Origin of the sequence: Faecalibacillus sp. (assembly GCF_047023275.1) — a bacterium.
Lineage (GTDB): Bacteria > Bacillota_I > Bacilli_A > Erysipelotrichales > Coprobacillaceae > Faecalibacillus.
Window position 1 is genome coordinate 1 of record NZ_JBKYAR010000010.1, and the last position, 57,124, is coordinate 57,124.

A 57,124-nucleotide genomic window follows, 5' to 3' on the forward strand; every position below is an offset into this window, starting at 1 on the left:
ACTCGGTTGGTCTTTGCACATTTTCAATGAGCAACGTTTCTTGTCTTGGTTGAAATATTTACATGATGGACATTTCTTACGATCTACTGGCTTTGCAATATCTTCTTTTCTCATTTGGAATCACCTTCATTCACTGAACTATGTTCTAAATTCCAGTCTGCAGGAATTTTGCTCATACATTTGCATACGGGGTCGATCGCACAGTTTTTGCAGTCATCTTCCCCATGAGAGTAACAGTAATTTTTAAGAACCTGTAATGAGATATAATCATTGATGTTAGTTGTTTTAATCATTTTGCATCAACTCCAAAAATATATTTCTTGATGTTATCTTCTCCTGCTTCATCAATAGCTTGTTCGCAATGATAATATGTTTCAAAATAAATAGTTCCTTGATTTTGATAAATTGTTTCATTCGCTATGGCAATCTCTTGTTCTTCGTGTTTATAAAACATACAAACATTATCTTTGCAATCTTTAAATTTCCTTCTACCATATTTCAATAAGATAGCTTCAACCTTACGTCTTTCGGCTTCAAATTCAGCTTCTTTTTCAGTTAAAAAACAATTTCCCATACTTCTTCGATAATTATCAACTACACAATTATCCCAAGTAAACCTAAAATTACCCTTATAATTGTTAATATACCAATATCTATCACCATATTTTAAATCCCACACCGTTCTTGGTTTTGGTGGTGTGAGAAACTCTTTTAGCTTCTCTTCATCCACTTCATAACCTTTGTATTTTTCAACAATTTCTTCTACTTTAATCATTTTGACTTTCCTCTAACTTTCCCTAAATATTTGTTTTGTTTTTAAGAATGTATAATTATCAAGTTCTCTTACTTCACCATTTCTATTTTTAGCAATTTCAATAGTTACTTCTTGATAGTATTTCTTTTGGTCTTCTGGTGTTTCTCTTTGTTTGCTTTCTTTTAGCAAAAGCACATGAGTAGAACTATTTTCTATTTCTCCTGATGATTTTAAAGAGGACATACTAATGTTGTTGGTTTTGATTGAAGCTCTATCAAATTGACTTGCAACAAAAATAATAAGATTGTTATCTAAAGCTAGATTTCTTAATTCCTTCATGCAATGAGTAACCTTGTCATACTCGTTTCTACTGAAATTCCTATCTTCAGTTTCTAATAATCCAATATGGTCCACAAACACAATATTGATTTTGTTTGGATCTAACGAATTAAGAGTAACTGCCTTTAGCTCTTCTATTGATATAGAACCACTTTTGATGTAGGAATCATTGTCCTGTATTTTATCCCTAGCTTTTATATAGAAGTCCTCATTGATGATACCTTTGTTAAATTCATCAACTTTATGATCTGATGTAATTGCCAGCAATCTCTTAATCATGATTTTAGGTGAAACCTCTAGGTTGAAGTAATGACATTTGTACAGGTTCTTGTATTGTGACAAGGATTTGTACAGGTTTAATAGAAATGCTGATTTACCAAAACCACTAGTACCTGCAACAGTTACTAAATCAGTGATATCAAGTTTGAGGAAAAGGCTCAAAATACTAAACCCATCTATAGCAATCCCTTGGCTATCATCTGATATCATTTCGTCAATCATATCCTTGGATAGCGTTTCAACCTCTATTTCACAGTTTAGCTTTACAATCTCAGTCAGCCTCGAATAGTATTCATTCGTTGAGATTGTTCCGCTTACTGCACCTAGCTTAATCAATTCATCCTTTTTGTAATCTTCTAAAATCAATTTAGCATATCCCAATGCCATGGATTCTTTGTCGCTGTCAGCATACATGTTGTTGATATATACCTTTGTGACAAAATCCTTTGCTTCTTCAAAAATCATGTAATCAAGCATACGCTCAATATCCATTTTGTTTTCGTTCTTCAGATAGCGATAAAACTTCTTGTAAAGATTGCTCTTGAAGTAGTCTTCACTAAATTTGATTTTGTCTACTAATCTTCTATCATTGGATAAGATGCTTAAGAATTGAAATTCATTGTCATATCTTTTTACGTTGTTATCATTCATAACCATCCTTCATCTTAAGCTTCTTCCTAATCTCATCCAATTCTTCTTGTTCTTTTAAGTAGACTTTGTATTTTTTGAACTTATCTTGATAATCCAAATAAATCTCATTTTCTAAAAATGTTCTTGAATACATCATTGAAGTTCTATCACTTGCATTTTCTTTTGAATATTCTTTAGCAGCAAAAATAACTAGATCAATTTCTTCTTCATCAAATTCATGTTCCTTCCATGCTTCATAAGTATCTTTCTTCGAACCTTTCTTTTGATATGCCTTCCAAAATCTCACAAAATCATCATCAAAAATTGTTGTAGTTGTAGGAGTATCGTCAGATACTACTACATTCTTTATATTCTTTTCATTCTTGTTAGTGGTCGGTCGTTGGTCACTTGTTGGTCGTTCATTGGTCAATTCGTTGGTCACTTTTTGGTAATCATCATAATTATTTACTGATATAACAGTACCTTTGGAACTTGTTAAGATGGTCAATTCGTTGGTCATTTTTAGGTGTTCTAGTGCAGTCCTTACTTTACGCTCGGTCATTCCCGTTTCCTCAGCAATAATCTTCCTGCTGGTAAAGAAACTCCCTCGTTTAACCACATCACCTTTGTATCGCTGATCTTTATGATTTGCTTTTAACAAGCAATAGATAAAGACGTGTAGCGTACTGGAATCCTTGAACCATTCCCAATTTATCATTGACCTATACAATTTGAAAAATCCTAACTTTTTGTTTTCTTCAAACGACATACTAACCACCATTTTCTTTCAATAATTCTACAATTCTATAACCTGTTTCCTCTTTCTTACAAAAGTGAAACTCAACACCATATCTTTCTATTTGCGTGTTCATCCCTTTGTACAACATTTCACCAGTCATAAAACGTTGATGAAACATACTGTTTGGATTCCACCACTTTTTAACATCTTCAATAGATTTTATTTTGTCATCTTCAATCAGGAAGATAAGCTTTATTCCGTTTTCATTTGCTCTTATCATTTCTCGTTTGAAACGTGCGTGATCAGCACCCATATTAACAGCATATTCTCCTATGGATTGTTTTCTATCAATTGCACATTTGATATTTGAAAATGACATATAATCACCAACATCAAGCTTTTTGATAAGGTATTGAACACCTTGATTAGCAAAGTGTTCAAATATCCTTTCAGTTTGACTTGGTTTTTCTCTTGTATCTACTTGAATCAGCATTAAAATTGAATATCATCTGGAACTAAATCAGTTGGAAGATTTGGTTTTTCCATTGAAGTTGCAGGTTCTTTAGATTGTTTTGTTGGTTCAATAGAATATTTATGTTCAGCAATGCTTTTAACAGTTGTAAATGAAGGAAAATCAGTTCCCTCTTTTTCATCACCGAATTTATCAATGTAGACATTCTTCTTATAAACAACACCAACCAAATGATTTTTTAAATCGTTTGTATCATTGTTCCATTTGAATGTTTGATTTGATTCTTCTAAATAATTTAATAGATCCGCAAATGCATATTTAGCACCAGTATATTGGAAATTAAAATTAACGACTGCTTTCTTATTCCATTTAGTTGAATCGAATGTTTTTTCTCCACCAGCTTGTTGGTATTCCTTTAAATAAATATCTTTGAATTCTCCTTGTGCGATATCGAAGAAAACTTTTACAGTTTCTCCTTCGATACCAGTAGCAACGATTTTTCCTACATACCCTCCTGGTTGTAAGAACTTTCTTTCATATTCTTTTCTGTTGAAATTTAATTGCATTTCTTTTGTCTCCTTTTATTTCTTTATTGTTATAATTCCTCATAGGAGGTGATTAATATGCTTGTAAAATGTCGCATATACTTAAATGATGTTAAGAGTACTGAATTATCTATTTGTGATGACGTAACCATCAACAATGAGAAATTTACTGATTCAAAATTTAACAATGTTTATGATTTTCTTGTCAGTTTTCTAAATAGTTCTTTGCAATTCATTGATATTCATACTCTTGGTAAAAAATATGCTGTTAACAAGAATATGATTTCAAGAATTGAACAAATCAATTAATACTCATCATTAAATTTATAAAGGATTTCAACCAACTCTAAAAAAATTTTTATATCAGTTGGACTGAGGTCCTTTTTTATTAAATCAACTACTTTTTTAGCTAACTCAATTTTTTCTTCCATATGTCAACCTCACTATTTTATTTGGATGTTTTGTTTTTCTTCTAAATGACAATAATTACTCATATTGTCTTTAAGCCATGTGTTAATAGCTTTTTTGTTCAATGATTCAGTTACTTTGATTGTGTATAAATCAGTTAAACCTTTTTCTTTGAAATCATTTAGTAAAGATACTGCATCATCAACTGCAACTGATGTTGACTTTCTAAAACTGATAACAACTCTTGGTGTTTCAATCTTCTTAATACCATTTTCTAACATGAAGCTAGATAAGAAAGCTTTGGTATTGCTTACCTTGTTTTCTAAAACCTTTTTTCTTTCAGTTAGAACTTTGATTTCATCATCTAAGGCTCTCACATCACTCTCACGGTTTTTATTCATTAGAGCTAAATATGAGAGTTTTTGCTCCATGTTTTCATTTAATTGAGTGAAGAGAACTGGATCAGTAATTTCTCCAGTTTCTTCATTAACAAGATTTTCAATTTCTTGTGGAATTTCATATAACTTCATTTATTCATCCTCCTCAGTGTTTTTAACAACTTCAACTGCTTTATTTATGTGCATGCAGCTACCTGTAATTAGTAAGCCATCAACCATGCGATAATATCTACCACATCCCCAATCAAAAGGAATGTAATCTCCTACTTCATGTCTAGAATAAAGGTATTGATTGGCACCTTTTTCTTGTTGTGTTAAGGGTTTTTCAAATTTAAGTAAACTAATATGAGAATTAAGTTTTAACTCTAGAACCCTAATTTTTAGGCTTTCTATGACATCAATTTGTTTCCAATTACTGTCATTTAGAATAAATTCTCTTCTTAAATCATTATTCTTGAGCATTTCCTTCAACTCCTAACCCATAATATTCTCTGATAACTTCATCTACTTTTTTTAGATCATTATCAATTTCTTGTTCTTCAAACATTCCCATTGATGTTTTAGCAGTGGTAGTTCCGTCACTATTTGTTACAAATACATGATTGCCATCAACGATTTTTGCAAATAGCACATTTTCAAATAAAGCTTCAAATGTTCCTAATTGTGTATCAATCAATTTACCTGCAGTGATTGCTCTTGATTTTCCTGTATTTGTATCAACTTCAACATGATTTAAAAAGTAAACAATGACATCGTCATTTAATGTTTCAATATAGTTTTTTAAATCAATCATGTGACCTGCAATTTCATTGTATTTAGAATAGCCACCTTCTTTTGCTCTTTGTTGTTGCTCAAAGAACATTAAGTAATCACTATCATCAATAACAAAGGTTTTAACCTTATCTTGGAATTTTTTCATGTATTGTTTGATGACATCATATCTTTCGCTGTAAGCCATGTTTGTCATCTTGATTACATTAATATCCGTTTTAAAAGGAAGTCTTGATTTGTGTAAGCTAAACACTAAAACTTCACTCTTATTGAAATTTCTTAAAGAAGCTGATTTTCCAGCTCCACTCTCACCGTTAATTAAAACTGCTAAACCCATTAAAATTTCCCCATTTCTTTATCTATTTCTTTGATGATTTCCTCTTGTTCATAAAGAGCATCATCCAATTTATCTTCAATTTCTAACAGAACACTTTCAAAAGGTTTGATTGTAATTCCTGCTCCAACATCATAATTAAGCAGTTCTTCTACACCTTTTAAAAAGTTATCTATTCCACTAACATCCACTTGCCATGATTTAAGTTCCTTCATAGCGTTTTTTAATTTGATAACTGTGCTATTGATACTTTTCCTAGACTTTATTAAATCTTTCTCAGTCATATCGTCCATCTTTCAACTTCCTTTCATATTCAGAAAGCTCTTGATTTAATGAACTGCTTAAACTGAAATCAGCACTATCCCAATGATCTTTCATATCCAATAGAAATATCTCATGTTTAAGATGATCTATTTTTTCTTCAAGTTGTTTCTTTGTCACTAAATTCACTCCCTCTTGATGTATATTTCTTTGTACTTGACACCAAAACTATTGCTTTGATGTTCTACCCATACGTCAATTACGTTATTTTTAACTGCTCCACCACAATCTTCGGCCACGTAAATTTGTCCATCAATCATGATTTCGCTTCCATATGGAATAACTGATGGGTCTACAGCAATCGTATGATTGACTTGTGCCTTAACTCCCGTAGAAGTTAAATCTCCAAACTCATCTTCTCCATACCAATATGCTGTAATTCTAAAGACCCCTAATGATCTTCATTTTTGAAGTTCTTCAACTTGTTTTTCAAGTTGTTGCTTTTCAATTTGAATACACTCATATTTTGCTTTGTATGATGTATTCTCTTGTATTAAAGATTGAGCTTCATCTAATTCTTGTTTATAAAGCTCAAGTTGTTTTGTTTGTTCTTCATACTTTGCTTCTACTGATTTTGCTTGAGCATAACCAGCTCCACCAAAGATTAGACCTGCAACACAAATTCCAAATAATGTTACTTGCGCTTTTTGACTTAATCTCACCATATTTGCAATTCCTCCTGAATTCGTTTATAATTTATGTGCTATGTTGTGCGCTCGTTTGTTTTGACGAGTGCTTTTTTTCATTTAAAGAATTAAGTAATGCAATGATCAATTGCTCACTAGGACTTTTACTGAACTTATTCATATAATCCTCAAACGCTTTCCTTGGAATGTGTACGTTTCTTCTGGTACCAGATATTGCAACACTTCCAGGAAAACATCCTTGTTGAATTGCATTGATAATAAATTCTCTGCTCTTGTGAGTAATCTTCATGACTTCTTCAACTGAAATGTTGTTTTCATCCATGAGTTATTCCTCCTTTCATAAAGCTCTAACTAAAATTGCAAGACAGTTACCAATAAAACAAGATACTGCAATAACTGTAACTAATCCTCTTGCTGTCATTTTGCATTCCTCCTTGGTTTTTTAGATAAATAATTAGCTAGTTCATAATATGATTTCACAAACCAATCACGATCTTTTTTTAAATAAATCAGCATGATTATTAACAGCACATTAAGTAGAAATGACATGTATAACCACCACTTCATAATTCCACATCCTTCCTATTTAAAAACTTTCTCAAGTGCTTGTTCACGTAACGCGTCATATTCATCTCTTGAAATAAGACCCAATTCGTAAGCAACAGAAAGAACACCACGTAAATACATGTGTTGCGCATTTACAGCTGTACAGCATGTATCAAGCTTTGATTGCTTTTTTTGATATTCTTCAACTGAACAATCTTCAAATCCTTTTGTCGCTTCTTCTTTGCGTTTGATTAGTTCATCAAGATATCTTTGTTCAAATTCAATCTTGTTTTTGATAACTTTTACTTGTTCTGTTTTAGTCATAACTTTTTTCTCCTTCCTACTACTGACCATCAAGGAACCAACCTCTATTACAAAATGAAAACTTCACATATTGTATTAAAAAGAAATTTGTTATTAATTTGGTGTTTCTATGATCATCAACTTTAGGAATCTAATAAAATAGGCTTTGCTAGAGATTGATTCCTGGATGATCAGTAATTTTATTTAATTGTTTTAAGCTAAGCTATCTACATATTCTTTAGCTTTTTTTGCCTTGTGATAATTGCTTACGTCAAGACCTGCATACTTTCTTTGAAATTCCAAGATCTCTTGTTGACTGAATTTTCTACCACGCCCTAATCTGATAGGATGAAATATTTCAAGGTCAATAAAGTTAAGTAACTGGTCTCTTGAAATTTCTAGATCTTCACGTAGTTCTTTTTCAGTGAGCATCTTTGTTGGTCTGACTTCCATGTGTATCACTCCTTTCTTTTCTTTCATCATTACGACAAGAACTTATTAACAAAGTAAACTTGCCCTTTACCTGTAACTTTAGTAGTTAGGGTAATTCTTGTACTTCCATCCGGATTGCTGATTGTTCTTTCTTTAACTTCAAACAATCCCATATCCATTGCTCTTTGAGTCGGTTGATTTCTTCTTGAACCACTTTTAATCAAGTAACCATTCTCTCTCATCCACTCAAACAAGCGATTTTGACCGATTTCATAACCATTTTGTCTAATAAGCTTTGCTAACTGACCTATCAAGATTGATTCATCACTAGCACTTACTGCATCAGCAAACAATGCCTTTGGTTTCAACTCCTTGTTTTCTTCCATCAGCGCTTTAACTTGCTTTCTTGAATATTCCAAAGCTCTATTCATTACCGCTTCAGGACTATTCCATCTTCTTTCTAGTTCCAAGAAGTATTGTCTAACTTCTTTACCTTTGTCACTTCGTTGGATCATTGCAATTTCTTTTGCCATGTCGAGAGTGATTTCATAATCAGTTGATGGTCTACCACCTTTAGGGTTTTGGACAATTTTGTCCATAACTTCTCGGTAATCAATTTCTTGACTAAATCCGTATTCAGCCATTCTTCCAAACCACTTTTTAAATGGAGTTTCAATTTCTAAAAACTCATGTAATTCTCTTGCTGATAATGTAATGCGGTCATTGGCATAATTGACCTTTAACAATTCGTTCATCTTGATTTCTCCTTTCATAATTCTTTAAGGTTGCTTTTAATTCAACTTTTTATTTAAAAAAATAATATCTCTTTCATGCTTTGTTAATTTTAAAGCGTATGTTAGTCCAACAATCTCTGAAGCTGTAAATTCCCCCACACCGTTTAATCTATTGTATAAAGTTTCCCTTGAAATATAGGATTTTCTTGCAATAGCGGTCATAGTCATTCCACTATCTTCAATTTTTTCTTTGAGTTTCTTTATATCTGTCATTTTTCCTCCTTTCAAAAGTTGCATATTATTCAACCCACACATAATATATCACGTAGTTGAATTTGTGTCAACCTTATACGCAAAAATGTTGAATAATTTTACAACTTATGATATTTTATAATTGTAGAAAGAAAATGAGGTGATAAAAAATGCTTGAGTTGTATAAAAATATAAAAAAACAACGTCAACAATTAAATTTAACACAAACTGAATTAGCTCAAAAATTAGGTTATGCCGACAAAAGTATGATAGCAAAAATTGAAAAAGGACAAGTTGATTTGCCACAATCGAAAATAATAGCATTTGCTGATGCATTAGAAACAACTCCTGGTTTATTAATGGGATGGAGTGAACCAAATGCACAAAATGATATAACTGATAATGCAGATAATCTTTATAAAATAGACAAAATCAAGCTACCATTATTAGGAACTGTTGCTTGTGGAGAACCAATATACGCTGACGAAGATAGAGAAAGCTATATTATGGTTGGTACTGATATGAAGGCTGACTTTTGTTTAAAGTGTCAAGGAGATTCAATGATCAACGCAAGAATTTATGATGGAGATATAGTTTTTGTTAGAAAACAAGATATTGTAAATAATGGAGAAATTGCAGTTGTAATAATTGATGATGAAGCTACATTAAAACGTTTTTATTATTATAAAGAACAAAACCTTGTTATCTTAAAGCCTGAAAATCCAAAATATGAAGATATTGTTTTATCAGGTGACAAATTAAACGAAGTGAAAGTTCTTGGAAAGGCTATCGCTTTTCAAAGTGATGTAATTTAGAACAACCATTTTTTATAATAAATATGAAGGAGGAAGAAAAAATGGCAGTAAACAATGAAGTGATTTTAAGTTGGAGTTTTTTAAAAAAGGTTGAACCAGACAAAGCAATGAAAGAAATATTAGTAGAAGGAGAAGAAATCTTACAATGTTATCAAACTGCTAGAGATCAAGCAGCACTAACAAATAAAAGGATTATTATCATGGACAAACAAGGAATAACAGGAAGCAAAGTAGAAATATATTCATTACCTTATCGTTCTATTGATATGTGGTCAACAGAGAATGCAGGTAAATTATTTGATATCAATGCAGAGCTTGAACTTTGGACTAAAGCAGGTCACTTTAAAATCAAAGTAAATTCTAATTGTGATATAAGAGAATTTGACCAAATCTTAGGTAAAGCAATACTTAGTAATCAATAAAGTTTAGAGAGAAGAGGATTAAGGAAATGAAAAAGAAAAAATGGACTTGGTGGAAGATTTTATTAATTATAGTATTTTCCCCTTTTGCTGTACTTTATTTTGGAGGAAAGTATCTATTTAAATTTTACAAATCAGATAGATTTACAACAAAACAAAAAGCCGTTTATACAGTGATTGGTGTATGTGTACTAGCTTTTATTAGTGTAATTGTAGACATGAATAAAGGCCCTGAATTAAAAAAAGTAGAAATAGCTGATATCACTTTATATAAAGGAAAATCGCAAAAAGTAAAAATGACTTGTTTGCTGTAATTATTATAATGGCGACGTTATTGAATAAAAGATATAAAGATATGTTTCTATTCGAAATAGTTAATATATTAGAAGGATTTGAAAAATTAGAATTGTCTACAGGTAAAGGTATACTAGAAATATTATCCCTTCCTAATGATTTTATTGATAAATTAAAACAATTAAAAGAAAAATAAAAAACTCCCCTGCTACCAACAGGAGAGTAAAAATAAGGTACTACCAATACCTTAAATAAAAAGAAACTCGCTAAAGTCCTTTTACGTACTCAATTTTACCATATAGAGCACGTTCAAGGCAAATATAATTGAAAGGACGTGTTTTTATTATGGCTAGAAAAGTCACATATAAGCGTAGACCAAATAATAGTGGTACTGTAGTAAAACTATCAGGGAAACGTAGAAAGCCCTACTGTGCTAAAATTTCAAGTGAAGAACGTGACATAGTTACAGGAAAAAAGAAACAAGTAACTATTGGTACTTTTGAAACTGAGCTTGAAGCATTAAATGCCCTATCACTTTATCATCTTACAAATCAAAAAACTTTGAATGAAAAAGAAGCATCTGCCCTATCACCTGATTTATATGATCAAATAAAAAAGAAACGTGATGAAAAAATTCCAACATTTAAAGAGATATTTAATATTTTAAATGCGGAAGAATTTACTCAATTATCATACCAAGCAAAAGCTGGCTATAATTCATGGATAAAACATTTTGAACAGATATATGATGAGAAAATTAATAAAATAACCTTACAGGACTTACAAATTATTTTTGACAATGATAAGTGTGGCCAAGGTACAAAAATACACATGAAAGCATTATGCGCTAAAATATTCAGATATGCTGTTATTCATCAATATATCAGTCGAGATGATGATTACATTGAATTTATCAAATGTGGAAAAGAAGAAAGAAGTAAGATGCATTATGCTTTCTCAATTGATGAAATTAAACGTTTAAAAGATGAAAACACTACTACAGCTAAAATTATACTCATTTATATTTTTAGCGGTCTAAGAGCAAATGAACTATTAAATATTAAAAGGAAAGATATACATATAGATGAAACTTGCACTGATGATGGGATTGAAAGAAAAATATCTTATTTAGTTACAGGATCTAAAACAGATGCTGGAAAAAATAGGGTTGTGCCCATCCACGATAGTATCAAACCATATGTTAAAGAATTACTATTGCCAAAAGGCAAACGAATTGTTGACCAAAGCTATACAAATTTTATAAATGAACATTTCAATCCATGCTTAAAAGAATTGAACATGAAACATACCCTTCATGATACAAGAGTTACTTTCACTACCCTTTGTCAATTAAACAATGTTGATGTATTTTCTAGAAAACGTATACTTGGACATAAAATGAGAGATATTACTTTTGATACATATACCAGCACTGTAATCAATAAATTATATACGGAAATCAACAAAATAAAGATTTAAATTTTGTTACTAATTTGTTACTAAATGAGTACATTTTACCCCATTTTACTAGTCAAAATCCTTGATTTTAAGCCATTTTTTGTATGCAGGATTTTCCCTTTCAGAAAACCAAATAAAAATAGATTTTTATTAAAAAAAATATTATAATAATTTATATTGATATAATGGAGGTTTTTTATGAACATACTTTTAGTAAGCGATAGTCATGGTTATGATGAAGAGTTAAAAAATGTTTTAGAAAATGTAAAATGTGAAGTTAATATACACTGTGGAGACAGCTGTTTTGATAAAAATTCAAACTTTTTGAAGGCATTTTCTATCATTGTAGATGGAAATCATGATCAAGGATATTTTCCAATTTACAATACTTTACAAACGCCTTTAGGAAGTATTTTAATTACACACGGTCATAAATTTGATGTCTATGCAGGATATGATTGTCTAGTTGATTATATGAATAAAAATAATATAAATATTTGTTTTCATGGACATACACATGTTCCTCATTATGAGATATATAAAAATAAAATCTTTGTCAATCCTGGAAGTATTATGTTTAATAGAGGTGAAACACAATGTGGAAGCTTTGCAATTATTAATATTTCAAATAAACTAAATGTCAACTTTTATGATTCTAGAACATTAAAAAAAATATCCCAATCTTTAATTGATAAAGATCAAGATATTTTAAATGAATTCAAACGTTTTGCACGTCAAAAATAAAATTACTTTAAATTACGCTCTTCGTTTCTTTTTCTTTTATACTCAATAATAAACATAATTTCTTTTAAATCATCATCAGGAAGTTCAGTAAGTAAACGAGCAATATTGGCAATATTATAATAATCATATTTTTTCCCGCTCATTATTTCTTCTACACTTCTACCATATAAATTTGAAAACACTTTTAATTCGCTAACAGTAATGTCTCTTTTACCATTTTCTATATCGGAAATTGCAGAATGAGGAACATTTAAATGTGCAGCAACATCTTTTTGTGTCAAATGTTTAAAATTACGATATGAACGTAATCTTTTTGCTAATTCAGTATCAATCGCCATACAATAATCCTCCCTTACAAAAATTTTAGCATTTTCACTAATGACATTCAATTACATTTTTTTATTTATCTTTTTTTTAAAAAAATATCTAAAAAAATAACATACTATTTTGTAAAATATCCTTGAAAAACATTATAATTCTTCTTATTTTCAGATAATTGATGATTTACAATATTTAAATAATCATCAATTATTGTTTGAATTTCATCAGATTTTTCATCTAAGAAGTTTAATAAAACATAATCTATATTTAAATCATTAATTTTATCAAAATAGAAACGATGCGTATGCAAAATATAATTATTACAATAACAATCAGTAATTATTTTAAAATTCATCTGTTTTCTATCTTTTAAACAATATGAATGTTTTTTACATAATTGGCATCCTTTTTGTTTTTTTGAAAAATAATGATTTGAAATTATACAATGTTTTAAATTCATATTAATAATTTGTGAATATGCTGTAAAATAAATAGCTTTATCCACTGTAAAAGATTGTATTTCATTTTTTGATGTTTCATAAGAAACAACAAATGGTAAATCAAATTCTTGAGCTGCTTTATTGTTAGTAATATTCATATGGTATCCCAAAATGATATTTTTATTACTTATAAGGTTTAATGCCCCAAAATCATTTATTTGAATTGATTGACATTTTTGATAATATGAACTATTTAAAAATTCATTAAAATCATTTTCATCATATAAAAATGGGACATACGGTATATATTTATCACTTTGTGCTTTATATTGGTAAAAAGGAACAAATACTTGATCAATAGCATCTAATTTTACATTTTTAAGTTGTGAAATATCAAAAACTTGAATAGCTACTTTTTTATGATCAATATCTTTTTTGAATTCATGATGAGGTTGTTCTATTTTATTAATTTTTCTAGAAGAAACATCTAATATTTCTTTTTGTAATTCCTCAATAGCACGTCTTCTTAAAGTATTTAATTCCTTAATTGAAATAGTTCCATCATTAGGAAAACGTATTGAACATTTTTCTAAATAAAATGTCGTATTTCCTAACTTAGATAATTGTTCTTTTATTCTTTCATTAGTTAAAGAAACACTCTTTGCTTTTTCAATGCATTGATTACTTTTAACAATTATTTTTTTATTTTTATAAATAACGGTCAACTGTAATGGCATATCTATTAAACCAAATACTTTCATTTGTATTGGTAACTTAATATGTTCATCTTTTATATATTTATTATTATTTTCTACAATTTTTGAATCAACAACTTTATAAACATCTTGAAAATCTAATAATTGATCCATTTCTATAGAAATCAGATCTCCTTGATAAGCAACATTAACTAATTTGTTGTTTTTATATAATTTTGTAATTGTACGCGTAAAATCATTTTTAGGAAAATAGATACGATCATTTTGATAAAGTGTATCAGATAACTTAATATCTAGTATTTTTCTTTTTTTAGAATAATTAACTATTTTACCAATTTTAACTCCTTGATTCCCAGGAATATCTTTTGCTAAATTTATATAATCTTGAAATAAAAAACCTTGAGTAAAACCTCTATTAAATACTTTTTTCATACTTAGAATATCTGGATTATATATTTTTTGAGCAAAATAATGATCAATTGCTTGACGATAAGCCTTTACAACTTCTCCTACATATTCAGGTCTTTTCATGCGCCCTTCTATTTTAAATGACTTAATTCCTGCTTCAATAAGTTCAGGAACCTTTTCAATTGTACATAAATCCATTGGTGATAATAAATATTTTTGATTTTCAATATTTTTTCCATCTTCTAATAAAGAATAAGGCAATCTACATGGTTGTCCACATTCTCCTTTATTACCACTTCTTTTAGCAATCATTGAAGACATTAAACATTGTCCTGAATAAGACATACAAAGAGCACCATGCACGAATACTTCAATATCAATTGGACAATTTTGACATATTGCTTTAATCTCACTAATATTCATTTCTCTTGCAAGAACAACACGATCAATATTTTGATCAGCAAAATAGCGTACACCTTCGATATTTCTTACACTTGCTTGTGTTGACATATGTATTTCTATTTCAGGAAAATATTTTTTTATAAGAGAGCAAAGCCCCATATCTTGAATAATAAGAGCATCTATTCCAATTTGATAAAGATATTCTAAATAAGGAATAATTTCATCAATTTCTTGGTGATTGTAAAGAGTATTCACTGTAACATACAGTTTTACATCTCTTAAATGACAATACTGTACAGCTTCTTTTAAAGCATCATAATCAAAATTATGCGCAAAAGCACGAGCTCCAAATTTTTGTCCACCTAAATAAATAGCATTAGCGCCATTTTGAACAGCAGCGACTAATGCTTCAAAGCTCCCAGCAGGAGCTAATAATTCTATATCTTCTCGTTTTTTCATGAAAAACCTCCCTAGGCTTTTACTAATTCAACACATAATTTAGCTGAATTTTCACTAGCAATCTTTAAATATTCATCAAATTGCATAGAAGATTCACCATGACCATAAACATCTGATAAAGATCTTGTTATAATAAAAGGAATACCAAATTTATAACAAGTATGTCCTACAGAAGCAGCTTCCATTTCAGAACATAATGCATCTGAAAAATCTCTTTTTATTTTAGAAACTTGTGTTTCTTGAGCAATAAATTGATCTCCTGAAACAATTAAACCAACATTTTCATTTATTTTCATTTTATGGAGAATGTTTTTTGCTTTATTAACTAAATTTTCATCTGCTGGAATTAATGTAGGAAGCTCTGGTAATTCTCCCACAGGACGTCCAAAAGCTGTTAAATCAACATCATGATATGCCACATGACTAGAAATAACAACATCTCCTACATTTTGACTATCTTTCAAGCCACCTGCTGATCCAATATTGATTACATAATCAATATCATAATTTGTAAGTAATAATGTTACACATATTGCAGAATTTACTTTTCCTATTCCACCTTGTAAAATAACAACTTCTTTATCAGCAATTTTTCCTTCATAAAAAACACAGTCTAAAATTTTATTTTCATGAATTTCTGTTGTTTTATTTAATAAAGCTTTTACTTCTTCCTCCATTGCTCCAATAATACCAATCATAAAATCACCCCTTTTGACATACAAATATAATTCTTTCACATTCTTCATGATATTCAGAAAAATCACTATATAACTTAATATTTTTAAAACCTATCTTTTCTAACATTTCTATATATGTTTCTACATCATAAGTTTTTTGGAAATGCTCTTCATACACTCGATCATTTTCAACTTTATCAATTATTTCTACACTATGCTTTACATATCCTTTACTAATACGATCAACATGCCAATGAAAATAAAAATCATCCTCATCATTTTCTTCGTCATAATTTTTTAAAATAGTTTCCATTTTATACATAGAATCTATATCAAAAATAAATGTTCCGCCTTTTTTTAAAGAGGCATACGTATTTTTAAAAGCTTGTTTAATATTCTTTAAATCAATAACATAATTTAAAGAATCACATAGGCAAAGGACTAAATCCAATTGATTGTCGACTGCAAAATCACACATGTCAATACGTGATAACATCACATCAGCCTTAAAGTCCATACATTTATACTTAGCTACTTCCAACATATCTTTTGATATATCAGTTGCACAAACTTGTTTACCTAAATGTGCCAATCGTATTGCAATTTCTCCAGTCCCACAACCAAGTTCTAAAACTGTTTGATAATTTTTAACATGTTCATTAATAAATTGAATATAATCATTATAAAAATCTTGATCCATTAAACTATCATAATAATAGGCAAATGCTTCGTACGACATTATAAAATATCCTCTACTTGAACAACTGGCTTATCAGACCATAGTTTTTCAATCCCATAATTTTTTCTTTCTTCTGGATCAAATAAATGAACAATAATATCTCCATAATCCATTAAAATCCATTTACTATTTTTTCTACCTTCAATATTTTTTACATAGAATCCTTCTTTATCACAAGCTTCCTCAATATGATCTTTTAAAGCAAGTAGCAATCTTTCATTATTTGCAGTTGCAATCACAAAATAATCACAAATTGGACTATCAATAGACATATCAATCACAACAATATCCTCTGCTAGCTTTTCATCTAATACTTTTACAATTGTTTTTAACTTATTCATTTAAATCTCCTTTACAATATACTTGATAAACATCAAAAAAACATTCATCAATCGGTCTATTTTTTTTCTTTGAAAATTTATAAAAATTTTTTAATTCACCTTTAAATCCTTCTAAAATATTCTTTTTACATAATGCAATTTGTTTTGAAGAATCATATCCTCTTAACGGATCTAACTTATCTGCACAATATACACACATATCTAATAAAGACATATTTATTGATGCAGTTGTATGATGACGAATTGCTTGTAATATTTCACCATCTTCAATCATAAAATCTTTTTGAGCCAAATATGTCGATAACCATTGATGATAAATAGCTCTTGGTTTATCAATATAAGCATTAAAAAATTCTTTCATCAATGCATCTTCTTGTTCCTTATCCATTTCTTTAGCTATATCATGTAGCATACCTGCAATATAAGCCTTTTTACCATCAATTCCATTAGAAATAGCAAATTCTCTAGCAAGCTTAGCAACAGAACATGTATGTTTAAATCTTTTTTCACTCATATAGCCTGAAACAAAATTTTCCAAATACAATCCATTTTGACATGCATATGTATAAACATTTTTATCAACAATTTCTCGATGTCCTGCTTTGAATTCTGTGCTTGATTCAGAAGTTGAATCTGTTTGAATAAATGCAAAATGATATTGTTTTAAAACATCATTCTTTTTGTATCCTTTTCTATCAAACGCTACTAATTGAACAAGTTTACTGATTTCTTTAGCATCTTTCCATTTATCAAATTGACTTGCTTGATCCATTCCCATTATAAAATAAAGCTGATCATTTACATAAATTTTTTTCAATTCTTTAATTGTATCAATAGTATAATTTTTTTTATTATCTTTACGATCAATTTCTAATGTACACACTTCACATTTTGGATTATCTTTAAGAGCAATTTGAATCATTTCAATGCGTTGTTGATTATTGGCAACACTATCTTCTTTCCAAGGATTATGTTTTGTAGGTACAATTAACATCTTATCGAGTTGAAGAGATATAATTGCTTCATTTATAATTCTTGTATGACCTAAATGAATAGGATCAAATGAACCACCAAAAACACCTATTTTCATGGTAAACGATAAATTTCCTTTTCACTTTCTCGATATAAAATAATTGTACGCCCTAATATTTGAACAACATCAGCATCTGTTTTTAAAGATAACTCTTGTGCAATTTCATTTTTATCTTGTTGACAACTTTCCAAAATTTTCACTTTAATAAGTTCTCTTGATTCTAAAGCTTCATCAATTCCAATAATTTGCTTTTCATGCAAACCATCTTTACCGATTTGGAAAATGGCATTTAAATGATGTGCTTCATGTCTTAAAAATCTTTTTTGTTTTCCAGTTAACATATAATATCCTCCTAAATTAACGCTTCTCTTATAAATACTCCAACTTGTTGAGGAGCCTTCACTTCTATTAATGCATTTGGACATTGAATTGTCACAAATCCCAATCCTGAAATAACAACATCTACTTTCTTTTCAGGTAATCTAAATTGATATGTTTTAAATGATTGAACATTTTGTATATCTTCAATCTCCGGTTTTAATGTTTTATGGCGATTATAAAGAGCATCAGCATTTTCTAATTTTGTACGATGAATTTGTAATCTTCTATGAAAATAACAAGTCATTGATGTTTTTGAACCGCTTAAAAAATCTAAACGTGCTAATCCTCCAAAGTATAACGATTGTTGACAATTTAATTGATAATTGACAGGACGTAATTCACTTTGTGGTAAAATATCTTTTAATGTGTTTTCATCAATAAGATGTGCAATCTGATGTCTATTAACAATTCCAGGACTATCATAAATTGATGAATTTTCATCTAAAGGAATTTCAATAAGATCTAATGTAGTTCCAGGAAATTCACTTGTTGTAATTAAATTATCTTGAACATCACTGTATGCTTTTAATAAAGCATTAATTAAAGATGATTTACCAACATTTGTTGCACCTACAACATAAACATCTCGACCATTTCTATATTGTTCAATCATTTGCATCAATTCATCCAAATGATAATTCTTTTTACCACTTGTAAGCAATACATCTAATGGTTTAATTCCTTCTAACTTGAGTTGTCTTCTTAACCAATGAATAATCTTTGTATCTTTAATTGAACGAGGTAAAATATCCCTCTTATTTCCAACAACAATGACATCATTATAATTAATATGTCGTACTAATCCTTGTATTAAACTACCATTAAAATCAAACAAATCAACAAGATAAACAACTAAACAATCTTTTTCTCCAATTTTATTGAGAATTTCAAGAAAATCATCATCTGATAAATTAGTTGCTTGTAATTGATGATAATTTTTCAAGCGAAAACATCTTTTACACAACACTTGATTTCTATCTAATGCATTTTTAGGTACAAATCCAATCTTTTTTTCATCTTCACTTTGAATAATAGCTCCACAGCCATAACATCTTAATTCTTCCATAAATTACCTCTCTTTATCACATAACAATTGTACCCTATTATACTTGATTTTTAAAGAAATGTTAAGTAAAAGAAATATTAATTTTATTTATCATCTTTTGTCAAAAAATGCATTAATTATAATGAGGTGATCAGCATATTTTCGTTATTGCTTTCATTATTAAGTAATGCTTATTTTATTTCTTATATTAAATCAAAAACTTTTGATTTACCACTTACTTTTAAAGAAGAACAATTCTATTTACAAAAAAAATGTAATGGTGATAAAGCAGCAAGAGATCTACTCATTGAAAAGAATCTTAGGCTTGTTGCTCATATTGCTAAAAAATATAACAATAATAGAGACTTACAAGAAGATTTTATTTCAATTGGTACTATCGGTCTTATAAAAGCGATTGATAGTTATAATATTGATAAAAAAACAAAACTTGCTACTTATGCATCAAAATGCATCGAAAATGAAATTCTCATGCATCTTAGAGCAGCAAAAAAATTAAATCAAGAAATTTCTTTAAATGAGGTAATTGGTGTAGATAAAGACGGAAGTGAAGTTGTTTTAGAAGATTTAATTGATAATAAAGAAAAACCTATTTTAGATCAAATATATGAAACAGATAATCTACAAAAGCTTATTCAATGTTTTAATGTATTAAATCAAAAAGAAAAAGATATTTTAACAAAACGTTATGGATTGAATTCTACCCAAAAAATGACACAAAAAGAAATTGCTAAAGAATATCATATTTCTCGTTCTTATATTTCTAGAATAGAAAAACGTGCACTTATTAAACTTTTAAAATGTTATTTACAAGAAAAAGAAGGATAAAATTCCTTCTTTTAAAATTCATCATCATTTAAAATATCTTCTAATGTGATTTTTTCATATTTAGTTGTATTTTTCTTTTTTGAAACAACTGCTTCTTTTTTTACAGGAACTTCTTGAATATCAAAATCATCCAATAAAGTTTTTTCCTTTTCTTCTTTTAATTCTACAACAGATGATTCTTGACTGACTTGTGTTAAATCATAATCATCTGTTGTAATATTTTGATTACGCTTGCTCCATAAAATAGATTCATCTTTTTCTAATTTTATAAATGACGAAAATCTTGATTCTAATGAAACATAATTGAAATCTGTTGGCTTATACGTATAATCAACTGATTTAGTTGTATATGTTGTAGCACTTTCTTTAGATGTAAGAACAAATGCATTTTTTATATAAATTGTTTTTGTTTTTAGGTTTTTATATAATGTTGTTCCTTTAGTTGTACGTTTACATGCAGGAATATCATTAAGTTTCAAACGTTTCATTTGTCCATCTTGACTCATAATTAAAACAGAATAATTTTCTAATGGGTTAAAAATATCTATTGCAGCTACTGTATCATCTTTTAAATTTAATGCTTTAATACCTGCAGCCTTTAATCCTACAATCGATACTTCTTGTTCACTATATAACCCTCCATATCCAGCCTTTGTAGCGACAAATACACCTTGATGATCATCCGTAAGTAAAGCATTAAGCATTTCATCGTTTTCTTTCATTTTCATACACATTATTGCTTTTGAATATCTAGAAACTTCAAAATCTTTTAAAAGTGTTCTTTTGATTTGACCATTTTTTGTTGCCATTAAAACATAAAGTGGCAAATTAAAATCTTTAACAAGTATTGTCGAAATAATCTTTTCATCAGACGCTACTTTTACAAGATAACTTACATGTTTACCTAAATCTTTCCATTTAAATTCTTCTATTTTATGAACTGGAATAAATAAATAATTTCCTTTATTGGTAAATAACAATAAATGATTTAAAGTATTTGCATGATGTAAAGAAATAAGAATATCATCATCTTTTTTACCAAATGGAATATTTGCACTTGCTTTCATTGATCTTTGTGAAACACGCTTAATATAACCATCTCTAGTAACAGATACATAAATATCTTCAGAAATAATCATAGCTTTTTCATCAATCTTAATTTCACTAATTTCTTCTTTGATTTGTGTTAAACGAGGCATTGGATATTTTTGTTTAATTTCTTTAAGACGTTTAATAATAACTTGACGTAAAACATCATCACTTTCTAATATTTCATTTAATCTTTGAACACGTTTTTCAAGTTCTGCTTTTTCTTCTTGTAAAGAAACAATATCAGTATTCGTTAATCGGTAAAGTTGTAACATTACAATCGCTTCTGCTTGTTTTTCAGAAAATGCATATTGTTTTATTAAGTTATTCTTAGCATCACTTTTGTCTTTTGATGCACGAATTGTTTTTACAACATCATCCAAAATAGAAATTGCTTTAATTAATCCATCAACAATATGCAAACGTTCATTGGCTTTATTTAAATCATATAAACTTGCTCGTGTTACAACATCAATTTGATGATCAATATACCCATCTAAGATTTCTTCAATTCCCATTAAAACAGGTCTTTTATCTTTAATGGCTACCATATTATAGTTGTAGTTTTTTTGTAAATCCGTATTTTTATAAAAATAATTGAGAGTATTTTGAACATTTACCGTCTTTTTCAAATCAATAACAATTCTCAAACCTTCTCTGTCTGATTCATCTCTTACTTCTAAAATACCATCGATATTCTTATTAAAACGAATCTCATCAATTTTTCTTACTAATTCAGCCTTATTTACTTCATAAGGAATTTCAGTAACCACAATTTGATTCATGTTTTTTTCTTCAATAATTTCAGTTTTTGCTCGAACAATAACCTTACCTTTTCCTTTTTCAAATGCTTTTCTAATACCATCTATTCCTTCTACTATAGCTCCTGTAGGAAAATCAGGCCCTTTGATAAATTCCATTAATTTATCTAAATGACAATGAGGATATTTAATTCGATGAATTGTAGCATCGATAACTTCTTGTAAGTTATGTGGTGGTATATCCGTTGCATATCCTGCAGATATTCCAGTAGATCCATTGACTAAAAGATTAGGATATGCCGCAGGTAAAACTGTTGGTTCATACTCTGTATCATCAAAGTTTAAAGACATTAATACAGTATCTTTATCTAAGTCTCTTAATAATTCACTTGCAATTGGTGAAAGTCTAGCCTCTGTATAACGCATGGCTGCAGCTGGATCGTTATCAATTGATCCGTTATTTCCTTGCATATCAATTAATGGTGCTCTAATCTTCCATTCTTGTGAAAGACGAACCATTGCATCATAAACTGACGTATCACCATGAGGATGATAATTACCTATAACATTTCCTACAGTTTTTGCTGATTTACGATAAGGTTTATTGGCCGTATTGCCTTCTTTATTCATTGAATAAAGAATTCTACGTTGAACAGGTTTTAATCCATCACGTACATCAGGAAGTGCACGTTCTTGAATAATATATTTTGAATATTTTCCAAAGCGATCACCCATGATAGCTTCTAAATTCATTACAATTTTTTTATCAGACATACTGACCTCCTAAATTTGATAATTATCTTCTAATGTAAATTGTACATTTTGTTCAATCCACTCACGTCTTGGTTCAACTTTATCGCCCATCAAAACAGTTACATTACGTTCAACTACAGCTGCATCATCAATTGAAACTTGAATCAATGTTCTCGTTTCTGGATCCATTGTTGTTTCCCACAATTGAGAAGCATTCATTTCTCCTAAACCTTTATAACGTTGAACATTATATCCTCTGCCAATTTTCTTTTTAGCATCTTCAAGTTCATAATCTTCCCAACAATAAATAACTTCTTCCTTTTTCCCGCTTTTTTTAGACACTTTATAAAGTGGTGGAAGTGCAATATAAACTTTTCCTGCTGTAATCAAATCCTTCATATATCGATAGAAGAAAGTTAATAATAATATTTGAATATGTGCACCATCAGTATCAGCATCTGTCATAATAATAACTTTATCATAATGGCTATCTTCAACTTTAAAGTCTGCACCAAATCCAGCACCAATGGTATTGATTAAAGTAGCAAGTTCTTCATTTTTTAAAATATCTTGTAACGATACTTTTTCACTATTTAAAACTTTTCCTCTTAAAGGTAAAATAGCTTGATATTTTCTATCTCGCCCTTGTTTAGCACTACCTCCGGCAGAATCTCCTTCGACTAAATAAAGTTCATTTTTCTTTTTATTTTTAGTTTGAGCAGGAGCTAATTTACCACTTAATATTCTTTCTTGTCTTGCACCTTTTCCTTTTCTTGCAGCTTCTCTAGCCTTTCTTGCTGCATCTCTTACTTGAGCAGCTTTAATCATTTTCTTGACAAGATTATCTGCAATTTCTTTATTTTCTTCTAAGAAATAAGATAATTTTTCATATACAATACTATCTACAATGTTTCTAGCTTCAGGTGTCCCTAATTTAGATTTCGTTTGCCCTTCAAATTGTAAATAATGTTCAGGAACTTTAATAGAAATAATTGCTGAAAGCCCTTCTCGTACATCGTTACCTTCTAAATTTTTATCTTTTTCTTTTAATAGGCCATATTTTCTAGCATAATCATTAAATGTTTTTGTAAGCCCAGATTTAAAACCGGTCTCATGCGTTCCACCATCTCCGGTTCTTACAAGGTTAACAAATGATAATGTTGTTTCTTGATATCCAGAAGTAAATTGTAAAGCAATATCTACTTCCATACCATTTTGTTCACCCTCAATAGAAATTGTTGGATGAAGTACATCTTTATTAGTATTTAAATAATCAATAAATGCTTCTAATCCATTTTCAAAATGGAATTCATCCATTTTTCCAGTTCTTTCATCTTTTAAAACAATTTTGATGCCTTTTAATAAAAAAGCACTTTCCATTAGTCTTTCACTAATTGTTTTATAATTAAATTCTGTTGTTGAAAAAATTTGATCATTTGGTAGAAAATGAATCAATGTTCCCGTTTCTTTTGTTTTTCCAATAACTGTTAATTTTCCTATTGTTTCTCCGCCATCTTCAAAACGTTGCTTAAAAATCTTTCCATCTCTACAAACAGTCACTTCTAACCAGTGAGAAAGCGCATTAACAACAGAAGCCCCTACACCATGAAGGCCTCCAGATGTTTTATATCCACCATCTTCAGAGAATTTACCCCCTGCATGAAGAATTGTCAAAATTACTTCTGTAGTTGGTCTGCCAGAAGCATGCATTCCTGTTGGCATTCCTCGTCCGTGATCTTGTACCATAATACTATTATCTTTACAAATAGTGACTTCTATTAAATCACCATATCCAGAAAGAGCTTCATCTATTGCATTATCAACAATTTCCCAAACTAAATGATGTAGTCCTCTACTATCAGTAGAACCTATATACATCCCAGGTCTTTTTCTAACTGCTTCTAACCCTTCTAGAATTTGTATATTCGACTCATCATATGTATTCTTTTTTGCCATATAATCACTCCTTTTGTAACACTTGAACTATTATAGCAATACTCTTGTTTTTTTTCAAAGTTTAATTGCATTTTTATAGGATAACTGTATAATTTAGCTTGGTGATAAAAATGTATGAAATATTATTGATTCTATTAGGTTATTTATACGGTTCTATCCCTTTTGCCCTTGTTATTGGTAAAGTATTTTACAATACAGATGTAAGAGAAAGCGGCTCGGGTAATTTAGGAGGAACAAATGCTGGCAGAGTCTTAGGAAAAAAAGCAGGTATTTCTGTAATTATATTAGATGCTCTTAAGGCAGTTGTTATATTTTATTTAAGTAATTATTTATCTTTAAAATTTAATTTAAATCCTGATATTAAATATATTGCAGGATTAGCTTGTATTTTTGGACACTGTTACCCAATATTTGCTGAATTTAGAGGAGGAAAGGCTGTTTCAACAAGCTTAGGTTATTTTTTATGCATTGAACCATTATATGCAGTTGTTGCTATTGTTGTATTTTTACTTGTTTTAAAGATTTCAAAATATGTATCTTTATCTTCTATTTCAACTGCTTTAATTGTTTTATGCATCACTCCATTTCTTGCGGTATCCGTAACAGCAAAAATTTGTATGCTTTTAGCTGTTATCTTATTAGTTTATAGACATAAAGATAATATTAAACGTATTAGAAATCATACAGAATCAAAAATTCAATGGATGTAAAAAAGATTGGTTTTCTTACTATAAAACCAATCTTTTATTTATAACTAATTTTTTCTTTTAAAGGGGTTAAAAAACAATCTTTTCCAATAAAATCTATCTTATGTTCTTTTCCATCAAATTCAAACAACGATAGTGAACAACCCCTTACGATTTCTTGATTAACTTCATTTAATCGTTCAACAGGTAAATCTAAAAAAATTCCATGAAGTATTGTAAACAACATACCATGAATTGTTATAAAAATTGTTTGTTGAGGATCTTCGTTATACTTTTCTAAAATAAAATCATTTAAACGAGAAATTACTTCTTCATATGATTCTCCATTAGGTAAAGAAAATGTTAATTGTGGCTGATGCCATAAACAAAAATAATCATGTTTATCTCTTAAATTTTGAATATACATTCCTTCATAATCGCCAAAATTCATTTCTTTTAAACGACTATCTTCAATAATATTTTCATTTTTAAAAATAAGTTTAGCTGTTGATTTTGCTCGTAATAAAGGTGAAGAGTATACTTGATCAATATGTATGTTTTTCATATATTCACCTAGCTTCAAAGCATCCTCTTTCCCTTGTTGAGTAAGTGGTGAATCTTTCCACCCTTGTAATCTTTTTTCTTCGTTCCATGTAGTTAATGAATGTCTAGTAATATATATTTTCATATAAACAAAAATAAGGGTAACCCCTTATTTATATTGTGATTTAACTGAAGTCATAATTCTTTTAATTTGAGCCTCACTAGGTTTTCTTCCCATTTCCATATACATAGCACGAATCATTTTTTCATTGATAGGTGGATTTTTTTGTAATTGTTTTCTAAAGAAATAACGAGCCGCAAAGAATCCGGCGATTAATCCAACGAGTAATCCAAGAATTGCATATAACATTGATAATACCTCCCTTACAAATTCTCGTCTATTATAACATAACTTTTTAAATTATGATAGAGAATATCAAAGAATATATTCGTTTTATCTTTAGATTCTATAATAATTTTATAATTTTCGACATATAATCGACAAATTTCATGTGTAAGTTCATTTTCAAATACATGCATTTTACCTATTCGATGATATCCTTTTCGATTATGTAATTCTTTAAAAATTAATTCATTCATATAATCTACTTGATTATAAACACAGTTCATAAACTTCTTTTTAAAATCTGTGTCTAATGTAAGACTGTCAAAATATATTTTTAAATTTGGATATTTTTCAAAAAGTTTTTTCATTCCTTCTTCATATTCATAAATAATATATTTCATATTAATCACCCACCATTAAAATATCATAAGCGATGAAAAAAGAATGTAAAAAAAGGGATTAAATCCCTTTATTTTAATAATTTTTCAATATTTTCTACGACTCCGTCAACAGTAAATCCATATGATTGAATAACATCATTTGCAGGAGCACTCTTACCAAATTCATCAATTGACATTGTTATACCATCTAGTCCAACATATTTATGCCATCCAAATGAACTAGCCATTTCTACTGATAAACGTTTGCGCATTGCATTTGGTAAAACAGATTCTTTATATTGATCATCTTGTTGATCAAAGATTTCTTGACATGGCATAGATACAACACGCACATCAATACCTTTTTCAAAAAGCACTTTTTTAGCTTTCATTGCTAAATTAGCTTCTGATCCCGATGCAATAATAATAGCATCTAAATGATTTTCTTCTTTACCAATAATATAAGCACCTTTACTTACGCCTTCAACAGAACTATTTTCCATTGTTTCTACATTTTGTCTTGTAAGAATAAGTGCTGTTGGATTTTCAGTTGATTCAATCGCTAATTTCCATGCAGCGGCCATTTCTACAGCATCTCCAGGACGAATAACATGCATATTTGGAATTGATCTTAACATTGCAAATTGTTCAATTGGTTGATGTGTTGGACCATCTTCTCCAACTGCAATTGAGTCATGAGATAAAGGTAAAATAATTGGTAATTTCATTAAACATGCCATTCTAACAGCAGCTTTGAAGTAGTCAGAGAATACTAAGAAACCACCAGATGAAACTTTTACACCTTTATGTAATGTCATCCCATTCATAATTGCAACCATTGCAAATTCACGAATTCCAAATACAAGATTACGACCATTATAGTTTTCAACACTAAAATCATCTTCATCTTTAATTTTTGTTTTAGTTGAACTAGCTAAATCTGCAGTACCTGATAAGAAAGTTGGATTTTGTTTAGCAACTTCTTGAATAATTTCTAATGATGTATTTCTTGTAGCATCATTATGTCCTACAGGATAATTCTTTAAAATTTCATTGATATCTAAAGAATACTTACCAGCAATAGCATCTTCTAATTGCTTTGCTTCTGTTGGATATTGTTCTTTATATTCATTAAATAATTTATTCCATTTATTAAATTTAGATTTTCCTCTTTTAATTGTTTTCTTTTTGAAATCTTCATAAACTTCTTCAGGAACATAAAACTCTTCATGATCGAATCCATAAGATAATTTAGCATTTTTACCATCTTCTTTACCTAATGGTGCACCATGAACTTTATTTGTTCCTTGATTTGCTGAACCGAAACCAATAATTGTATTTACAATAATTAAAGTTGGTTTAAATTGTTCTTTTTTACCTTTTTTAATAGCTTTATGAATTTCATTAATATCATTTCCATCTTTAACTTCTAAAACTTGCCAATTACAAGCTTCATAACGTTTTTTAACATTTTCACTAAATGACATTGATAAAGGTCCATCTAAAGTAACCTTATTAGCATCATATAAAACGATTAGTTTACCTAATGATAAATGACCTGCAAGAGAAGCTGCTTCATATGTAACACCTTCTTGCATATCTCCATCACCACATAAAACATATGTATAATGATCAATAACATCAAAATTTTCTTTGTTATATTGACTTGCTAAAAATTTTTCAGCCATTGCCATTCCTGTTGCCATTGGAATACCTTGTCCTAATGGCCCACTCGAAGCATCAACACCATGTGTCATTTCGATTTCTGGATGCCCAGGTGTACGAGAATTTAATTGTCTAAAATTCTTTAAGTCATCAATAGAGACATCAAACCCCGTTAAATGTAACATACTATATAAAAGTGCAGAAGCATGACCACTTGCTAAAACAAAACGATCTCTATTGATCCATTCAGCTTCTTTGTTATAAATGTTTAGTTCTTTATTGAACAATGTATATAAAGCAGGTGCTGATCCAAGAACCATCCCTGGATGTCCAGAATTTGCTTTATTGATTGTATCGATTCCTAAACTTCTAATTGTTGCGATTGATAAATTTGAAATATCCATTTACATTTTCTCCCATTTTTAAATAAGTCAAGACATATTATACACATTTTCTATAAAAATTAAATATCTTCTACTAGAATTCCTTAATTTTTTAATTTTTCTTGTTTTAATTTAAGAGGTGTTATATCATTTCCTTTTTCATCTACAACCTTGATTGTTTTTAGTTGCGATTTAAAACCTTCTCTAAAAAGTTTAATATATTCTTTTCTTAATTTATCCTGTTCTTTTAATTCTTCAGGAGTAATTGTTCCTTCTTTTTTCTTTTTAGCTAAAACATTTATTCTATCTATAAGTTTTTGATCTATTGCTGCCATTTTAATTTCTCCTTTTAAATAAAAAACTAGAGAGCTTTTAGATTATCCCTGTTACGTACAGGTGGGCACCTTTAAATAATTTTAGGATTCCTATTCAAAGATAGGCCTTCAACACCATTATTTAGATCAGGTTCCCGTATCTAATGTGTAGGAAATTTATTTACACTCTCTAGTCGCAATACATTATACCATAAATTATTATTAAATATACCCCTTTATTTATCTTTTTTCACAATATAACTTGAAGCATATTCTTTATCAAAATATTTTTTTACATCATTTAAATCTGCTATTGTCATTTTACTTACATAATCCACCAAATCAAATGAACAAATCCCTTCAAAATAATAGCGACTAAAAGTATTAGCAATACTTTCTGGACTATTGTAACTATTGATAAAATTACCAATCGTTTTTCTTTTAATTCTTTCAAAGTCATCTTCTGCTATTTCTAAATCTTGAATATGATCTATAAAATCAAAAATTGTCTTTTGTAATAATTTATAATCATCTTGATCTCCACCCATTAAAATAAAAGCATAATCTCTTTCTTGTGTAAAACTAGCACTAAACGTTTCATTAATAAATCCTTTTTCTAACCATTCGTTATATAATGATGAGCTTTTAGAAAAACATAAATCAAATAATAAATTTAAAGCTAATTCTCTTTTAATTTTAGCTTGAGGATCGTTAAGAATTTCATTAACTTTAATAGAAACAATTAATTTATTCATTTCAACTTGCATTGTATCAATTTGCTCTTTAACTGCTACCGATGTTGGTTCCTTTATTTTTAATCTTTGTATCGGTGTTTCAGGTAAAAAGTCTTTTCTACTTTGATTTTCTTTAATCACATTCATTAATTCTTCAGGATTAATATTACCTACAACAAAAAGCATCATATTATGTGGATGATAAAATGTTTGATAACAAGTTTCAAGCATATCCTTATACGTATTATTAACAGTCTCACAAGTTCCAGCAATATCAATTTTAACAGGATGTTTATGATATAAGTTAGCAATAGCGCCAAAATAAACACGCCAATCTGGATCATCGTCATACATTTTTATTTCTTGACAAATAATCCCTTTTTCTTTTTCTACACTTTCATCTGTAATATCTAAACTTTGTACAAAATCTAGTAAAAGTTCAACACAATCATTTTCATTCGTTGTTGTTGAAAATAAATAGGCTGTACGACTTGATGATGTAAATGCATTTGAACTTGCTCCAAGCTTAGCAAATTCATCTGCAGCATCACCATTTTTCATATCAAACATTTTATGCTCTAAAAAATGAGCAATGCCATCTTCAACTTTTATCATTTCTTTTTTCCCTAATGGCACAAAAGTTGTATCAATAGACCCAAATCTTGTTGAAAATAATCCATAAGTTTTTTCAAAGCCAATTTTGGGCAATAAATACACTTCTAAACCATTATCAAGTTTTTCATGAAATAATGTTTCTTTTAAAGTTTGGTAATATATTTTTTCCATTACTCATTTCTTCCTTTCAATAAAAATATTGTATCAAGCTCAATATTTTGGCAGACATCTATAATATCTTGATAAGTAACTTTCTCTATTCTTTCTAAATATTGTTCATTTGTTTCTTCTTTTCCTGTGATATCTCTATTGTATTGAACAGCAACTTGACTTAATGGCTCATCATTTGTTTTCTTCATAGAATTTTTAATCATTAATTTTGCAATATCAATATCATTTTGATCAAAATGCCCTTCCTGCATTTCTTTTAATTGTTCTTTAATTAATTGAACAGTTTGATAATAATCTTTACCTTCTATACCAGCTGTAATAATCATTACTCCATTAAAAGCATCATAGCTTGAAGAAATATAATAACATAATGAATTCTTTTCTCTAACAACTTTAAATAATTTTGATTGACTCATTCCACCAAAAATTGCATTAAACACAACAAAAGCATAATGATTTTGACTATTATAATTTACTGGTATTCGATATCCCATATTAAGTTTAGCTTGTGTAATATCTTGTTTTTCAATAATTTCTAATAAATCTTTTCTGTTTTTTTCAAATGAATAAACACTTTCAAAAGATAAATCATTATTTTCAAAAATCAAACAATTTTTAAAAACTTGAACAATAGATTCATCTACATTTAAAACAACATAAATATGTTTCTTATCATTTTTTATACATTCTTTAAAATAAGAAAATAATTCCTCATTTTTAATTTCTTTAATATCTTCAATATTTCCATGAGAAGAGATTCCTAAACATGTTCCTTTCCCCATATATTCAAACATTTTTTCTAAACTGTAATAAAATTTATCATCTTGATTATTAATTAATCGTTCTATCAGTTCTTTTTTCTTTCTTGCAAACATTGCTTCATCAAAACAATTTTTTGAAGCATTAGGATTAAAGAAAATATCATTTAACAATTGTATTTGTTGTTGAATAAGATTTTCTTTATATGGTAAATATTCTTGATTAATACAAATTGAATTCACATTAATAATATGACTCTTTCCTTTAGTAACAACATTAGCGCCCAATTTCATACCATACATACTTTCTAGATATTTAGAAAGTTCTTGAGTTGATGGATATTTTTTTGTACCTGTTGTCAACATAAAAGAAAGTAATGTTCTTTTAGCAACAGTTTTTTCATCTAATGTATTTTGTAATTTTAATGAAATTGTAATATTTTTAAATTTATTTGTAGGGATCAGATGTAAATCATACCCTGTCATTTTATAAACCTTTTCCATAATCATTTCCTTTCATTCTCATCTATTATACACAAATAATCAAAAAAATAAAAAAGTATTATTTCCTAAGAAACAATACTTTCAAACATTTTAACGTTTTGATTTATCATAAGGAATTACCGAAGCCTTAGGTGCAGCAGAATTTTTAGAAGTAAATGCTAATAAAATTAATGTTGCTACATAAGGAATAAGTTTATAAACAACACTTGGGAAACCTAATGCTGATAAAAATGGAATTGCTGTATAAGTATATGCTAATGTCTTCATAATTCCAAAGAATAATGAAGCAGCAGCAATACGATATGGTTGCCAGTTACCAAAGATTAAGATTGCAAGAGCTAAGAATCCATAACCACCAACATCACTATTGAATACAGTTGAAATTGGGATGATATAAATAAGTCCACCTATACCACCTAAAAATCCAGATAATAGAACACCCATATAACGATATTTATAAACACTTACACCTGCAGCATCAGCAGCTTGAGGATTTTCACCACAAGCACGTAATCTCAATCCTGCTTTTGTTTTATTTAAGAAAATAACCGATAAAATCAAAATAACAATTCCAAGATAAGTTGTAATATAAGCACCTTTAAATAAGATAGGTCCTAAAATTGGAATTTGTGATAAAACAGGAATTTCATGAATTCTAAATGTATTTGAAAAAGGTACACTTGAATTTCCATTGAAAATCAATTTAGCTAAGAAAAGTCCTAACCCAGGAGCTAACATATTGATAGCAGTTCCTGAGATTGTTTGGTCAGCTTTTAAGTTGATAGCTGCAAAAGCATGTAATAAACTTAATAACATTCCAAATATTCCTGCCACAATTAAAGCTAAAATCAATAATACTTGTGGATTCATTGATGTATTTGCTGATTGCATTAAATAAATAAAATAAACTCCAACAAACGCCCCACCAATCATGATTCCTTCCAACGCGATATTAACAACTCCGCTTCGTTCACTAAACATTCCACCTAAAGCAACTACCAAAAGAGGAATTGTAAAGACTAATGTTTGATTTAAGACATTTAAAATAATATCCATTATTCTTGACCTCCTTCAATTGCAGTTTCTTTTTTATGCTTTTTCTTATCACGATTTTGTAAATATAAACGAATCATTAATGCAAACGAACTAAAATAAATGATTACAGCCGAAATAACATCAATAATTTCAACTGGAATATTACATGCTTGCATATAATTTCCACCAACATTAATATAAGATACAAATAATGCAGCTAAAATGCATCCAAGTGGGCTATTCATTCCAAGTAACGCAACCGGAATTCCATTAAATCCTTCTGGAAGTGTAACTTCGGCAGTTGTAAAGGCTCTACCTGTTCCACCAATATAAACAAGTCCACCACCAATACCTGAGAAAAATCCTGAAATAACCATTGATAAGATAACAATTTTCTTTTCAGACATTCCTGCATAACGACTTGCTTCTGGATTATAACCACATGCTTTTAATTCATAACCAAACGTTGTTTTATTTAAAATAATATAAGCAGCTACACATAATGCAATGGCAATAATAATACCCCCATTAACATCCGATCCTGGGAAAATGTGATTTAATCCCATTTTAGGAACAGCAATCCTTGATGTTTGAGAACGAGCACCAGCCGAATCATAAATAAATGCTTTAACTCCTTCAATAACAAGATACATACCAATATAGTTAAACATAATACCAGAAATAACGATATTTACATTTCTATACGCTTTTAAAATTCCCGGAATCAATGCCCAAATTGCTCCAGCAAGTCCAGCAGCAATCAAACAAATAATCCATAGTAATGAATCAGGTACAGTTTGATAAAGAGTATTAGCTAAAAATAATGCCACGAATCCTCCAACTGTGTATTGACCAGTTGTTCCAATGTTAAAGTTACCACATTTAAATGCAAACGCAACAGATAACCCAGTCATCATAATTGGAATTGCTGAATAAAGGACTTGTCCAGTACTTCTTAATCCTTTATAAAATCCCCCAGACATCATAATTCCCATTGCTCTAAAAGCTTGAGATGGATTTGCTATTAAAATAACAATAAATCCAATAAGTAATCCAATTAATATTGCAAGTAAAGAAGCTATCAGATTTTGTTTTGATTCACTATTTTTCATATCCTTCACCTCGTTTACTTCCCGACATATAAAGTCCCAATTCTTTTTCATCAATTTGTTTTGGATCTAAATTAGCAACGATTTCACCTTCATACATTACTAAAATACGATCTGAAACATTCATGACTTCATCTAATTCTAATGAAACAAGTAAGACAGCTTTATTTTCATCTCTTTGTTTAACAAGTTGTTTATGAATAAACTCAATTGCACCAACGTCTAATCCACGTGTTGGTTGTACTGCAATTAATAAATCCGAATTAGATTCAACCTCTCTAGCAATAATTGCTTTTTGTTGATTTCCTCCTGACATTCCTCTCGTAATAGATTTTGCACCTTCACCAGAACGAACATCATACTGTTCAATTAACTTGTTCGCTGTTTCATACATTTTATCAAATTTAATAAAACCTTTATTTTGATATTTTGGATCAAAATAGCTTTTCAAAATAAAATTTTCAGCAAGATTATAATCTAGTACTAACCCATGTTTATGGCGATCTTCTGGAATATGAGCCATTCCCTTTAAAGAACGCGAACGAATACTTTCATGAGATAAATCTTCTCCATTTAATAAAATTTGTCCACTATTATGTTTAATAAGTCCTGATAAAGCATAAACAAGTTCAGTTTGTCCATTTCCATCAATACCCGCAATACATACGATTTCTCCTCGACGTACATTAAACGAAACATTATTTAAAATATTTTTAGAAGAATGCACTGGTTTATAACATAAATCTTTTACTTCAAGAACAGCTTCACCTATTTGAGGTTCATCTTTTTCTACAATAAAGTTAACTTTTCGTCCAACCATCAATTCTGATAATTTTTCAGCAGATGTAGATGCCACATCAACTGTACCAATATATTTACCTTTTCTTAATATTGTACAGCGATTAGCTACAGCTTTAATTTCATTTAACTTATGAGTAATGAAAATAATAGATTTACCTTCTTTTGCTAAATCTTTCATAATTATCATTAATTCATCAATTTCTTGTGGTGTCAATACTGCTGTAGGTTCATCAAAAATTAAGACATTGTTATCTCTAAATAACATTTTTAAAATTTCTACTCTTTGTTGCATACCTACGGTAATATCAGAAATTAAAGCATCTGGATCAACATTTAATTTATACTTTTGAGATAATTCAATAACTTTTTTTCTTGCAGCACTTTTTTGAATAAAAGTGTGTTTTGTTTCTTCAATACCTAAAATAATATTTTCGAGTACTGTAAAATTATGTACAAGTTTAAAATGTTGATGCACCATACCAATGTTATATTTATTGGCATCATTTGGATCATTAATTTCAACAGGTTCTCCATTAATTTTTATTTGTCCTTCATCTGGTTGATATAAACCAAACAAAATAGACATTAGCGTCGATTTTCCGGCACCATTTTCTCCTAACAATGCATGTATTTCACCTTGTTCAACTTGCAAGGTAACATTATCATTTGCCTTGATACCAGGAAACTCTTTCGTTATATTAAGCATTTCTATTGCATATGACATTAAGCTTCCCCCTTTTCGATACAATTATACATGAATTTATAAATATAGAAAAGAATTTTTGTTTTTTCATAACAAAAAAGCGCTAGATTACTCTAGCGCAATTAATCTTATTCAAAATGTACTGTTAAATTATCAAATGAAATACCTGAAGGATTTCCAGTTTTTTCATCAACATCAGCAGATGATTTTAATTCTAAAGAACCATCTTTAATTTTTTTATCAACAGCATCATGATCTGCTTTAGAGAAGTTCTTTAATAAACCTGGATAAACAATTCCACCAGTGTTTTTCAAAGTAACTGTTTTTCCACCTTGGAATTTATCATTTTTATAAGCAGTTAATGCTTCAATAGTAGCACCTTTTACATCTTTTAAAGCAGAAGTAATAACTGTATCAGATTCACCGCTTTGATCAGTGTCTACACCGATAGTATATTTACCAGCTTCTTGTCCAGCAGCGAAAATTGAGTTACAGATTTGTCCACCGCAAGAGAAAATAACTTCAGTTCCACCTGCATACCAAGATGAAGCTTTAGATTTGATATCTGGTGATTCAGAGAATGTTCCAGTATATGTATAGTTAACATCAACATTAACATTCATTTCTTTAGCAGCATCACTAGCACCTTGAAGATATCCTACACCATAGTTTTCTACAGCTGGTAAAGCCATACCACCCATGAAACCTAATTTAGTATATCCTTCTTTAACAGCAGCATATCCTGCAACATATCCAGATTCTTGTTCAGAGAATAAATAACTTACAGTGTTATCTCCAACTTTTGTTTCTCCACTACCATCTTTTTGTGGTTCAAAGTCGATTGTAACGAATTTTACATCAGGATATTTTTCTTGAGCTTGGTATAAAGCACCTGAGAAATTGAATCCTGGAGTTACAACAACTTTAGCTCCATTATCTACAGCATCATCAATTGTAGATAATAATCCAGCTTGATCAGTGTCTTTTGGTGCATAATATTTGTATGAAATATCATTTTTTTCACCAAATTCTTTAACACCTTCATAAGCAGATTGGTTGAATGATTTGTCAGTAACTGATCCAGAGTCAGTGATCATTGCGATTTCATAAGAATCATCGCCACCACTTGTACATCCAGTAGCACCAAAAATCATTCCTAAGCATAAAATACTTGCGAATAATTTTTTCATGTTCTTCTTCCTCCATTTAATTTTCCTATACCATTGTATCATTAAAAAAAACATTTGAAAACAACTAACATACTAAAAAACGGCAAAATGCCGTTTAGATTAGATATCTTCTTCACTATACCTTCGTACATACACTTCACGTGGTTTAGAACCAATTTGTGGTCCAATAATACCATCCGCTTCCAATTGATCAATAATTCTAGCAGCTTTATTATAACCTATTCTAAATTGTCTTTGTAAAAGTGAAGTACTTGCTTTTTGTGCTTGAATAACAAAAGCTCTGCACATTTCATATTCTTCATCTTCTTGTTCTTCTTTAGATGCAGCAACTGCTGAAATTGGTTTTACATTTGTATATCTTTCATCATATGACGCTTCTTGTTGCTTGGTTGTATAATAAGTGATTGCCTCTACCTCACTATCATCAACATACGCTCCTTGTACACGAACCGGTGAATTTGAACCCATTGGTAAAAAAAGCATATCCCCTTTTCCTAATAATTTTTCCGCTCCTGTACAATCAAGAATTGTTCTAGAATCAATACTTGAAGAAACAGCAAAAGCAATTCTTGAAGGAATATTTGCCTTAATAACTCCTGTGATTATATCTGTTGATGGTCTTTGTGTCGCAACAATTAAATGAATTCCTGCAGCACGTGCTAATTGTGCAATACGCATAATACAATCTTCAACATCCTTACTAGCAACCATCATTAAATCAGCAACTTCATCAAGAATAACTACAATATAAGGGAGTTTTTCTAATTGATGTTCTTTATCGTTTTCTTGATTTTTCTTTTCAACATATTGATTATATGTTTCAATTTTTCTAACATTTGCCCCTGCAAATAAATCATAACGTCTTTCCATTTCAGAAACAGTCTCTCTTAAAGTAGCAGCTGCTTTTTTAGGATCAGTTACAACTGGTGCTAATAAATGTGGTACACCATTATAATTAGATAATTCAACTTTTTTAGGATCAACTAAAATAAGTTTAACTTCATCTGGTTTTGCTCTCATCAATATACTACTAATAATTGTATTAACACATACTGATTTTCCAGACCCTGTTGCTCCTGCAATAAGTAAATGTGGCATCTTATTTAATTCAGCATAAATAACTTGACCATTGACATCCTTACCTAAAGGCACAACAAGTTTATTATCTTTATACTTTTCAGGCATATTTTTAAATACTTCTTTAAATGAAACCATCGATGATACTAAATTAGGTATTTCTACACCGACTGCTGGTTTACCAGGAATAGGCGCTTCAATACGTATATCTTTAGCTGCCAAAGCAAGCTTTATATCATCTTGCAAAGACATAATTTTATTAACTCTTGTTCCTGTTTCTAATTTTAATTCATATTTTGTAATTGAAGGTCCTATTGAAATATTATTAATAGAAGCATGTACACCAAATTCATTTAAGACAGCCGTAAGCCTCTCAGCACTTTCTACAGCATGGTTTTTATTTTCACCTTGTTTTTTATTAACCACATTATGTAAAAGAGAAAGTGGTGGCAAATGGTAATCACCTAATGGAGGATTCATCATATTTTCTTCAACTTGTGTGTGTTCTTTTTTTGTTTTTTCCTCTACAACTGTTTTTTCAACGGGTTCTTTATCTACAATGTCTAATTCTTGACGCTCATCGTTAAATGTAAAAGCTTGTGGCAAAGATGCATCCTCTTTAGCAATTTCTTCAAAAATAGTACTTGGTGTTTCATCATCTTCAAAAATTGCATCATCAAAAAAAGCAGTTTTGTTTTGTTTTTTCTTGAAAAAATTACCAAAATAATTAGAGTGTTGTTTTAAAGAATCTTTGGTTTTAGTAAAATTATTTTTTGCACGTTTTTGGATTTCTTTTTTATGCTCAAAATAAAATTTACTACCTAGTAAAATAAATCCTACTAAAACAATAAAAACTGCTGCTATAATAGTTCCCATATAATCAAACAACGCACTTAAGCAACCATATAAAATTGCTCCTAATAATCCTCCTCTATTTAAAGGAGATTGACTAAAATATGATTGAATTACTTTTATACCTTTAAGTGATGGCGTAGCAGAAATAAATAAAGTCAAACCAATAAAAAGTAAATAAAGCCCTACCGCTTTAGGCCCATTAAATTTAGGAAAATCCGCTTTAATAGCAATATATCCTAATAACAAAATACAAGCAAAATAGATAATTCCATTTAAATTACCAAATAAATACATAAAAATATAATTTAAGTGATCACCAATAAATCCTAATTGCATCGCCGCAATTATTATTAAAAAAACAAAGAAAAGACATGTAATTCTTAATTTTAATTCTTCACTTATTTGTTCTTGTTTACTTTTCTTTTTTCTCGCAGTTTTAGCCATCATATCACCTCTTTACATATCATATTTAAATAATAAAACAAAAGCAAGATATAACTTGCTTTTATAATTCGATAATAACCGGTAAAATTACAGGCCTTTTTCCAGTTTCTTTTATAATATATTTGTTAGATTTATCTTTAATATTTTGACGAACATCTCTAATATCTTCATCTGCATTATTTTTATATGTTTCTAATTCACTTTCAGCAATACTCATAATACCTTTAACAATATTCTCAGAATCTTTCAAGTAAATAAAACCTCTTGTTTGAACATCTGTATTAGCAACAATTTCTCTTGTTTTACCATCGATTGTCATACCAATAATAACAACCCCATCATTTTGTAATTGATTTCGATCATCAATAACTTTTACACCAACATCACCAATTCCTAATCCATCAATCATTACATCTTCAATTGTAATAGAATCACGATAATTTTGTAATTTACCATCTTTAAAAGTAATCATTTCTCCATTATCAACAATAGCAATATGATCATCATTTATATTCATTTTTTTAGCAACATCACTAGCTGCAATAAAATGTTGATATTCTCCTTTAATCGGCACAAAATATTTTGGATTTAAAATTTGAATTAACACTTTAATGTCTTCTTCACTTGCATGCATTGATTGTAATTCTTTATTTTTTATCACATGAATATGAGTATCTGTTTTATAAAGTTCATTAATAGCTCTATTAGCTATTTTTTCAGTTCCTGGTAAAACAGGTGATGCAACAATAAAAGTATCACTCTCTTGCAACTTAAGTTTGTCATCTCCGCCATCAATAATATCTAAAATATCATGATAAATTCGACGAGGACTACCACTTAATAAAACAACAAGCTTATCATTATTTCTATTTTTTTGAATATCATCACTATCTCCAATACAAGATGGATGAATATCTAAAATCGGTTTTTTCTTATTTTTAGCAATTCTCATTATAGAATTAGTATTGTCATATTTGTCTCTACCATAAAAACAAACTTTTCGATTATATTTTTTGGCTAATTGTGCAATTTCTTGAGTTCTAAAAGCATTTTGAGCATAACTTGAAATAATAATGCGACCTGGAGCATCTTCAAAAATACTTTCTATTTTAGCTGTCAATTTATGATGAGGAGATGTGTAACCATCATTTTTTGAATACGAAGATTCACAAAGTAAAGCCAAAACTCCTTTTTTACCAATTTCCATCATTTTTTGAATATTACATCTAAATCTTTCGGGTGCACCAAAATCAATAATGAATTCACTACTATAAACAATATAACCATCATCTGTTAAAAAAGCTAACCCAACACTGCCTGGAATTGAGTGTGTTATTGGAAAGAAATCAACTTCAACACCTGCTACCTTGATTGTCGCATTCATGTTCACTCTTTTAATTTTATATTTATAAGACACATGAGAATGTCTCATATATCTTTGTAATAACTGGTCAATTAAGTCTGCTGTAAGATCTGTTGTATAAATAGGAACATTTATTTCTTGTAATAAATAAGGAAGTGCTCCCATTACATCATCATGACCATGTGTAATAAATATTGCCTTAATTTTATCTTTATTATCTTTTAGATATTCAAAATTAGGGATAATAACATCTACACCTAATTTATCTACTTCTGGAAAACGGTATCCTGCATCAATAATAAACCAATTATCATTAATCTCTAAACAATACATACTTTTACCATTTTCAGCTTGCCCACCTATTGGCATTAATCTTATCATACTTTTTTTCATTATTTCCTCCTTAATTACATTTTCTTACACTCACTTTGATACTATTCTAACAAATAATTCATAAAAGAAAAAGTATCATTTCTCGTTCTTCATCAAAAATATTGGTTGAATTTGTTTATCAACAAGTGCATTGATCATAGTTTGAATAACTAAATCACTTCGTGCTATCAAGCTATTTGGTTTCTTAATGACATCATCTTGATACATTGGTACTAAATAAAAATGTTTTGTATTTAAAATCTTCATCATATTCATTCCACTTGTTGAAAGTAAATCATTACTACATAATCCTAAAATAATATTATGTTGATTTCTTAGAGTTGATTTAACTGCCATTGTTACTGCATTATCATTAATTCCATGCGCCATTTTAGCTAATGTATTGGCACTGCATGGATAAACTACCATTAAATCCAATGGTATTTGAGGACCAAAAATTTCTGCTTCAACAATGGAACTGATCACTTTTTTGTTAATTATCTTTTCAACTTGTTCAATAAACTGATTTGCCTTAAAAAAACGTGTATCATAACAATAAATATGCTCACTTACAAAAACATAAATGTCTACTGAATAAGTCTTTAATTCTTTTAAAAATTCTAAACAATTTTTCAATGAACAAAATGAGCCTGTAATTCCTATACCTATTTTCATCCCATTAAACATGTTTCATCACTCCATGAATATATTGAAACATTAATAGTGCAGATTCATATGGGAAATATAGTATTGGCACATTTCTTAACGATTGATAATGCTCACATTGAATCGTTTGTGCTAGATCATAGATTTGTTTATATTTTAATTTTTCATAATCGATTTTACAAATAGGAATTGTATTAATAATCAAATCATACGTTCCTGAAATAGTATTTATATCCATATGGTGATATAGCTTTTTAATTTCATCTATATCTTTATAATTTCTATTACAGATTGTTATATCATAATTATTTTTTAAAATATTTGCAAGTTGTTTTGCTAAATCACCATATCCTAAAATAAGTATATGATGATATTTTTGATGATCACTTATTATCTTTAAATACATTCCTATTGCTGTTAATGTATTATTTAAATGTCTAAAAGTATAATCTTGATTTATTATATATTTTGTATTTGAATTATTTAGAGAAAATGTATTATTCTGTTTTATTTTTTGATTTTTAATTACATAAAAATCAAGTTTTTCATCACAATGGTCACTTATTTGATAACCATTTTCTAAGAAAATATCTTTTAAAAATTGCATTCTTTGATCATATATCTCAATAAACCCTTTCATATGCCACCTCACTATACTATATGAAAGGGTTTAGTAAATGTGAAATTAGTTTGCTTTATTTTTCATTTGTGATGTCATTAACGCAATAATTTCTTCTACTTTTGGACTAATAATTTGCACAGCTTCCATAATCAATTCTTTTTCATTTGAATAATCTTTACATAAAAACTCATATTCACATTTAAGATGAAATAAGCACTGTTCATTTTCGTTAACAGTTGTTAAAAACATTAAATTAACAGCACAATCATCATGTAGTTTATAAGATACTGACATAATTGCTTTAATATCTTCTAAATTATGAATAATACTATTTTTTTCAGAATTTAAATGTACACTTAATAAATGAATTTGTGCTATACTGTTTTCCATCATTTGATCTACCTCCTTCACTATATATATCGTAAATTTATTTTGATTTTTCTTTTTTTATTTTTATTATTTTAGAAATGAGGAATTTTATGCAAATTTTAGCACTTATCTATTCAATTATTTTATTATTTTTTTATCATCCACTTTACAATAATTATACAAGTTTAATGAATTCATCTTATGCTGTTTTATACTATATCTGGTGTCTACTTTTGACAATTTCTTTATGTATGTCTTTTTTTAAAGTCACACATTTAAAAAAAACAATTACATTTCTTGCAGGATTCTTTTTTGTTGGACTTATTTTTCCATACCATAAAAATCATCCAATCTATTCAAGTTTACATGTTTTTATTCCTATAATTTGTATTATTATTGCATTTTTATTTTTAGCAATTCTTATTAAAAATAAACAAAAAAGTGAGCCTATATTAGCTCACAAAATTTATCTTTGGTATTTGTATGGTCTTTCTATTATTGCTATGTTTATCATCTTTTTTTCTCAAATCAATGGACTTATCGAAATAACCATTATATTGTTTATCAATTTTATTCTTTATGTGCTTCAACATTCATAAGATATTCATATTGCATACCTTGTCTTAATTTTGATGAATCATACCCCAAACTTTCTAAAATAGTATAACCAAACTCTAAGGCTGCTGCTGGTCCTTTTCCTGTAATAATATGATCATCTTTTTGAACGATAGCTTCTTGATAATTAGCTCCAGTAAGTTGTGTTTCAAAACCTGGAGAACAAGTACAAATTTTATCCTTTAAAATACCTGCTTTTGCCAAAACAATTGGACCGGCACAAATAGCAGCAATCAATTTATGTTCTTGATTAAATCGTTGAACAATTTCAATAACACGTACATCATCTCTTAAATTTGTTGCTCCAGGTAAACCACCAGGAATAACAATTCCATCATATTCTTTGATTTGATCATTAAATACACAATCCATTTGAATTGTAATTTGATGAGAACTTGTAACCTTTAAATCATCCATACCTACTAAATCAACATGAATATTTGCTCTTCTTAAAACATCAACAGGTGTTAACGCTTCAATTTCTTCAAATCCTTCTTTACATAATACAGCTATTTTTTTCATAAACTCTCCTCTTTTCTTTTAAAGATATTTTAACATGAAAACTGAAAAATAAAAGAATGAAATACATTGTATGGGATTTCAAAATATATTATAATGTTGCATAGATGTAAAAAATTACCCTTGGAGGTTTTATGAAGAAAATTGTTATTGGTATATCGGGAAGTATTGCTGCTTACAAAGCTTGTGAGCTTATTTCTCGTTTAAAAAAGAAAAATTATAATATTGAAGTCATTATGACAAAAAATGCAGCTCAATTTGTAACACCGCTTACTTTTGGAGCACTTATTCATAAACCTGTTTTAATTGATGATTTTGATGAAACAGGTTATCAAATTAAACATATTAATATTGTTAAGGATGCTGATTGTTTTATCATTGTTCCTGCAACTGCAAATATCATTGCTAAAGTTGCTCATGGTTTAGCAGATGATGTTTTATCTTCAGCTTTTTTAGCAGCAACATGTCCAAAAATCATTGCTCCTGCAATGAATGTACACATGTATGAAAATACAGCAACTCAAAAAAATCTTGATATTTGTAAATCTTATCATATTAAGATTGTGGAACCTGAAATTGGTGAACTCGCATGTGGTTATCAAGGAAGAGGACATCTCAGTGATATTGAAGATTTACTCGATGCTATTGAATATGCGACATCTCCTCATCCATTAGCTGGAAAGCATGTTCTTATTACCGCTGGTCCTACTCAAGAGCCACTTGATCCAGTAAGATTTATTTCAAATCATTCAAGCGGAAAGATGGGCTATGCACTAGCAAAAGTTGCTCGTCAATTAGGAGCTCATGTCACATTGATTAGTGGTCCATCATCTCAAAGAGCTCCTTACGAAGTAGATGTAATCAAAATTCAAAGTGCACAAGGTATGTTTAAACAAGTATTAAGTTATTTTGATTTTCAAGATTATGTTATCATGTCTGCTGCTGTTGGTGACTATCGTCCTTTAGAATATAGTGATCAAAAAATAAAGAAAAAAGCTGAGGAATTTTATTTAAAATTAGGAAAAAACGAAGATATTTTATCTTATATTGGAAAACATAAAACAAAACAAACTATTTGTGGGTTTGCTATGGAAACAGAAAATGTTATTGAAAATGCCCAAAATAAATTTTTTAAAAAGAATTGTGATTTGTTAGTTGTTAATGATTTATTTGAAGATGGTGCTGGATTTAAAACAGATACAAATAAAGTTGCTTTGATTACAAAAAACTTTGTTGATTATTTAGATTTAATGAGTAAAGAAGATCTAGCACATATTATTTTAGAAAAATTAATGAAAGTTAAAGGAGAGTAAAGATGCTAGTAGTTGTAGATATGGGAAACACAAATATTACAATGGGACTTTTTAAAGATGATCAACTTATTGGCAATTACCGTTTAACGACTAAACTGCAAAGAACATCAGATGAATATGGTTTTATGATCCTTGCTTTTTTAAGTGCCTATAATGTAACTGTTGAAGATATAAAAGATGTTATTATTTCTAGTGTTGTTCCTAAAATCATGTATTCTTTTACAAATTCCATTCGTAAATATTTCCACAAAGAACCTATTATTGTTGGTCCAGGAATTAAAACAGGTATTTCTGTAAAATATGATAATCCTAAATCTTTAGGAAGTGATCGTATCGTTGATGCCGTTGGTGCCTACTATAGTCACCATTGTGCTTGTTTAGTAATTGATTTTGGCACCGCTACAACATTCGACGTTATTTCTTCAAAAGGTGAATTTATGGGTGGAGCAATTGCTCCTGGTATTGGTATTTCTGCTGAAATGTTATCTAATCGTGCTGCTCAACTACCTGAAGTAGCAATTAAAAAGCCACAACACATTATTGGTAAAAATACTGTTGAAGGTATGCAATCAGGGGTTGTTTATGGCTATATTGGTTTAACAGAGAAACTGATTGAAGAAATTAAAAGCCAATATCCTGAACCATTAAAAGTCGTTTCTACAGGTGGTCTTGGTAGAATGATCTATCAAGAAACAAATTTGATTGATGCCTATGATAAAGATCTTACATTCAAAGGTTTAAAAATTATATATGATATGCAAAAAAGGGATTAAATAAAATCCCTTTTTAATTCGTTTTTTAAATAAAAATGTATTGTTTGTTGTCCATCTACATACAAAATAACAATTTCTTGAAGATTAATTCCATGAACTTTCATAATTTGTTCTAACCACTTTTGATTATGATGAATCAATTCTAAATTTTCATAAATAATTGTTCCTTGTAAAATAAGAATTGTTGGTATAAATTCTTTTTGAACCTCTTGATGTAGATCACCTAATTTTAAAGGCCTTGATAATGTCTTAGGATAAAAAGTAAATTTCCCATTCGTTTCTAAAATAATTTTATCTAACTCATTGAGATCAAAATAACCATTCATTCTACAATTCATCAACAATTCATTCAAATCAATTTTTGCTTTATCCAAACTTTTTAAATATATCTTATCATTTTCAAATAAAACAACAGGTTTTCCTTCAACAAAAAAACGAAAATTTAAATATTTTTTTGTTAAAACAGAAACACCCCAAGTAAAAACACCATAAACAATCATTCCTATCAATGGTTTTAAAATATCATTAAAACTTCCCATAACCAGTTCAGCAGCAATAGAACCAATTGTAATTCCAATTATATAATCATATAAAGATAACTCTGTTACTTGCCTATAGCCCATTAATTTCGTTAGTAAAAACAAAACAATCAAAGAAATTAAAGGCAAAACAAAATATTCAAACAAATTCATTTTAATCACCCTTTTAAGTATGGACAAAATAAAAAAAAGAAGTCAAAATTATGACTTCTTATATAAAATTCTCATTGAATTACAAATAGCAATTAAAGTAACACCTACATCAGCAAAAACACCCATCCACATATTTGTAAGACCAAACAAAGTAAGAACTAAAACTCCAATTTTAATTAATAATGTAAAAGTAACATTTTCTTTTAAAATAAAGTTTGTATAATGAGAAACTTGAATAGCTTTAGCAATTGACGTAATATCGTCACTCATTAAAACAACATCTGCAGCTTCAATAGCTACATCACTACCAACGCCACCCATCGCAATACCAATATCACTTCTAGCAAGAACAGGTGCATCATTAATACCATCACCAACAAAAGCTACGACATGATCATTACCCATTAATTTTTCTAATTGTGTAACTTTATCTTGTGGTAATAAATCACTATATACTTGATCAATTCCTATTTTAGAAGCAATATCATGAGCAACAGTTGAATGATCTCCTGTAAGCATAACAGTATTTGAAACATGTGCCTTCTTTAAGTCTTGGATACCTGGCATTGTAGATTCTTTAATAACATCTGCAACAACGATATGTCCTAAATATTGTTTTTGACATGCTATATGAACAATTGTTCCAATAGATTGAGGTTGACTCACTTCAATACCTAATTCATGAAAATATTTTTCATTTCCTAATTCATATTGTTTTTGATCAATAACAACAGAAAGGCCTTTTCCAGCGATTTCTTTAAAATCTGTTATTCTTGTGCTATCGATTTCTTTATTATAAGCTTTAACAATACTTCTAGCAATTGGATGATTTGACATATATTCACCATATGCACCAATTTCTAATAAATGATCATCTGAAATTTCAACAACTTCAAATTCACCTTTAGTAAGTGTTCCTGTTTTATCAAAAACAACAGTATCAATATCTTTTAATAATTCTAAATAGTTTCCACCCTTAACTAAAACACCTAAAGCACTCGCTTTACCAATACCAGCATATAAACCTAAAGGTACTGAAATAACAAGTGCACATGGACAAGAAACAACTAAGAATGTGCATGCACGATAAAGCCAATCATAGAAATTTTGATTTGGTAAAATAATCATTGGAACAATTAATAATAAAACAGCAAGTCCAACAACAGTTGGTGTATAAACTTTTGCAAAACGGGTAATAAATTTTTCGATTTTAGCTTTTTTACTTGCAGAATTTTCAACAAGATCAATAATACGACTTACTGTACTATCCGCATAAGGTTTTGTTACTTCAATATAAATAACATCATTTAAATTGACAACCCCTGATAAAACCTCATCTCCTACTTCAACACTTCTAGGAACTGATTCACCTGTTAAACTTGCAGTGTCTAACATACTGTTTCCTTTAATAACTTTACCATCCAATGGTACTTTTTCTCCAACTTTAACAACAATTGTATCTCCTACTTGTACCTCTTCAGGAGTCACTTGAATCATTTGATCATCTTTTACAATTGTAGCATATTCACTTTTAATATCCATTAAAGAAGAAATAGATGATCTTGTCTTATTAACAGCATATCCTTGGAAAATTTCACCAATAGCATAAAATAGCATAACCGCAATTGCTTCACTGTAATCACCTAAAGCAATCGCTCCAAAAGTTGCTAAACACATTAAGAAATTTTCATCCAAAAAGTCTTTTCTACCAATATTTTTAATTGCTTTTAAAATGACTTTATAACCAATTAATAAATAAGCAAACAAATATAAGAAAGTAGCAAAACCACCTGCAAAGAAATGTGCCCCTATAAAAATAATAACACCTTCAACCAATTCCATATCTTCTTTTAAATCAAATAATTTTGGTTTACTATATATTTTTTGATTATCTTCTTTTGATAAAACAACTCCTTCTTCAACAGAATCAACAACAGCTTGTAACTTTTCCATTAAAGAATCATCGTTTTTTACTTTAACCATTAACTTTTGAGTAGAAAAATTAACAACCGCATCTTCAATGTAAGATTGTTTTTTTATCTCAGCTTCTACTTTACTTGCACAGTTTGCACAATCCAAACCAACTATATTAAATTTGATTGAATTAGCCAATTCACGATGATCTTCCACATGTTCATGATGGTGTCCGCATCCACATTCATCATGGTGATGATGCTCATGTTCATGATGATGTCCACAACTACATTCATCGTGATGATGTTCATGTTCATGATGGTGTCCGCATCCACATTCATCGTGATGATGTTCATGTTCATGATGATGTCCGCATCCACATTCATCGTGATGATGTTCATGTTCATGATGGTGTCCACAACTACATTCATCGTGATGATGTGTTTTGTTTGTAGAGAGGTTATCTATTGTTACTTCATCTTCAATGGATTGCATAAAAGAAAGAAGCTCATTATCATTAATTTCTTGATTACTATCAAAAGTCATCATACCTGTTGCAAAAGAAATTACACAATCATTAATCTCTTCTTTTTTATTTAAAGCATCTTCTAATTTTTGTGTGCAATTAGCACAATCAAGGCCATTAACTTTATATTTATATTTCATATTATTTATCCTCCATGATATGACTATAACCAGCCTCAAAAATTAGTTTTACATGCTCATCATCTAACGAATAGTACATCATTTTACCATCTCTTCTATTTTTAACTAATTTATTGGCTTTTAAAATTCTAAGTTGATGAGAAATAGCTGACTGCGTCATATCTAAACAAGCAGCTAAATCATAAACACACATCTCATGATCAAATAGTGCACAAATAATGCGTATTCTTGTTGAATCACCAAACACTTTGAATAATTCAGCAACATCATATAAAGATTCTTCTTCGGGCATTGCTTTCTTTACTTGTTCAACAATTTCATTATTAACGATTTTATCCATTTTTTCTCCTTTCATATGAATATATGTTCATATGAATATTATATGATATTTATTTACAAAGTCAATATATATGTTAAGATTAAATAAAAATGATTGGAGAAATTTTATGAAAAAATTACTGATTGTAGTAGACTATCAAAAAGATTTTGTAAATGGTAGTTTGGGATTTAAAGAAGCTGAATATTTGGATGAGTATCTTGCTTCTTTAATTGATCAATATCATCAAAATAAAGATGATGTTATTTTTACTTTCGATACACATCAAAATAATTATTTAGAAACTCAAGAAGGAAAGAATTTGCCAATTGAACATTGCATTAAAAATAGTGATGGTTGGAAACTATATGGCAAGGTAAATACTGCTAAAAAAGAACATGATATTTGTATTGAAAAAACAACTTTTGGTTCTCTTGAATTAGGAAATTACTTAAAGGATAAAAACTACCAAAATGTTACTCTAGTAGGTGTTGTTTCTAATATTTGTGTTTTATCTAATGCTGTAATTGTTAAAAGCGCTCTACCTGAAACACCTATCTTTATTGATGTAAAAGGTATTTCTAGTAATGATTTAACAATGCAGGCAAAAGCAATTTCAATTTTAGAAAATTTGCAATTCAATATTATTAATAAATAAAATACAATTAATAATTTCTTATTAAAATAAGTTATAAATTATTATTGACACTTCATCTAATGAGGCGTAGAATTTGCCTAAAGATATATATATAGGAAAGGAAGTATTAAAAAATGTCAAAAAAAGATATTGATTGGTCAAATATCGGTTTTGGATATATGCCAACAGAAGCAAGATTCGTATCAAATTATAAAGATGGAGCTTGGGATGAAGGCGTGCTTACTGCTGATGACAAAGTTGTTATTAGCGAATGTGCAGGTGTTTTACAATATGCACAAACATGTTTTGAAGGGTTAAAAGCTTATAGAACAAAAGATGGGAAAGTTGTTTGCTTTAGACCTGATTTAAATGCAAGTCGTATGTCTGACTCTTGCAAACGATTAGAAATGCCAGTTTACCCTGAAGATAAATGGGTAGAAGCTATTGAAAAAGTTATTAAAGCTAATATTGATTATGTACCACCTTATGGTTCAGGAGCTACTTTATATATTCGTCCATATATGTTCGGTAGTAACCCAGTTATTGGTGTTAAACCAGCTAACGAATATCAATTTAGAGTATTCGTAACTCCTGTAGGGCCTTACTTCAAAGGAGGAGTTAAACCTATTACAATTCGTGTATCAGACTTCGATCGTGCTGCACCTCATGGTACAGGACATATCAAAGCTGGTTTAAACTACGCAATGAGTTTACATGCAATCGTTGATGCACATAATCAAGGATTTGATGAAAATATGTACTTAGATGCAGCTACTAGAACTAAAGTAGAAGAAACTGGTGGAGCAAACTTTATTTTCGTAACAAAAGATAATAAAATCGTTACTCCAAAATCAAACAGTATCTTACCTTCTATCACTCGTCGTTCTTTAATGTATGTTGCTAAAGAATACTTAGGATTAGAAGTTGAAGAAAGAGAAGTTTATTTTGATGAAGTAAAAGATTTCGCTGAATGTGGTCTTTGCGGTACTGCTGCTGTTATCTCACCAGTAGGTAAAATCAATGATCATGGTAAAGAAATTTGTTTCCCAAGTGGAATGGATGAAATCGGACCTGTTCTTAAAAAACTTTATGAAACTTTAACAGGTATTCAAATGGGTACAATTGAAGCACCTGAAGGTTGGATCAAAGTTATCGAAGAATAACAAAATATATAAGAGTTGTCATCTTGGCAACTCTTTTCTTTTATAAAAAAAGCATTGATTTAACAATGCTTTAACGATCTTCCATTTTAATATATTCTTTCTTTTCCCCAACATATTTACCTGCTGGACGAATAATTCTTCCTGAATAAAGTTTATTTTCAATATTATGTGCAACCCATCCAACAGAACGTCCAATAACAAACATCAAGGTATAAAGATCTTTAGGAATTCCTAGCATATCATAAACGAGCCCGCTATAGAAATCAATATTAGCACATACATGAATACCTTTTCTCTTTTCAATTTCAGCAACTGCAATTTCTTCAAAACGATGATATAATTCATATTCTTTTAATCTATCTTTTTCAATAGCTAACTGTTTACATTGCTTAGACAGAATTTGACAACGAGGATCACTCAATGTATAAACAGCATGCCCTATACCATAAATCAAACCAGATTGGTCATTAAATTTTTTATCTAAAATATCATTTACAATTTGTCTAATCTGTTCATCAGTTGCATTTAAACCAACAGTATCAATAACAAGTTCCATTTGTTTGGCTACTGCTAGATTAGCACCACCGTGTTTAGGACCCTTCAAAGAACCAATCGCTCCTGCAAAACATGAATAGATATCAGTTCCTGTAGATGACATTACAACATTTGTAAATGTAGAGTTGTTCCCTCCCCCATGATCAGCATGTAATACTAAACACATATCTAGAACACTGGCTTCTGTTTTAGTAAATGAACGATCTATTCTTAACATTTGTAAAATATTTTCAGCAATCGAATAATCAGTATTTACAGGATGAATAAATAAACTATCACTATCAAAATAATGTACTTTACAACGGTAAACATAACAAACAATTTCGGGAATCTTAGCGATTAAATCTAACCCCTTATTTAATGTTGCTTCTGGTGAAATATCATCAGGTGTTTCATCATATGTGTAAAGCATTAAAACTTCTTGTTGAAGTTTATTCATCATATTTTGCATTGGAAATCCTAATATACGTGCTTGTAAATAATTTAAAGGTAAATCATATCTTGAAGCTAATTCTTTTTTAAATGCATCTAATTCATCTTTATTAGGTAAATATCCAAAAAGAATTAAAAAACAAGCTTCTTCAAAAAGAAAACGATTTTTTGGATCATGTCCCTTTATAAAATCAGAAACTTTAACACCCCTATAATAAAGCTCCCCTTCTGTATCAATCTTTTTACCATTTTCTTTTTTATATCCCACAACATCTGATATTCTTGTAAGCCCAACAAGAACACCTGTCCCATCTTCATTTCTTAAACCATTTTTTACGTTGTATTTAGAATATAAAGAATTATCAATTTTATTTAATGATGTACTTCTTTGAAATACATAATCAATAAATTCACTCATATTTAAGCCCCCTTATCATAGTGTTAGAAATATCATACCACAAATTTGTATAATTGTATACAATTATTTACTTGTCTTATTTTGTTAAAGATTGTCAAATGATAAAAAGTATTCTAAAATAGAATACAAGGTGATAGTTATGAAAATATTTGATAGAGAATTCACAGGGTTATCTCAAGAAGAAGTTTTAAAAAGACAACAACTTGGGAAAACTCATTTTGTGGAAAGTAAAACAACAAAAACATATAAAGAAATTATTTTTAATAATATTTTTACATTTTTCAATTTAATCAATATTCTACTATTTGCATGTCTTGTTTTTGTTGGATCTTATCGTAATACTCTTTTTATTTCTGTTATCTTTTTTAATACTTTAACAGGAAGTTATCAAGAAATAAAAGCAAAAAAGACATTAGATCAGTTAAGTCTTTTAACAAAACAACAAATTGATGTTTTAAGAGATAATCAATTATCTAAAATCAATATTGATGAAATCGTTCAAGATGATCTCATCATTTTAAATACAGGAATGCAAATACCTGTCGATTGTGAACTTTTAGAAGGTCATATAGAAGCAAATGAATCACTTCTTACAGGTGAAAGTGATGCTATTTTAAAAGTCAATGGTGATTCACTTCTTTCAGGAAGTTTTGTTACATCAGGACGTGCAATTTGTAAAGTAATTCATGTAGGAAAAGAAAGTTATATTCATAAGCTTACCGCTCAAGCAAAAGAATTTGAAAGTAAAAAATCCGAGTTATCAAAATCAATTGACCAAATTTTAAAAATTATCTCAATTATTATCATTCCTTTATCAATTTTACTATTTTTTAAAGAATATTTTATTGGTCATTATCCATTTAGTGATGCAGTTGTTTCAGTTGTAGCTGCTGTTTTAGGAATGATTCCATCTGGACTTGTATTACTTACAACAATCGCCCTTTCTTTAAGTGTTCTAAGACTTGCTAAAAAAAATACTCTTGTCCAAAATCTATTTTGTATTGAAACTCTTGCTCGTGTGGATACCATTTGTTTAGATAAAACAGGAACACTTACTGAAGGTAAACTTAAAGTTGATGATGTTATTTGTTTTGATGATCGTTTTAATATTGATCAAATTATCAAAAATATGAATTATTGTTTAGAAGATGGCAATATGACATCTATGGCACTTCATCAATACTTCTCTAAAGAAAAAAATTATCAACCTTTCTTTGTTATTCCTTTTTCATCGCAAAGAAAATATAGTGCTGTTTCTTTTAATGAATTTGGAACTGTTTATTTAGGAGCAAGTCAATTTATTTTTGAAAATCTAGATTCTAAAATTGAAAAGAAAATTAAAACTTATACCTCTCAAGGTTTTCGTGTTTTGTGTATTGGATATACTCCAATAATTATTAATGATAATACTTTAATAAAAGATTTAAAATGTATTGGAATTTTAATTTTATCTGATGTTATTCGTCAAGACGCTAAAACAACATTAGATTATTTTAAAAGACAAGATGTCGATATTAAAATTATTTCTGGAGATGATCCTGTTACTGTTTCAGCAATTGCTAGACGTTGTCATCTTTTAAATTATGAACATTACATAGATGTTTCTTCTTTATCGGATGAACAAATAAAAGAGGCTATTGAAAAATATACTATTTTTGGACGTGTTTCTCCAAAACAAAAACAATTGATGGTCAATGCTCTTCAAGAAAACAACCATACTGTTGCAATGACAGGTGATGGTGTTAATGATGTATTAGCTTTAAAAGCGGCAGATTGTTCAATTGCTATGGCTTCAGGAAGTGATGCAGCTAAAAGTGCTTCACATATTGTTTTATTAAAAAATAACTTTAATGCCATGCCGCATATCGTTAACGAAGGAAGACGTGTCATTAATAATATTACTGCTTCAGCATCAATGTATTTAATTAAAACAATCTTTTCAGTTGTTTTATCGATTGGAATGATCTTATTTGGACATGGTTATCCATTTAAACCTATTCAATTAACTATTATTTCTGCTTGTTGTGTAGGCATCCCGACTTTCTTTTTGACCTATGAACCAAATTTCAAAAGAGTGTCTGGTGATTTTTTAAAAACAGTCTTTAAAAACGCCTTCCCTTTTGCCTTTATGATTGCTATTTGCTCAACAATTATCGTTAATGGTGGTCGTGTATTAGGTTTAGAAAAAGAAATGCTTTCAACAATTTGTGTTTTACTTACAAGTTGGTGTTATTATAGTGGTTTAAGACATATTTATTCACCATTAAGTCATTATCGTATTTTTGTAATCTATATAATGCAAATTGTTTTATATATTTCTTTAATTGTTGGTCATCAATTTTTAGGATTGGGAAATATTGATTATATTGGTGCCATTACTTTAATGTTTTTAGTTACTTTTTCAAAAGTCATTTATTTATTGAATTTTGAATTATTTGATTATACTTATTTATTCTTACAAAGAAAGCGAAATAAACACAAATAAAAAGGACAAATGTCCTTTTTATTTACATACATTTTTCTTCAATATAACTTTGGCATGTTTTTTCAACAAATAACATATCTTCTTTTAAATCTCCTGTAAAATGTAAACGTTCCATATTTCTATGTATATAATCATTTTCTCTGATAAACAAATAACTTGATTTAAAATTTAAGTCAAATACAAAAGCCATATAGGAAACCCACATATCTACTTCATTGTGTCTATTTTCTTTTAAAATCAAAGTATGATTTTCAATATCTTTCAAAATATTTTGAGAAACTCTTTGACTATAAAAGTCAGCATCTGAAATACTAAACAAAGTTTGTATTGATTCTATATTTTTTACTCGAAAATTATCTAACTTATCACTATCTCTAATAAGAAGAACTTGTTTTAATAAAGAAGGTTCTAAATTATTTGGTATTTTGTATACAGAATGATAAGCAATCGCCTTTTCGATAATTTCATCATATTGGTCATCATCAATAAAATTTCTAATCATCCCCTCTTTAAATAAAACCTGCACCCCTAATTTAGCATGATCAATATTTCGATCATCAAAACTATTAAAACGTTTTATTTGTTCAAAACGTCCTATATCATGCAATAAAGCAATTAAATAGGCTAAGTCTCTTTCAACACCTGTAATATTTTCATGGAGGCATAGATATTCAGTTGTACGTACGACTTCCAATGTATGAACAAGTTTTAAATGAATTTTATCATTCGTTAAATCAAATTGACGAACATAATCCATAAAACTCTCTTTTGCTTTTAAAATATCAAACACCTTGACCTTACTCCTTTCTTTATTTTATACTATACCATAAAGTGAGGTAAAAAATATGAACGACTTATTATTAAAACAATACATTGGTTTAATTGAATGTAACAATGAAGAAATTTCAATTCTAGCTAATACATCTGCTTTTATTATGCAAAATTTTCAAGATATCTCTTGGGCTGGATTTTATTTATTTAAAAACAATGAACTTATTTTAGGACCATTCCAAGGTAAAATTGCTTGTACTAACATTCCTCTAGATAAAGGAGTTTGTGGTAAAGCAGCATCTACTCAAAAAACTGTTATTGTAGAAGATGTTCATCAATTTGCAGGACATATTGCCTGTGATAGTGAAAGCAACAGTGAAATTGTAATTCCACTTATAAAAGGAGATCAATTATATGGTGTACTGGACTTGGATTCTACATCATTTAGTAGATTTTCCAAAGAAGATCAAATTATTTTTGAAGAAATTTCAAAAATTTTAGTTCAACATTTATAATCTTTTACATATCTTTGAAATGAGGGAAAGCCATGAAAAGACATCTTTTATTATGTTGTTTAATAGTAATAATGAGTATACTGGGTTACTTTTATTTTCAAAGAAAGATTATATTTATTGATCATCCAACAATTGAAATCAATAGTCCATTTTATTATAAAAAATATATTAAAAAAGTTAAAAATGGTTCTATCAATGATGTCACTTATAATGCAAATGATTTAAACAATCAAACTTTAGGACATTATACAGTGACATATTTTTTTAAAGGAAAAACATATCATTTGAAAATAGAAGTTATTGATACAAAAAAACCAACTATTAAAGAATTTGAATCTTTAAAAATTGAAAAAGGGAAATCTTATGATTTAAAAAAGGGAATTATTATTAAAGATAATTCTAATCAATACAATTTAACAATTGATACCAATGATTTTAATCCCAATCAAATTGGAAACTATACAATTTATTATAAAGCAAATGATCTTTCCAATAACCAAACGATTTTCAAAAGAAAAGTAACTGTCGTTAAAAAAATAGAAATTGGCACACATATAGAATCTAATAAAAAAATAGTGTATCTTACGTTTGATGATGGTCCCAGTCAAAATACTGATCGCATTTTAAAAATATT

At 28.9% G+C, this 57,124-nt stretch carries 67 protein-coding genes and 1 other RNA gene (1 of these 68 cut by a window edge); 17 read left to right on the forward strand and 51 right to left on the reverse strand.

Annotated features, from left to right (window positions below; genetic code table 11):
* Positions 1–289: 289 nt before the first annotated feature.
* Genes ACLVEP_RS04595 through ACLVEP_RS04615 form a run of 5 tightly spaced genes read right to left on the reverse strand, consistent with a single transcriptional unit; the run spans position 290 to position 3,779 of the window.
* Entirely contained in the window at positions 290–775 is a 486-nt protein-coding gene (locus ACLVEP_RS04595) for a hypothetical protein (protein WP_412583149.1), read from the reverse strand.
* A gap of 12 nt (positions 776–787) precedes the next feature.
* The gene (locus ACLVEP_RS04600) at positions 788–2,023 is read right to left on the reverse strand and encodes a DnaB-like helicase C-terminal domain-containing protein (protein WP_412583151.1); all 1,236 of its coding nucleotides are present in this window, start codon (positions 2,021–2,023) and stop codon (positions 788–790) included.
* Positions 2,016–2,771: a hypothetical protein gene (locus ACLVEP_RS04605; RefSeq protein ID WP_412583152.1), complete on the reverse strand. Its 756-nt coding sequence runs from the start codon at positions 2,769–2,771 to the stop codon at positions 2,016–2,018. The genes ACLVEP_RS04600 and ACLVEP_RS04605 overlap by 8 nt, the downstream gene beginning before the upstream one ends.
* A 1-nt stretch (position 2,772) precedes the next feature.
* Positions 2,773–3,234 (reverse strand): ERCC4 domain-containing protein, encoded by a 462-nt coding sequence (locus ACLVEP_RS04610; protein WP_412583154.1) that lies wholly within the window; start codon positions 3,232–3,234, stop codon positions 2,773–2,775.
* Positions 3,234–3,779, reverse strand: a complete 546-nt coding sequence (locus ACLVEP_RS04615; protein ID WP_412583156.1) for a hypothetical protein — start codon at positions 3,777–3,779, stop codon at positions 3,234–3,236. Before ACLVEP_RS04615 ends, ACLVEP_RS04610 begins: the two co-directional genes overlap by 1 nt.
* Positions 3,780–3,836: 57 nt before the next feature.
* Between ACLVEP_RS04615 and ACLVEP_RS04620 the strand changes: the two genes are divergently transcribed.
* Positions 3,837–4,067 (forward strand): hypothetical protein, encoded by a 231-nt coding sequence (locus ACLVEP_RS04620; RefSeq protein WP_412583158.1) that lies wholly within the window; start codon positions 3,837–3,839, stop codon positions 4,065–4,067.
* Here the strand turns inward: ACLVEP_RS04620 and ACLVEP_RS04625 are convergent.
* From ACLVEP_RS04625 to ACLVEP_RS04685, 13 genes are all read right to left on the reverse strand, one after another.
* Entirely contained in the window at positions 4,064–4,189 is a 126-nt protein-coding gene (locus tag ACLVEP_RS04625; RefSeq protein ID WP_412583160.1) for a hypothetical protein, read from the reverse strand. The two genes, ACLVEP_RS04620 and ACLVEP_RS04625, sit on opposite strands and share 4 nt — an antisense overlap.
* Before the next feature lie 12 nt (positions 4,190–4,201).
* Entirely contained in the window at positions 4,202–4,696 is a 495-nt protein-coding gene (locus ACLVEP_RS04630) for a siphovirus Gp157 family protein (protein WP_412583162.1), read from the reverse strand.
* Positions 4,697–5,026: a hypothetical protein gene (locus ACLVEP_RS04635; RefSeq protein WP_412583164.1), complete on the reverse strand. Its 330-nt coding sequence runs from the start codon at positions 5,024–5,026 to the stop codon at positions 4,697–4,699.
* Positions 5,013–5,672, reverse strand: coding sequence for an AAA family ATPase (locus ACLVEP_RS04640; RefSeq protein WP_412583165.1), 660 nt, complete (start codon positions 5,670–5,672; stop codon positions 5,013–5,015). The genes ACLVEP_RS04635 and ACLVEP_RS04640 overlap by 14 nt, the downstream gene beginning before the upstream one ends.
* Positions 5,672–5,962: a hypothetical protein gene (locus ACLVEP_RS04645; protein ID WP_412583167.1), complete on the reverse strand. Its 291-nt coding sequence runs from the start codon at positions 5,960–5,962 to the stop codon at positions 5,672–5,674. Before ACLVEP_RS04645 ends, ACLVEP_RS04640 begins: the two co-directional genes overlap by 1 nt.
* Entirely contained in the window at positions 5,946–6,110 is a 165-nt protein-coding gene (locus tag ACLVEP_RS04650; RefSeq protein WP_331872041.1) for a hypothetical protein, read from the reverse strand. Before ACLVEP_RS04650 ends, ACLVEP_RS04645 begins: the two co-directional genes overlap by 17 nt.
* Before the next feature lie 5 nt (positions 6,111–6,115).
* The gene (locus tag ACLVEP_RS04655; protein ID WP_412583263.1) at positions 6,116–6,370 is read right to left on the reverse strand and encodes a 3D domain-containing protein; all 255 of its coding nucleotides are present in this window, start codon (positions 6,368–6,370) and stop codon (positions 6,116–6,118) included.
* Positions 6,371–6,391: 21 nt separating this feature from the next.
* Positions 6,392–6,655 (reverse strand): hypothetical protein, encoded by a 264-nt coding sequence (locus ACLVEP_RS04660; protein ID WP_412583168.1) that lies wholly within the window; start codon positions 6,653–6,655, stop codon positions 6,392–6,394.
* Positions 6,656–6,686: 31 nt separating this feature from the next.
* The gene (locus ACLVEP_RS04665) at positions 6,687–6,959 is read right to left on the reverse strand and encodes a helix-turn-helix domain-containing protein (protein ID WP_117480975.1); all 273 of its coding nucleotides are present in this window, start codon (positions 6,957–6,959) and stop codon (positions 6,687–6,689) included.
* 260 nt (positions 6,960–7,219) lie between these two features.
* On the reverse strand, positions 7,220–7,507 hold the full coding sequence (locus tag ACLVEP_RS04670) for a hypothetical protein (RefSeq protein WP_412583170.1): 288 nt from the start codon (positions 7,505–7,507) through the stop codon (positions 7,220–7,222).
* Positions 7,508–7,699: 192 nt separating this feature from the next.
* Complete coding sequence (locus tag ACLVEP_RS04675) at positions 7,700–7,939, reverse strand: DNA-binding protein (RefSeq protein WP_412583171.1); 240 nt, start codon at positions 7,937–7,939, stop codon at positions 7,700–7,702.
* A 29-nt stretch (positions 7,940–7,968) separates the two neighbouring features.
* The gene (locus ACLVEP_RS04680) at positions 7,969–8,673 is read right to left on the reverse strand and encodes a phage antirepressor KilAC domain-containing protein (RefSeq protein WP_412583173.1); all 705 of its coding nucleotides are present in this window, start codon (positions 8,671–8,673) and stop codon (positions 7,969–7,971) included.
* Between the two features lie 36 nt (positions 8,674–8,709).
* Positions 8,710–8,925 carry a hypothetical protein gene (locus ACLVEP_RS04685; protein WP_199412981.1) on the reverse strand — a complete coding sequence of 72 codons (216 nt, stop codon included), beginning with the start codon at positions 8,923–8,925 and terminating at the stop codon, positions 8,710–8,712.
* Between the two features lie 149 nt (positions 8,926–9,074).
* Here ACLVEP_RS04685 and ACLVEP_RS04690 point away from each other — a divergent pair, with 149 nt between their 5' ends.
* From ACLVEP_RS04690 to ACLVEP_RS04715, 6 genes are all read left to right on the forward strand, one after another.
* Positions 9,075–9,719, forward strand: coding sequence for a LexA family protein (locus tag ACLVEP_RS04690; RefSeq protein ID WP_412583175.1), 645 nt, complete (start codon positions 9,075–9,077; stop codon positions 9,717–9,719).
* Positions 9,720–9,760: 41 nt separating this feature from the next.
* Positions 9,761–10,141 (forward strand): PH domain-containing protein, encoded by a 381-nt coding sequence (locus ACLVEP_RS04695; RefSeq protein WP_412583177.1) that lies wholly within the window; start codon positions 9,761–9,763, stop codon positions 10,139–10,141.
* Positions 10,142–10,167: 26 nt separating this feature from the next.
* On the forward strand, positions 10,168–10,452 hold the full coding sequence (locus ACLVEP_RS04700; RefSeq protein ID WP_412583179.1) for a hypothetical protein: 285 nt from the start codon (positions 10,168–10,170) through the stop codon (positions 10,450–10,452).
* A 41-nt stretch (positions 10,453–10,493) separates the two neighbouring features.
* On the forward strand, positions 10,494–10,628 hold the full coding sequence (locus ACLVEP_RS04705; RefSeq protein ID WP_412583180.1) for a hypothetical protein: 135 nt from the start codon (positions 10,494–10,496) through the stop codon (positions 10,626–10,628).
* Positions 10,629–10,777: 149 nt separating this feature from the next.
* The gene (locus tag ACLVEP_RS04710; protein ID WP_412583183.1) at positions 10,778–11,911 is read left to right on the forward strand and encodes a tyrosine-type recombinase/integrase; all 1,134 of its coding nucleotides are present in this window, start codon (positions 10,778–10,780) and stop codon (positions 11,909–11,911) included.
* 177 nt (positions 11,912–12,088) lie between these two features.
* A complete protein-coding gene (locus ACLVEP_RS04715) occupies positions 12,089–12,634 on the forward strand; it encodes a metallophosphoesterase family protein (RefSeq protein ID WP_412583185.1) in 546 nt (181 codons plus the stop codon).
* Between the two features lie 2 nt (positions 12,635–12,636).
* Here the strand turns inward: ACLVEP_RS04715 and ACLVEP_RS04720 are convergent, their stop codons facing one another.
* The 8 genes from ACLVEP_RS04720 to yqeH all read right to left on the reverse strand — a co-directional run bounded on the left by ACLVEP_RS04720 (position 12,637) and on the right by yqeH (position 19,617).
* On the reverse strand, positions 12,637–12,972 hold the full coding sequence (locus tag ACLVEP_RS04720; RefSeq protein ID WP_318000371.1) for a helix-turn-helix transcriptional regulator: 336 nt from the start codon (positions 12,970–12,972) through the stop codon (positions 12,637–12,639).
* Between the two features lie 104 nt (positions 12,973–13,076).
* A complete protein-coding gene (locus ACLVEP_RS04725) occupies positions 13,077–15,380 on the reverse strand; it encodes a peptidase U32 family protein (protein WP_412583187.1) in 2,304 nt (767 codons plus the stop codon).
* 11 nt (positions 15,381–15,391) lie between these two features.
* Positions 15,392–16,078 (reverse strand): 5'-methylthioadenosine/adenosylhomocysteine nucleosidase, encoded by a 687-nt coding sequence (locus ACLVEP_RS04730; RefSeq protein WP_412583189.1) that lies wholly within the window; start codon positions 16,076–16,078, stop codon positions 15,392–15,394.
* A gap of 4 nt (positions 16,079–16,082) precedes the next feature.
* Positions 16,083–16,796 (reverse strand): class I SAM-dependent DNA methyltransferase, encoded by a 714-nt coding sequence (locus tag ACLVEP_RS04735; RefSeq protein WP_412583190.1) that lies wholly within the window; start codon positions 16,794–16,796, stop codon positions 16,083–16,085.
* Positions 16,796–17,137, reverse strand: a complete 342-nt coding sequence (rsfS, locus tag ACLVEP_RS04740) for a ribosome silencing factor (protein WP_318000367.1) — start codon at positions 17,135–17,137, stop codon at positions 16,796–16,798. Before rsfS ends, ACLVEP_RS04735 begins: the two co-directional genes overlap by 1 nt.
* Complete coding sequence (locus tag ACLVEP_RS04745; RefSeq protein WP_412583192.1) at positions 17,130–18,227, reverse strand: nicotinate-nucleotide adenylyltransferase; 1,098 nt, start codon at positions 18,225–18,227, stop codon at positions 17,130–17,132. Before ACLVEP_RS04745 ends, rsfS begins: the two co-directional genes overlap by 8 nt.
* Positions 18,224–18,511, reverse strand: coding sequence for a ribosome assembly RNA-binding protein YhbY (yhbY, locus tag ACLVEP_RS04750; protein ID WP_318000365.1), 288 nt, complete (start codon positions 18,509–18,511; stop codon positions 18,224–18,226). The genes ACLVEP_RS04745 and yhbY overlap by 4 nt, the downstream gene beginning before the upstream one ends.
* An 11-nt stretch (positions 18,512–18,522) precedes the next feature.
* Entirely contained in the window at positions 18,523–19,617 is a 1,095-nt protein-coding gene (gene yqeH, locus ACLVEP_RS04755) for a ribosome biogenesis GTPase YqeH (RefSeq protein WP_412583193.1), read from the reverse strand.
* Positions 19,618–19,752: 135 nt separating this feature from the next.
* Here yqeH and sigK point away from each other — a divergent pair, with 135 nt between their 5' ends.
* Positions 19,753–20,442, forward strand: a complete 690-nt coding sequence (sigK, locus tag ACLVEP_RS04760; protein ID WP_412583264.1) for an RNA polymerase sporulation sigma factor SigK — start codon at positions 19,753–19,755, stop codon at positions 20,440–20,442.
* 11 nt (positions 20,443–20,453) lie between these two features.
* Here sigK and parC read toward each other — a convergent pair whose 3' ends face one another.
* Together parC and parE are read right to left on the reverse strand one after the other, a co-directional pair.
* Positions 20,454–23,066 (reverse strand): DNA topoisomerase IV subunit A, encoded by a 2,613-nt coding sequence (gene parC / locus ACLVEP_RS04765; RefSeq protein ID WP_412583195.1) that lies wholly within the window; start codon positions 23,064–23,066, stop codon positions 20,454–20,456.
* A gap of 9 nt (positions 23,067–23,075) precedes the next feature.
* Positions 23,076–25,001, reverse strand: a complete 1,926-nt coding sequence (gene parE, locus ACLVEP_RS04770; RefSeq protein ID WP_412583197.1) for a DNA topoisomerase IV subunit B — start codon at positions 24,999–25,001, stop codon at positions 23,076–23,078.
* Positions 25,002–25,111: 110 nt separating this feature from the next.
* Between parE and plsY the strand changes: the two genes are divergently transcribed.
* Positions 25,112–25,711 (forward strand): glycerol-3-phosphate 1-O-acyltransferase PlsY, encoded by a 600-nt coding sequence (gene plsY / locus ACLVEP_RS04775; RefSeq protein ID WP_318000964.1) that lies wholly within the window; start codon positions 25,112–25,114, stop codon positions 25,709–25,711.
* 34 nt (positions 25,712–25,745) lie between these two features.
* Here plsY and ACLVEP_RS04780 read toward each other — a convergent pair whose 3' ends face one another.
* The 17 genes from ACLVEP_RS04780 to ACLVEP_RS04860 form a co-directional block, all read right to left on the reverse strand.
* Entirely contained in the window at positions 25,746–26,375 is a 630-nt protein-coding gene (locus ACLVEP_RS04780; RefSeq protein WP_318000965.1) for a histidine phosphatase family protein, read from the reverse strand.
* A gap of 24 nt (positions 26,376–26,399) precedes the next feature.
* A complete protein-coding gene (locus tag ACLVEP_RS04785; RefSeq protein ID WP_318000966.1) occupies positions 26,400–26,600 on the reverse strand; it encodes a YneF family protein in 201 nt (66 codons plus the stop codon).
* Positions 26,601–26,614: 14 nt separating this feature from the next.
* Complete coding sequence (locus ACLVEP_RS04790; RefSeq protein WP_412583198.1) at positions 26,615–26,977, reverse strand: hypothetical protein; 363 nt, start codon at positions 26,975–26,977, stop codon at positions 26,615–26,617.
* Positions 26,978–27,045: 68 nt separating this feature from the next.
* Complete coding sequence (tkt, locus tag ACLVEP_RS04795) at positions 27,046–29,025, reverse strand: transketolase (protein ID WP_412583200.1); 1,980 nt, start codon at positions 29,023–29,025, stop codon at positions 27,046–27,048.
* A gap of 83 nt (positions 29,026–29,108) precedes the next feature.
* A complete protein-coding gene (locus ACLVEP_RS04800; RefSeq protein ID WP_318000969.1) occupies positions 29,109–29,339 on the reverse strand; it encodes a DUF896 domain-containing protein in 231 nt (76 codons plus the stop codon).
* 19 nt (positions 29,340–29,358) lie between these two features.
* A non-coding RNA gene (gene ssrS, locus ACLVEP_RS04805) (6S RNA) lies at positions 29,359–29,518 on the reverse strand.
* A gap of 36 nt (positions 29,519–29,554) precedes the next feature.
* Complete coding sequence (yfmH, locus tag ACLVEP_RS04810; RefSeq protein WP_412583202.1) at positions 29,555–30,838, reverse strand: EF-P 5-aminopentanol modification-associated protein YfmH; 1,284 nt, start codon at positions 30,836–30,838, stop codon at positions 29,555–29,557.
* Positions 30,838–32,100, reverse strand: coding sequence for an EF-P 5-aminopentanol modification-associated protein YfmF (gene yfmF / locus ACLVEP_RS04815; RefSeq protein WP_412583204.1), 1,263 nt, complete (start codon positions 32,098–32,100; stop codon positions 30,838–30,840). Before yfmF ends, yfmH begins: the two co-directional genes overlap by 1 nt.
* A gap of 90 nt (positions 32,101–32,190) precedes the next feature.
* Positions 32,191–33,156 carry an ABC transporter permease gene (locus ACLVEP_RS04820; protein ID WP_412583206.1) on the reverse strand — a complete coding sequence of 322 codons (966 nt, stop codon included), beginning with the start codon at positions 33,154–33,156 and terminating at the stop codon, positions 32,191–32,193.
* Positions 33,156–34,247, reverse strand: coding sequence for an ABC transporter permease (locus ACLVEP_RS04825; protein WP_412583207.1), 1,092 nt, complete (start codon positions 34,245–34,247; stop codon positions 33,156–33,158). The genes ACLVEP_RS04820 and ACLVEP_RS04825 overlap by 1 nt, the downstream gene beginning before the upstream one ends.
* Positions 34,237–35,769, reverse strand: coding sequence for an ABC transporter ATP-binding protein (locus ACLVEP_RS04830; RefSeq protein ID WP_412583209.1), 1,533 nt, complete (start codon positions 35,767–35,769; stop codon positions 34,237–34,239). Before ACLVEP_RS04830 ends, ACLVEP_RS04825 begins: the two co-directional genes overlap by 11 nt.
* A 107-nt stretch (positions 35,770–35,876) precedes the next feature.
* Positions 35,877–36,938 (reverse strand): BMP family lipoprotein, encoded by a 1,062-nt coding sequence (locus ACLVEP_RS04835; protein ID WP_412583210.1) that lies wholly within the window; start codon positions 36,936–36,938, stop codon positions 35,877–35,879.
* A gap of 99 nt (positions 36,939–37,037) precedes the next feature.
* A complete protein-coding gene (locus ACLVEP_RS04840) occupies positions 37,038–39,314 on the reverse strand; it encodes a DNA translocase FtsK (protein WP_412583212.1) in 2,277 nt (758 codons plus the stop codon).
* 61 nt (positions 39,315–39,375) lie between these two features.
* Positions 39,376–41,070: a ribonuclease J gene (locus tag ACLVEP_RS04845; protein ID WP_412583214.1), complete on the reverse strand. Its 1,695-nt coding sequence runs from the start codon at positions 41,068–41,070 to the stop codon at positions 39,376–39,378.
* A 75-nt stretch (positions 41,071–41,145) separates the two neighbouring features.
* Positions 41,146–41,736: a dipicolinate synthase subunit B gene (locus ACLVEP_RS04850; RefSeq protein ID WP_320096966.1), complete on the reverse strand. Its 591-nt coding sequence runs from the start codon at positions 41,734–41,736 to the stop codon at positions 41,146–41,148.
* Positions 41,729–42,355 (reverse strand): hypothetical protein, encoded by a 627-nt coding sequence (locus ACLVEP_RS04855; RefSeq protein WP_412583215.1) that lies wholly within the window; start codon positions 42,353–42,355, stop codon positions 41,729–41,731. Before ACLVEP_RS04855 ends, ACLVEP_RS04850 begins: the two co-directional genes overlap by 8 nt.
* A gap of 45 nt (positions 42,356–42,400) precedes the next feature.
* The gene (locus ACLVEP_RS04860; RefSeq protein ID WP_412583216.1) at positions 42,401–42,730 is read right to left on the reverse strand and encodes a hypothetical protein; all 330 of its coding nucleotides are present in this window, start codon (positions 42,728–42,730) and stop codon (positions 42,401–42,403) included.
* An 86-nt stretch (positions 42,731–42,816) separates the two neighbouring features.
* Between ACLVEP_RS04860 and ACLVEP_RS04865 the strand changes: the two genes are divergently transcribed.
* The gene (locus tag ACLVEP_RS04865) at positions 42,817–43,305 is read left to right on the forward strand and encodes a hypothetical protein (protein ID WP_412583217.1); all 489 of its coding nucleotides are present in this window, start codon (positions 42,817–42,819) and stop codon (positions 43,303–43,305) included.
* Here ACLVEP_RS04865 and ACLVEP_RS04870 read toward each other — a convergent pair.
* A complete protein-coding gene (locus ACLVEP_RS04870; RefSeq protein ID WP_412583219.1) occupies positions 43,277–43,843 on the reverse strand; it encodes a DJ-1 family glyoxalase III in 567 nt (188 codons plus the stop codon). The two genes, ACLVEP_RS04865 and ACLVEP_RS04870, sit on opposite strands and share 29 nt — an antisense overlap.
* A gap of 131 nt (positions 43,844–43,974) precedes the next feature.
* On the opposite strand from ACLVEP_RS04870, the gene coaBC reads away from it, so the two are divergent.
* The gene (gene coaBC, locus ACLVEP_RS04875) at positions 43,975–45,153 is read left to right on the forward strand and encodes a bifunctional phosphopantothenoylcysteine decarboxylase/phosphopantothenate--cysteine ligase CoaBC (protein ID WP_412583220.1); all 1,179 of its coding nucleotides are present in this window, start codon (positions 43,975–43,977) and stop codon (positions 45,151–45,153) included.
* Positions 45,154–45,155: 2 nt separating this feature from the next.
* On the forward strand, positions 45,156–45,926 hold the full coding sequence (locus tag ACLVEP_RS04880; protein WP_032090027.1) for a type III pantothenate kinase: 771 nt from the start codon (positions 45,156–45,158) through the stop codon (positions 45,924–45,926).
* Here the strand turns inward: ACLVEP_RS04880 and ACLVEP_RS04885 are convergent.
* From ACLVEP_RS04885 to ACLVEP_RS04895, 3 genes are read right to left on the reverse strand one after another with little or no spacing between them, the layout of a single operon-like run.
* Positions 45,923–46,618 carry a DUF421 domain-containing protein gene (locus tag ACLVEP_RS04885; RefSeq protein ID WP_412583222.1) on the reverse strand — a complete coding sequence of 232 codons (696 nt, stop codon included), beginning with the start codon at positions 46,616–46,618 and terminating at the stop codon, positions 45,923–45,925. The genes ACLVEP_RS04880 and ACLVEP_RS04885 overlap by 4 nt on opposite strands.
* 48 nt (positions 46,619–46,666) lie before the next feature.
* Complete coding sequence (locus tag ACLVEP_RS04890) at positions 46,667–49,198, reverse strand: heavy metal translocating P-type ATPase (RefSeq protein ID WP_412583224.1); 2,532 nt, start codon at positions 49,196–49,198, stop codon at positions 46,667–46,669.
* 1 nt (position 49,199) lies between these two features.
* Positions 49,200–49,538, reverse strand: coding sequence for an ArsR/SmtB family transcription factor (locus ACLVEP_RS04895; RefSeq protein WP_022001299.1), 339 nt, complete (start codon positions 49,536–49,538; stop codon positions 49,200–49,202).
* 106 nt (positions 49,539–49,644) lie between these two features.
* On the opposite strand from ACLVEP_RS04895, the gene ACLVEP_RS04900 reads away from it, so the two are divergent.
* On the forward strand, positions 49,645–50,172 hold the full coding sequence (locus ACLVEP_RS04900) for a cysteine hydrolase family protein (RefSeq protein WP_117788725.1): 528 nt from the start codon (positions 49,645–49,647) through the stop codon (positions 50,170–50,172).
* 113 nt (positions 50,173–50,285) lie between these two features.
* Positions 50,286–51,314: a branched-chain amino acid aminotransferase gene (locus ACLVEP_RS04905; protein WP_412583227.1), complete on the forward strand. Its 1,029-nt coding sequence runs from the start codon at positions 50,286–50,288 to the stop codon at positions 51,312–51,314.
* A 70-nt stretch (positions 51,315–51,384) separates the two neighbouring features.
* On the opposite strand, the gene ACLVEP_RS04910 is transcribed toward ACLVEP_RS04905, so the two are convergent.
* Complete coding sequence (locus ACLVEP_RS04910; RefSeq protein WP_412583230.1) at positions 51,385–52,719, reverse strand: citrate synthase; 1,335 nt, start codon at positions 52,717–52,719, stop codon at positions 51,385–51,387.
* A gap of 139 nt (positions 52,720–52,858) precedes the next feature.
* On the opposite strand from ACLVEP_RS04910, the gene ACLVEP_RS04915 reads away from it, so the two are divergent.
* Complete coding sequence (locus tag ACLVEP_RS04915; protein ID WP_412583232.1) at positions 52,859–55,204, forward strand: HAD-IC family P-type ATPase; 2,346 nt, start codon at positions 52,859–52,861, stop codon at positions 55,202–55,204.
* A gap of 22 nt (positions 55,205–55,226) precedes the next feature.
* Here ACLVEP_RS04915 and ACLVEP_RS04920 read toward each other — a convergent pair whose 3' ends face one another.
* Entirely contained in the window at positions 55,227–55,994 is a 768-nt protein-coding gene (locus ACLVEP_RS04920; RefSeq protein WP_412583233.1) for an HD domain-containing protein, read from the reverse strand.
* Between the two features lie 55 nt (positions 55,995–56,049).
* Here ACLVEP_RS04920 and ACLVEP_RS04925 point away from each other — a divergent pair, with 55 nt between their 5' ends.
* Entirely contained in the window at positions 56,050–56,490 is a 441-nt protein-coding gene (locus ACLVEP_RS04925; protein WP_412583235.1) for a GAF domain-containing protein, read from the forward strand.
* A 32-nt stretch (positions 56,491–56,522) separates the two neighbouring features.
* Positions 56,523–57,124, forward strand: the 5' portion of a protein-coding gene (locus tag ACLVEP_RS04930; RefSeq protein ID WP_412583237.1) for a polysaccharide deacetylase family protein. It continues 559 nt past the right edge of the window; the window shows 602 of its 1,161 coding nt (coding positions 1–602); it begins with the start codon at positions 56,523–56,525; the stop codon falls past the right edge of the window.

Coding starts and splice junctions, on each gene's coding strand:
- ACLVEP_RS04595 (WP_412583149.1), bottom strand. CDS start 775: ATGATTAAAGTAGAAGAAATTGTTGAAAAATACAAAGGTTATGAAGTG.
- ACLVEP_RS04600 (WP_412583151.1), bottom strand. CDS start 2,023: ATGAATGATAACAACGTAAAAAGATATGACAATGAATTTCAATTCTTA.
- ACLVEP_RS04605 (WP_412583152.1), bottom strand. CDS start 2,771: ATGTCGTTTGAAGAAAACAAAAAGTTAGGATTTTTCAAATTGTATAGG.
- ACLVEP_RS04610 (WP_412583154.1), bottom strand. CDS start 3,234: ATGCTGATTCAAGTAGATACAAGAGAAAAACCAAGTCAAACTGAAAGG.
- ACLVEP_RS04615 (WP_412583156.1), bottom strand. CDS start 3,779: ATGCAATTAAATTTCAACAGAAAAGAATATGAAAGAAAGTTCTTACAA.
- ACLVEP_RS04620 (WP_412583158.1), top strand. CDS start 3,837: ATGCTTGTAAAATGTCGCATATACTTAAATGATGTTAAGAGTACTGAA.
- ACLVEP_RS04625 (WP_412583160.1), bottom strand. CDS start 4,189: ATGGAAGAAAAAATTGAGTTAGCTAAAAAAGTAGTTGATTTAATAAAA.
- ACLVEP_RS04630 (WP_412583162.1), bottom strand. CDS start 4,696: ATGAAGTTATATGAAATTCCACAAGAAATTGAAAATCTTGTTAATGAA.
- ACLVEP_RS04635 (WP_412583164.1), bottom strand. CDS start 5,026: ATGCTCAAGAATAATGATTTAAGAAGAGAATTTATTCTAAATGACAGT.
- ACLVEP_RS04640 (WP_412583165.1), bottom strand. CDS start 5,672: ATGGGTTTAGCAGTTTTAATTAACGGTGAGAGTGGAGCTGGAAAATCA.
- ACLVEP_RS04645 (WP_412583167.1), bottom strand. CDS start 5,962: ATGGACGATATGACTGAGAAAGATTTAATAAAGTCTAGGAAAAGTATC.
- ACLVEP_RS04660 (WP_412583168.1), bottom strand. CDS start 6,655: ATGGTGAGATTAAGTCAAAAAGCGCAAGTAACATTATTTGGAATTTGT.
- ACLVEP_RS04665 (WP_117480975.1), bottom strand. CDS start 6,959: ATGGATGAAAACAACATTTCAGTTGAAGAAGTCATGAAGATTACTCAC.
- ACLVEP_RS04670 (WP_412583170.1), bottom strand. CDS start 7,507: ATGACTAAAACAGAACAAGTAAAAGTTATCAAAAACAAGATTGAATTT.
- ACLVEP_RS04675 (WP_412583171.1), bottom strand. CDS start 7,939: ATGGAAGTCAGACCAACAAAGATGCTCACTGAAAAAGAACTACGTGAA.
- ACLVEP_RS04680 (WP_412583173.1), bottom strand. CDS start 8,673: ATGAACGAATTGTTAAAGGTCAATTATGCCAATGACCGCATTACATTA.
- ACLVEP_RS04685 (WP_199412981.1), bottom strand. CDS start 8,925: ATGACAGATATAAAGAAACTCAAAGAAAAAATTGAAGATAGTGGAATG.
- ACLVEP_RS04690 (WP_412583175.1), top strand. CDS start 9,075: ATGCTTGAGTTGTATAAAAATATAAAAAAACAACGTCAACAATTAAAT.
- ACLVEP_RS04695 (WP_412583177.1), top strand. CDS start 9,761: ATGGCAGTAAACAATGAAGTGATTTTAAGTTGGAGTTTTTTAAAAAAG.
- ACLVEP_RS04700 (WP_412583179.1), top strand. CDS start 10,168: ATGAAAAAGAAAAAATGGACTTGGTGGAAGATTTTATTAATTATAGTA.
- ACLVEP_RS04705 (WP_412583180.1), top strand. CDS start 10,494: ATGTTTCTATTCGAAATAGTTAATATATTAGAAGGATTTGAAAAATTA.
- ACLVEP_RS04710 (WP_412583183.1), top strand. CDS start 10,778: ATGGCTAGAAAAGTCACATATAAGCGTAGACCAAATAATAGTGGTACT.
- ACLVEP_RS04715 (WP_412583185.1), top strand. CDS start 12,089: ATGAACATACTTTTAGTAAGCGATAGTCATGGTTATGATGAAGAGTTA.
- ACLVEP_RS04720 (WP_318000371.1), bottom strand. CDS start 12,972: ATGGCGATTGATACTGAATTAGCAAAAAGATTACGTTCATATCGTAAT.
- ACLVEP_RS04725 (WP_412583187.1), bottom strand. CDS start 15,380: ATGAAAAAACGAGAAGATATAGAATTATTAGCTCCTGCTGGGAGCTTT.
- ACLVEP_RS04730 (WP_412583189.1), bottom strand. CDS start 16,078: ATGATTGGTATTATTGGAGCAATGGAGGAAGAAGTAAAAGCTTTATTA.
- ACLVEP_RS04735 (WP_412583190.1), bottom strand. CDS start 16,796: ATGTCGTACGAAGCATTTGCCTATTATTATGATAGTTTAATGGATCAA.
- rsfS (WP_318000367.1), bottom strand. CDS start 17,137: ATGAATAAGTTAAAAACAATTGTAAAAGTATTAGATGAAAAGCTAGCA.
- ACLVEP_RS04745 (WP_412583192.1), bottom strand. CDS start 18,227: ATGAAAATAGGTGTTTTTGGTGGTTCATTTGATCCTATTCATTTAGGT.
- yhbY (WP_318000365.1), bottom strand. CDS start 18,511: ATGTTAACTGGAAAACAAAAAAGATTTTTAAGACATGAAGCACATCAT.
- yqeH (WP_412583193.1), bottom strand. CDS start 19,617: ATGGAAGAATTAAGATGTTATGGCTGTGGAGCTATTATTCAAAGTGAA.
- parC (WP_412583195.1), bottom strand. CDS start 23,066: ATGTCTGATAAAAAAATTGTAATGAATTTAGAAGCTATCATGGGTGAT.
- parE (WP_412583197.1), bottom strand. CDS start 25,001: ATGGCAAAAAAGAATACATATGATGAGTCGAATATACAAATTCTAGAA.
- plsY (WP_318000964.1), top strand. CDS start 25,112: ATGTATGAAATATTATTGATTCTATTAGGTTATTTATACGGTTCTATC.
- ACLVEP_RS04780 (WP_318000965.1), bottom strand. CDS start 26,375: ATGAAAATATATATTACTAGACATTCATTAACTACATGGAACGAAGAA.
- ACLVEP_RS04785 (WP_318000966.1), bottom strand. CDS start 26,600: ATGTTATATGCAATTCTTGGATTACTCGTTGGATTAATCGCCGGATTC.
- ACLVEP_RS04790 (WP_412583198.1), bottom strand. CDS start 26,977: ATGAAATATATTATTTATGAATATGAAGAAGGAATGAAAAAACTTTTT.
- tkt (WP_412583200.1), bottom strand. CDS start 29,025: ATGGATATTTCAAATTTATCAATCGCAACAATTAGAAGTTTAGGAATC.
- ACLVEP_RS04800 (WP_318000969.1), bottom strand. CDS start 29,339: ATGGCAGCAATAGATCAAAAACTTATAGATAGAATAAATGTTTTAGCT.
- yfmH (WP_412583202.1), bottom strand. CDS start 30,838: ATGGAAAAAATATATTACCAAACTTTAAAAGAAACATTATTTCATGAA.
- yfmF (WP_412583204.1), bottom strand. CDS start 32,100: ATGGAAAAGGTTTATAAAATGACAGGGTATGATTTACATCTGATCCCT.
- ACLVEP_RS04820 (WP_412583206.1), bottom strand. CDS start 33,156: ATGGATATTATTTTAAATGTCTTAAATCAAACATTAGTCTTTACAATT.
- ACLVEP_RS04825 (WP_412583207.1), bottom strand. CDS start 34,247: ATGAAAAATAGTGAATCAAAACAAAATCTGATAGCTTCTTTACTTGCA.
- ACLVEP_RS04830 (WP_412583209.1), bottom strand. CDS start 35,769: ATGTCATATGCAATAGAAATGCTTAATATAACGAAAGAGTTTCCTGGT.
- ACLVEP_RS04835 (WP_412583210.1), bottom strand. CDS start 36,938: ATGAAAAAATTATTCGCAAGTATTTTATGCTTAGGAATGATTTTTGGT.
- ACLVEP_RS04840 (WP_412583212.1), bottom strand. CDS start 39,314: ATGGCTAAAACTGCGAGAAAAAAGAAAAGTAAACAAGAACAAATAAGT.
- ACLVEP_RS04845 (WP_412583214.1), bottom strand. CDS start 41,070: ATGAAAAAAAGTATGATAAGATTAATGCCAATAGGTGGGCAAGCTGAA.
- ACLVEP_RS04850 (WP_320096966.1), bottom strand. CDS start 41,736: ATGTTTAATGGGATGAAAATAGGTATAGGAATTACAGGCTCATTTTGT.
- ACLVEP_RS04855 (WP_412583215.1), bottom strand. CDS start 42,355: ATGAAAGGGTTTATTGAGATATATGATCAAAGAATGCAATTTTTAAAA.
- ACLVEP_RS04860 (WP_412583216.1), bottom strand. CDS start 42,730: ATGATGGAAAACAGTATAGCACAAATTCATTTATTAAGTGTACATTTA.
- ACLVEP_RS04865 (WP_412583217.1), top strand. CDS start 42,817: ATGCAAATTTTAGCACTTATCTATTCAATTATTTTATTATTTTTTTAT.
- ACLVEP_RS04870 (WP_412583219.1), bottom strand. CDS start 43,843: ATGAAAAAAATAGCTGTATTATGTAAAGAAGGATTTGAAGAAATTGAA.
- coaBC (WP_412583220.1), top strand. CDS start 43,975: ATGAAGAAAATTGTTATTGGTATATCGGGAAGTATTGCTGCTTACAAA.
- ACLVEP_RS04880 (WP_032090027.1), top strand. CDS start 45,156: ATGCTAGTAGTTGTAGATATGGGAAACACAAATATTACAATGGGACTT.
- ACLVEP_RS04885 (WP_412583222.1), bottom strand. CDS start 46,618: ATGAATTTGTTTGAATATTTTGTTTTGCCTTTAATTTCTTTGATTGTT.
- ACLVEP_RS04890 (WP_412583224.1), bottom strand. CDS start 49,198: ATGAAATATAAATATAAAGTTAATGGCCTTGATTGTGCTAATTGCACA.
- ACLVEP_RS04895 (WP_022001299.1), bottom strand. CDS start 49,538: ATGGATAAAATCGTTAATAATGAAATTGTTGAACAAGTAAAGAAAGCA.
- ACLVEP_RS04900 (WP_117788725.1), top strand. CDS start 49,645: ATGAAAAAATTACTGATTGTAGTAGACTATCAAAAAGATTTTGTAAAT.
- ACLVEP_RS04905 (WP_412583227.1), top strand. CDS start 50,286: ATGTCAAAAAAAGATATTGATTGGTCAAATATCGGTTTTGGATATATG.
- ACLVEP_RS04910 (WP_412583230.1), bottom strand. CDS start 52,719: ATGAGTGAATTTATTGATTATGTATTTCAAAGAAGTACATCATTAAAT.
- ACLVEP_RS04915 (WP_412583232.1), top strand. CDS start 52,859: ATGAAAATATTTGATAGAGAATTCACAGGGTTATCTCAAGAAGAAGTT.
- ACLVEP_RS04925 (WP_412583235.1), top strand. CDS start 56,050: ATGAACGACTTATTATTAAAACAATACATTGGTTTAATTGAATGTAAC.